Below are 57,671 nucleotides of genomic sequence, written 5' to 3'. Positions count from 1 at the left end.
CGTGCCGATACACAGCTCGTAGGCATCTAAGGCTCTATTGGCGATCTGACGCAGCGCTGCCTCGTTTTGCATGCCGCGACCCGAGATGATCTGATCCTTGACCAGCTCTTCCGGTGAGTCGTCTTCGATGCCTTGGGCCAGTTGAACAGGGTTCTTGGGAATGGCTAGCCAGCCGCCGTTGATCGCAGAGTTACCGCCGATGACCTGCATCTTCTCGAGTACCAATACCGATGCGATTCCCTGGCGCCTGGTGTTGAGGGCGGCAGAGAGTCCGGCGAAGCCTGAACCGACCACTATGACATCATGAGACTCGTCCCATTTAATCGCCTTGCACTCGTTCGCCGAGCTGGTGCTAGGTAGCGCGGCGGCCATGCCGCCTATGGCTGCACCCGCACTAAGCTTTAAAAAATTTCTTCTGTTGTGCATCTAAAGTGTCCTCTGTCTCTGTATGCAGCCAAAGATAGAGGTTCTGTGGAGGGCTAAAGTTGAACTAAGTCACGGCTTTCTTGGGGTGGCAAACTTATTCGTGAACCAGGTCTCGAATAAGTTTTCTGAAATGTTTGCTGTGCGGGAAGAATGTTGCCGTAACTGGGTATAGGGTGAATTTTCCTGGGTGAATGTTTGTTTGACGTAATTCACAAAGCGGTGCAATAAAGACCCCATTGCGTGAGGTTAGTCCCGATTAAATCGGCGTTCGCTGTAATTCAAAATCAAAATCAGCACATACTCTCGGCTTCTCTATGATGAAGGTACAAACGATGAAGTGTCCCACTGAAACCTTGCCCATGATGCGTTGCAATCAGATATTGGATGCTGCCGAGCTGCTCATCGAGTCTCAGGGGATCGTCTCATTTAAGTTTTCCCAGTTGGCCAAAGAGGTGGGGTGTTCCACCGGAACCCTGTATAAGTTTTTCGAGCGTAAAGAAGATGTCTTGGTGTGTCTGTTCTTACGCAGCGCGACATCGAACCACCTACCGATTTTTATCGACAAGCATCCAGAGCTGAGCGAGTTGGAGAAAGTCCTCTTGCCTGTGTTGTTCACCTTCGAAACCATTAGCCGCAGCAAGAGCTTCTTCACCCTGCGTTCGGTCTCGGTCAATACCATGGTGTGGCAGCTGGCCAGCGATGAGAAGGTGGAGCGCTTTAAAAAACGCATCAATGCCTTCTGGGGCTGGTTTACCGACTCACTTTATGCTGCCGTGGAGCAGGGAGAGTTACAGGCAACGCCGCTTCAGATAAAGGAGTTGGTGCAGGGAATTACCTTCTATCTGACCGGGTCGCTGACTCAGTTTGAGAGCCAGCTGATTGCGCCCGAATATCTGTCTAATCGACGAGAAACCTGTTATCGCCATCTGGCTAGGCTGATGGGGCAGTACAAGTGGATTCAGCCTCTGACGCCCGAGCTGTTCGATGGTCTCGAGGCGAGAACCAAAGCATTTTTCGATCAACACTATCGTGACCACATGACCTGTGCGGCTTGCAGTGCACTGTCAGGGGTAAACCTGAAAGATCGCACCGCCTGTGTCAGGCAGGCCTATCAGTAAAAAAGCCCTCGATAGGGTCGAGGGCCGGGCCTAAGTTTGTCGGTGTGATTTGATGAGCAATAGTGCGGCCCTAAAGAGGTAAATTAGGTGGTAGGAGCAACTGCCACCTAACTTGTGTTGTCTAGGTTAGAAATAGTAGCCAAAATTGATGTTGACCCGCTTATCCCAATCGTTGCCGACCTCGGGGAGTCCCACATGGTCGTTGTTGGCGGTAGAGAAGGTCATGTTCTTGCCCATGATGAGATCGATCATGGTGTAGGTAGGGCCTGCCGCGATGGCACAACCTGTGACGTTTTGCATGCTGTTGTCATAGCTTTCGTCGGCGACATCCGGGGTCATCACGCCAAAGTCGTTGTAGCACTTCACGCTACCCCAGTCGGTGTTGAAGGTTTTGGCGACGTTGACGCTGTAGGCCTGGCCCTTGGAGGCGATCTCATATTGCCAGCTCACCACAGAGACACCGATCTTGTTGGGATCTACGGCGTCGGCGGCGTCATATTCATACTGCATGGCCTGTAGCTGAAGATTCCAGCCCTTGTAGCTGCTGTCCAGGTGCAGCGCCACGGCATAGCGATCGCCATTGTTGCCTGTCTTGCTGTTGTAGATCTGACCATATTGCATTGAACCACCTAGCGTCGTCGAGCCGCCTTCATGCTCCAGGGTATAGGTTTGGCGCACGTTGAACTGGTTGGTCTCTTCGTTGTTGTACTCGGTGCCGTTGATGGTGCCTGTGTAGAGATCGGTTGCGTAGCGCTTGTTCTCTGTCGGGCCATATTCAGGGTTCTTGTAGAAGGCCAGGTCTGTGTGCCAGCCATTCTTCTCATACATGGCCTTGATACCTACATCATGATCATCTTCGAAACCTAGGTAGTAAGGGATACCGAACCAGAAGCTATTGGATATGAAGCCTGGATTACCAAAGGGCACCTTGTTGATACCGAACTGTAACTGCCAGTCTGGATCTATGTCGTAGTAGCCGTAGCCATACTTGATATAGTCTGTGCTTGAGGTGAAGCGGTATTCCGCCGCTAGACCCCAGTCGCCTTTTTGGCCGTTGAACTTGATGGCCGCCATGTCAAAGCTAAAGTCGCCAGTTTTGTCTTGAGAGGCGTCACTATAATCTTTATAAGCGTAATTGACCCGAATGGCACCGCCGACATTGATGCCATCTTCGGCGTGGACGATAGTGCTTGCGCTGCCTAGAACGAGGGCGAGTGCGATGCTAGAGCTTAAGAGTGTGGCTTGTTTCATCATGTTTACCTATAGAGTTTACTGCGCGGTGCCGAGCTTAGTGAGAGTGGTTCGTTGCCGAAGGGGCGATTTTGACTGGATAGGGAATAGCTTCATCGCCCTGAATGAAGTAACCCGTTTGTGCAAAGGCATTCTTTTCCGATCGCACCGCAAGTCTGCCGGAGATGTAGACAGGTTGCTCAATCTCTGGAAGTGCTATGGGCTGCTCAAACGTCACGTGAATTAATTGATTAGGGCCCGGTGGCGGTCTATGGATACAGGCGCCTAGTCGAGGCGACAACAGAAAGTCTCGTGTCTGCCCCTCGAGTGCATCCAATGGGATGACGAAGCCGGGAATGACCACACGTTCACCATCGAGAGCCTGGTTAATGTTGACTTCGGCCGGGAGCTTAGCCGGCCCGGGGGCGAGACTGTTCCATAGGATCGCCTGCGGTTCCTTTGCAAAAAGATTGCTGCTAAACAGTAAGCTAAAGATAAGAATGTATTTTTTCATAGTTATTTAAGGGGCCGCTCTTAACGGCCCCTTACTCTGGCCTAATGAAGACTAAGCGTTACTTCTTAGAAGATTGAATGACGTCCCAGCCATAACCGCCATTACCCGAGCGTACGGCGTGTGAGTTGGTGTAGGGGATGAAGTCAAACATCAGGGTTTCACCTGGGCCAACATCTTTTGGCCATTGATACTTAAAGGTGGAGAACTTGCCGTCGAGTGGGAACCAGTACATGTAGATCAGATCCTGATCGTCATAGGTATTAGGTGTGTAGTGCATCGCCTTACTCGGGATCTCGATGTAGTCACCAGGTTGGAATGGCTGCATTCTTTCTTGCGCCCAGGTTAGGCCTTCACCGCTAAGGTTGTAGTAGCACTCCATTTCTCTGTGGTAATGAGGAATGGCCGTACCCGGTGCGACGCGAACTAAACCAATAACCGTAGGTTCGTCGTTGAGCTCTTTCCAGCACATACCCACTTCAGTTGCACTGGCGCCGCCTTCAGGACATGGAATAAGCGTATCGGGATCGGCAATCGTCCAGGTCAACCAACCTGAGTCATTCGCCCCCTTACCACCATGGTCGTTTGACTTGACCGAGAAGATATCTTTTTCGCCACTCTGCAGCTCTTTGAGGTAAGCCATTGCCTGCTCCTGCTTACAAACCATAGGCATGGTCTTAGTCGGAGCATTGATGGTCGATAGGGTTGGCTTCTCGTTGTGCCAAGGCTTATCGGCTGGTTTATCGGCAGCAACGGCGCAGCCTGTCATCAGTATTGCAGAGGTGATTAGTAGTTTTTTCATCATCATTTCCTTTGGCGATAAATCGCCTATTAGTGTTTAAATTTGGGGTAATCAAAGTTGTGGCAATCCATACAGATTGCCTGCTTTGGTGTGTGCTCACCGTGACACTCCATGCATGGCGCTTCTTGGCCATAGTGCATGCTATCGTGTGGATTCTGCTTGGCGTCATGACCTTCGCGTTTGGTCTGCTCTGCTAGCTCGCCCATGTCGTGGCACTGCAGGCAGGCCTCATCTGATGGGAAGCGTTTAGCACCCTGGTCGTGACAGGTCTTACAGCCGGAGTCATAAACCATGTCGTGGTATTCGCGTTTATCTCTCGCCTGAGCCGAAAGAGCGATGCAGCTAGTCAATGCCAGCACAAGTAATATGTTGATCTTGTTCATTTTTAGTCCTTATGCCTTCATGATTGAACGTGCCGCAGTAACACCGAATGCCATACATTCTGGTGTGGAGCAGCCCCCTAAACGGCTGACGCCGTGGACCCCGCCAGACACCTCGCCTGCGGCATATAATCCGGGGATCTTCTTGCCTGTCTTGGCGGCAATGACCTCGGCCTTGGTGTTGATTTGGATGCCTCCCTGGCAGTAGTGGACCTTGGGCCATAGGCGCTGCACTATGAAAGGCGCGGTGAGGTAAATACCTGTGCTCATATTCATCCGCTTGCCAAATTGTGGGTCTTCACCCGCCTTGACGTAGGTATTCCAGTCGTCAATCTGCTTCTTCAGTGGCTTGAGCGGCACATCGAAGTGCTTGGCAATGGCTTCGACGCTGTCGAACTCCCAGGCGACGTTATAGCGGAGCACATTTTCCATTGAGGGATCTTTCTGAGCCTCATGTTTCGGTGCGATTAACAGTGCGGGGTTAGGGTTACCCTCTGTATCGCGACGCTGTACCTCGAGATCGGCGCGGGTCTTGCGGTCTGCCGTTTCATTCATGAAACGTTGACCGGTCGAGCGATCGACTGCGATAGAGTGCGGGAAGTTGTAGAGGGAGAAGCCGGCACCATAGCCGAATCCACCCTCGTCGGGAGAGGCCCACGGACCGGACTGAATGAAGCTCAAGTGGACGGGCATGGCACCTTCGGCCAGCATGGCAATCAATCCATCGCCTGTGGCGCCGCGAGCATTGGTACAGCCGACTTCAGGGCCTAAGTTAGGGTCCAAGGCCTGACGGAAGCTGACGTTGGCGCCGAATCCACCTGTTGCGATCAGCACACCTTTCTCGGCGCGAACATTGATGAGTTCGCCTGAGTCTTCGTGACCGAAGTGATAGCCACGTCGTACCTTGATGCCCAGTACTTTTCCGTTGGCGGCTGTGATCAGGCCTTCGAACTTGTGGCGGATCTTGGTTTTGACGCCGTAGCTACGTGCGGTTTTAAGCATAGGGCGAATAAAGCCTGAGCCGCTGCGTTCGACAACCTGGTGACTGCGCGTGGCACTGGTGCCGCCGGTATTGATGATGTGATCGCGATAGACGCAGCCGCAATCTTTGGTGAGTTGGTAGATATAGGGGCCTAATTCGGCGCTGTGGCGCAGCAGTTCTTCGCTGGCGTAGCCTCGTCCCGATTTGAGTTGGTCCTGTACCATTAGTTCGGCGCTGTCTTCGATGCCGAGTTTTTTCTGTAGGTCTGTGTTGGCGAAGCAGGCCTGGCCGGCATTGAGTGTACTGTTACCGCCATATACCCCTAACTTCTCGAATACGACAACATCTTTGGCGCCGAGCTTACCTGCCTCAACCGCTGCGGCCAGGCCGGCGAAGCCCGAACCTACTATGATGATCTCATGTTCTTCATCCCATTTTATCTCTGATGGGCTCGCATTTGCGCTGAAGGGAACTAGTGCGCCAGCCGCAGCGGCACCAGCTCCTAGTTTTAAAAATGAACGTCTTGTTTGCATGTGTTACCTCCGATTAACTTGAGGTAACAATAATTTTTAAACCGCCACTCAATTATGCGCCAAATCACACTTTAATATGGGGGAGAAAGTTTTATGTGATGCTGGTTAAGAAAATATTTCTTTTAAGTATATTAATAGTGTGGGCACCATAAAATAGGTTAACTATTAGGGGTTAAATGGTGGTTTTATGCGTTGTCCGAAAGATAGCTGTGAGGCGTTACGATGCAATCAACTTCTGGATGAGGCTGAGAAGTTGATTGATAATCAAGGGGTTGTTTCCTTTAGATTTGCGCAGATCGCAAAGCAGGCGGGCTGTTCGACGAATACACTTTATAAGTATTTTGAATCAAAAGAAGATGTATTAGTTTGTCTTTTCTTAAGAAATACCACATCTACACGCATCCCCGTATTTATTAAGGAAAACCCTCAATTTAATATTTATCAGCTTGCCGTTTTGCCTGTTTTATTTACTTTCGAGGTGGTTAAAAGAAGTCCAATATTTAATATATTGCGTGTCGTCTCAATTAATAGCATGTTCTGGCAGTTAGCGAGTTCGGAAAAAATTGACGTCCTGAGAAATAGGGTCAATTTATTTTGGAGTTGTATTCGTCAGCCTATCGATAATGCCGTGAGCGCGGGGGAGCTCGAGGCAACCGAGATGGAGGTCAAGGAGCTGGTGCAGTCCTTATACTTTTTCCTGGCAGGGGCGACCTCTTCATATGAGAGTAGGTTGATGGATGAGTTTTACTTTACCCCAGACGATGAGACTGGTTATCGCCATATCAGTAGCCTGATGAATCGTTACCGTTGGAAGACGCCTGTTACTAAAGAGATTATGCAGGAGATGACTCAGAAAATAAGCGCGTTTCTCGATAAGGGGGAGGGTAAGGTACGTTCCTGCGAGACCTGTGCCGAGATAGGCAAGCGTCATCATTGCAGGGAAATCGATTAGCAGTCGTGAAACAGATGCTTAGGTTTGGTTAGCTGTTTATATATCTGTACTCCTCTCTCGATGAAGAGTTTGATGGCGGGGCCCATCAAGCTTGACTTTAAAGCAGGGCGTCCATAGTCTGCTAGATCAGTTATCGAGGTGGTATGCAATGCAAATAAATTATAATTTAAAACCTGCGTCTGAACGCCGCACTGAGCAGTTTAAGCCCGAGGCCAATGTGGGCTTCGGTAACCTTAGAACTGATCATATGTTTTTAATGGATTACCGCGATGGGGAGTGGCGGGATCCTAGAATCGTCCCCTATGGACCCTTCGAGATGGCCCCGGGTGCCATGGCTCTGCATTATGGACAATCTATCTTCGAGGGGGCTAAGGCCTTCATGCATGACGACGGTGAGATCTATACCTTCCGTCTGAATAGGAATGCCGAACGTCTCAACTTAAGCGGTGAAGTGCTCTGTATTCCGCCTATTCCCGAGGCGATGCAACTGGCGGGTATCAATGCCTTGATCGACGTCGACAGGCTGTGGTTTCCGATGCAGGAAGGGGCCTGTCTCTATATTCGTCCCTTCATCTTTGCCACCGAAGACAGACTCTCGGTGAGTCCGAGCCAGGAGTACACCTTCTGTGTTATGCTGAGTCCAAGTGGGGCTTATTATGCCGATGGCTTCGATAAGGCGATTCGTCTGCTGATCACCGAGCGATTCCATCGCGCCGTGTCGGGTGGTACCGGTGCCTCTAAGGCGGCGGGTAACTATGCTGCCTCGTTGAAGGCGGGTAAGGCGGCGGCGGAATATGGCGCCGCCCAGGTGTTGTATCTCGATGCCAACAACAAGCAGATCGAGGAGGTGGGCGCGATGAATCACTTCCACGTGCTAAAAGATGGCACCATCATCATTCCTAAGTTTACCGACACTATTCTTAAGTCTATTACCTCTCAATCCATCATGGAATTAGAGGAAGCACTGGGCTGTGAGGTTCGCCAAGAGACGGTAATGCTGGACAAGTTTATTGCCGATATCGAATCTGGCGAGATCGTCGAGGCCGGTGGCTTCGGTACGGCGGCCGTGGTGTCGCCTGTAGGTTCCTATATCTTCGAGGATCACAGAGTGGTAACGGTCGGCGATGGACAGGTGGGTGAGCATACCCGCCGCATCTATCAGGTGCTGACGGATATTCAGAAGGGTAAGCGTCAGGGACCAGAAGGTTGGATGCAAAAGGTTGAGCGCGTCGCGCCTTAACCATTGAGTCAGATATAAAAAGGCGCCTTTGAGGCGCCTTTTTTAATTGAACATCACGGTGGCGGAGACCCGAACCGGCTGGGCCGCCTTATTGTAGACCGTGGCGTTAAATCTTTGCTGGCTAAATCTGGCGAGCAGTGCTTGTTTCTGTTCGGGTGAGAGGGTCAAGTCGTCGAGTTCAAGATCCACTAGCTCTCCCGATGAGTTGATGCCGAAATGGATATTGAGTTTCTGCTTTTGTTCAACTAATCCCTGCCAATTCAGGGTGTTGTCTTGGATAACCCAATATTTGCTTAGCTGTGCCGGAGTGACCTCTAGATAGTCTCTTGGAGTTTGGGTAATAGCATTACTCTGGCAGGCGGAGACAAATAGCGGTAATGCGAGGAGCGCAGCCAAGCGGAAAAGCGATGACGGGTTGTGTATAGCGATAAAATGGAGTGGGTTCACAGCGACTACTCTCCGTTAATGCGTTTTTATGCATATATCTTGCTCATTTAGGCGGCTAAGTATATTAGCATTCACTTAAAAGTTGTAGTCAGTTTTGTGACATTTACAATAATTTGGCGTTAAAGATGAGTGACACTCGCTTAATATAGAGAAAAGGCCTTGCCGGAAGGGAGGGGCAAGGCCTTTTCCAGTCGATGCCAACGGGTGTTCGCTGGCATGAACCTACTTGACGCTACTCTTCCTGTAGCGCCTTAAGTCGTTTCTCCGTGTTACGTCTGCCCTGTTCGATATGGCGTCGCATAAGGAGGCTGGCCAATTCGCCATCGCCATCGGCAATAGCTTCAACAATGCATCTGTGTTCGGCGATGGCCTTGGTCGGTCGCGCCTCGCTGGTGCATTGGTATCGATACATGCGCAGCAGATGGTAGAGGTTGCCGATGAGTGTCTCCTGCAGGTGCCGGCTGCCGCTGGCGCGTATGATGCGATAATGAAAGTCCACATCACCATCTTGCTGAAAATAGGTGTCTCCCTGGGCCAGCGCTTCCTCTTGGCTATCCATTAGGCGTCGCAGCTGGATCAATGCCGTTGGCGTAATATGTTGGGCTGCGAGTTCGCAGGCCATGCCTTCCAACACGCTGCGTAGACGGTAGAGGTCGTTGAGTTCATCTATCGATAGCTGGGCAACACGGGCGCCGACATGGGGGACTCTGACGATGAGGCGGCGCCGTTCTAGGGTCAGCAGGGCTTCCCGGGTGGGACCGCGGCTGATGCCGTATCGTTGGGCGAGCATCTGCTCGTTGATCTTACTGCCGGGGGCAAGCTCTCCCTTGATGATACTGGTCTGGATCGCCTGTAGCGCCTTATCCGCTAGGGTAAGTGCAGGCGTCTCCTTGTCTATGGTGGTCAATGCGTCTAACGCCATGGGCTTGCTCATCAAGGCTCATTTGAGGATTGGAAGAGTTATGAAATTAGTGTGGACAGATAAAATTGTCAACAATCTATGGCTGAAACTTAAGTCTAACGCAAGATTTATTACTGTTTGTCAGTGGTCTATGGATTGGCGAGAGATTTCATTAACGTCTTTTGTTGACAATGATGGCGCGAACCGCCGAAAACGGCGGCTCGTCTCGAGAAGATTAGCGGCTCTCGGCCAGGGAGCTGGTTTCTTCGGTGATCAGCTGATCTGAGTTGTAGCGGGCCAGGATTTGGTGGATCTGCTCATCTTTCTGTTGCCAGATGCCGTTGAGCCAACGCTGGAACTGAGCACGACACTCGGCGTCGTTGAAATATTGCTTATCGTCCACTTCGGGTACCGGCATGGATTCGATGCGCACCACGATACGCTTTACCTTGCCGTGCATCACCTCAGATAGCGTGTTGTCGGCCGAGTCGGGATAGACCAGGGTGACGTTGAGCAGGCTGGTAAACTGCTCGCCCATGGCGGAGATGGTAAAGGCGATACCGCCCGCCTTTGGACGCAGCAGGTAGCGATAGGGGGAGCGCTGACGGGCCTTCTTCTCCTGGGTGAAGCGACTGCCTTCCACATAGTTGATGATAGAGGTGGGAATGCTCTTAAACTTCTCGCAGGAGCGCCGGGTGGTTTCTAAGTCTTTGCCCTTGAGTTTAGGGTTCTTACGTAGTTGCTTAGCACTGGTACGGTTCATGAAGGGCATATCCAGTGCCCAGCAGCCTAAGCCGAGGAAAGGAACATAGAGCAACTCTTTCTTCAGGAAAAACTTTAGCATGGGGATGTTGTTACGCAGCACATAGGTCAGCGCGGCGATGTCGAAACCACTCAGGTGGTTGCTGATCAACAGGTACCAGCCATCTTTCTTCAGCCCTTCCAGGCCTTCGATGTCCCATTCTATCTTGGCAATTAAAAACAGTATGCCGCCATTGATACAGGCCCAGCTCCACATGCAGCGGTTCATCAGGTGCGCAATACCGGTTCTCAGGAAGGCGATCGGTAAGAGTAGCTTAATCAAACCGCCGATGCAGATGATGCTGCTCCAAATGACGGTGTTGATGATCAACAACGTTAGGCTGAGCACGAATAATAGTGGGCCGGGTAAAAAATTTAGCATCTTCCTAAAACACCTTATCTGCGGTTACTGCTCAGTCATCTTGGTTAACATGGCATCCTTTTCTTGCCAGATTCGATTGAGCTGTTCCTGGAAACTGATCTTGTAGGCACGATCGTTGAGGTAGTCGCCGCGCATCTCGGGGGCGATATCGCTGACTTTGATGTGTACCCGGATCTGTTTTACCTGCCCCGAGATGAAATCCCAGAAGCTGGGGGTCTTGTCCGGATAGTAGATGGTGACATCGACTAACTTATGGATCTGATCACCCATCGCCGACAGAGCGAAGGCCATACCGCCCGCCTTAGGCTTGAGCAGGTGGTTAAATTCTGAATTCTGCTTCTTATGTTTCTCGGGTCTATAGCGGGTGCCTTCGACGAAGTTCATCACGCTGACTGGCTTGGTCTTAAACTTGGCGCAGGCTTTACGGGTGATCTCAATATCTTTGCCCCTGAGCTTGGGGTTCTTGCGTAGTTGGGCGCTGCTGTAACGGCGCATGAAGGGGAAGTCCAATGCCCACCAGGCGAGGCCGAGTACAGGCACATAGATCAGCTCCTGTTTCAGGAAGAACTTCAGGAAGGGGATCTTGTGATTCAAGATACGTTGCAAGACTAAGATATCTACCCAGGATTGATGGTTGGCGATCACCATATACCACTCCTTGGGCGAGAGTTCGCCGTCCCCTTCGACCTGAACATCCACCCGATGAAACAGACGCTCGATAAAGGTGTTGACGCTGATCCAGGCGGTGGCGCAGTGATCCAACAGGTAGCTACACAGGGTACGTAGCGGCGTGATAGGGATAAGTTTTATTATACTTACCAATAAGATAGGTATTACCCAAAATAGGGTGTTGATGACATAACAGCTAAATGCCAAGCTGCCTCTTATTAGTGATAACACCGCGCCCATTAAAGCCCCCATAAAAAATTCGGAGACCTATGTTACTCGCCTGAGCCCATTTGCTCAATCTTATCCTGTTCATATCGCCCACATAACCTTTAATAAAGTATGGGTATATTTGGCGTTAATAAGGATTTTTAAGGCTATTGAGCAGACGATCCATGGCGCGATAACCAAGAGCCTGGGCGATATGGTGGCGGGCGACTTCGGTGCTCTGCTCCAGATCTGCTATGGTGCGGGCGACTCGCTGTAGCCTGTGATAGCTACGTACCGAGAGCCCTAGCTGATTGACGCTCTGTTCGAGAAACTCGAGATCTTTCTGACTGAAGCCAGCGGTTTGGATGAGTTGTTTGCCGCTGAGTTCGGCGTTGAGTACCCCGGCGCGGCTCAGTTGGCGCTCCCTCGCCCGATGCACCCGCTTGGCGACGATCCTGCTAGGCTCTCCCTGCTGGCTGGCGGTAAGCGTGCCTTGAGGCAGTCGTGGCACCTCTATGGTGAGATCGAATCGATCGATGAAGGGGCCCGATAGCCTGGCGAGATAGCGCTGGATCTGATCCGGGGTGGCTCTTGCGTTGGCACTGTCACCGCAGGGGCTGGGGTTCATGGCGGCGATCAACTGAAAACGGCTGGCAAAGGTGAGTTTGGCGGCGGCGCGGGAGATCACCACCTCGCCGGTCTCCATCGGTTCTCGCAGGCAGTCGAGTACCTTGCGGGGAAACTCGGCCACCTCGTCGAGGAAGAGCACGCCGCGGTGAGCCAGAGAGATTTCGCCGGGTTTGGGATGACTGCCACCGCCGACCAGAGAGATGGCCGAGCTAGTGTGGTGGGGGCTGCGAAAGGGGCGTTGATAAAATGTCGGCATGGGAATGCTGAGCCCAGCTACCGAGTGAATGGCGGCGACCTCTAAGGCCTCATCATAGTCCAGTGGTGGCAGCAGCTGCATCATGCGACTGGCGAGCATTGTCTTGCCCGTCCCCGGCGGGCCGAGAAACAGCAGGTTGTGATTACCGGCGGCAGCGATCTCCAGGGCGCGCTTGGCCTGGTATTGGCCTATCACATCGCTGAGGCACTTGTGATCCATGTCAGGTTGGGTATCGAGCCACTGCAGATCTTGTGTCAGGCCGGGCAGTGAGCCTTGTCCGTGTAGGTACTGAGCCAGGCCTTGCAGATGGGCGGCGAAGAAGCACTTTCGGTAGCCGACCAGTTCGGCGTCTTCACGATTGTCCAGCGGCAGGATTAAGGTCTTATCCTGTTTGCGGGCATCTATGATTACTGGCAAGATACCTGAGCAGGGCCTTATCTGTCCGGACAAGGCCAGCTCGCCGATGAACTCGTGATCTTCTAGGTGGCTATCGGGCACCTGTTTGGAGGCGGCCAGTATGCCGATGGCGATGGGCAGATCATAGCGACCTCCCTGCTTGGGTAGATCGGCGGGCGCGAGATTGACTGTGATCCTGCGCTGGGGAAACTCGAATCCGGCGTTGATCAGGGCGCTACGCACGCGTTCCTTGGCTTCTTTGACTGATGTTTCCGGGAGTCCTACCAGACTGAAGGCGGGCAGGCCATTGCTGAGGTGGACTTCGACCGTGACTTCGGGAGCTGCCACGCCCAGGCTGGCGCGCGTGGTGACGCAGGCAATGGCCATAAACAAATCCTTTTGTTTTTGTTATTAAACCTTTTTTGACTAAGTGTAGCAGCATTGTATTATTTGAGCTGTCTGCACAAATTTTAGTTGCCTATTGGCCGGTTTCTGATAAAAGGTGCCTCATATATTCTGCTGCATCTTGTCGCGGCGCTGTTCTCGCCATTTTGGCATCTCGAGGTGGTATCTCAATCACGCCTTATTAAGGCTTATATCATTATAATGTTCGACGCCAACATTGGGCGTCTTCACATTGCTTACATCATTTAGCATTAATGTCACTAGGTCTCCATCCCGGGGCTCTTGGCCGTCGCTGGCCTGTATTAGGTTTAGGTTAGGTTTAAAATGAGTCTACTTGATAACGTCTTGATTATTTTGTTGTTGATCGGCACCAGTTGTTTCTTCTCCATGTCGGAGATCGCCTTGGCGGCGGCGCGCAAGATGCGTCTGCGTCAGTTGGCCGACGAGGGGGATCCCCGGGCAGAAAGGGTATTACTGCTGCAGGCCCATCCCGGTAGTTTCTTTACCGTGGTACAGATAGGGCTAAATGCGGTGGCTATCATGGGTGGCATCGTCGGCGAGTCTGCCTTCACTCCGTATATCAAGGCGGGTTTGCAGCCATGGCTGGCGGAACCTTGGCTTAGTCAGCTCAGCTTTGTGCTGTCATTTGTCATAGTGACCAGTCTGTTTATCCTGATTGCAGATCTAATGCCCAAACGGGTCGCCATGGTGATGCCTGAGCGGGTGGCCCTGGTGCTGGTGGGGCCCATGATCTTCTGTATCCGCCTGTTGACGCCCCTGGTGTGGGCGTTCAATGGCCTGGCTAATACCATCTTTCGTCTATTGCAGATCCCCACGGCCCGTAACGACCAGGTGACCTCGGACGATATCTATGCGGTGATGGATGCCGGCGCCGAGGCTGGCGTACTGGACAGGGATGAGCAGCAGATGATCGAGAATGTTTTTGAGATGCAGACTGTGCCGGTCACGGCAGCCATGACGGCGCGCGAGAGCCTGGTCTACTTCCTGTTGCAGGACGATGAGGAGGTGATAAAGCGCAAGATAGCCGAAGACCCCCATACCAAGTTTTTGGTGTGTGATGGACAGCTTGACACCATCAAGGGAGTCGTCGATGCCAAGGAGCTGTTGATTAGGGTGATCAATGGTCAGAGCATCACCCTAAAGGACAGTTCTCTGGTGCACAACTGTCTGATCATCCCAGACAGCCTGAGCCTGTCGGAGTCCATGGAATATTTTAAGAATCACAGGGCCGATTTTGCCGTGGTGATGAATGAATACGCCTTAGTGGTGGGCATAGTGACGACTAACGATCTCCAGAGCGCGGTGATGGGGGCCTGGTCACTCCATGAGAGTGAGGAGCAGATCATCGCCCGGGATAAGGACTCATGGTTGGTAGATGGTGTGACCCCCATTACCGATGTGATGCGCGCCTTCGGTATCGAGGCCTTCCCCCAGAGTCAGAATTACGAGACCATCGCCGGCTTCATGATGTTTATGCTGCGGAAGATCCCCAAGCGCACCGACTATGTTAATTATGCCGGCTTCAAATTTGAGGTGGTCGATATCGATGCCTATAAGGTGGATCAGCTGCTAGTGACCAGAATGCCCGCCGAGATGGCTTTACCCTTGGCCACTGGCGCCGAGGTATGAGGCCGGGCCTCAGGGGCTCAACGGCTCCAAAGGTGGGGGAAGGTCGGATGTTTGAGAGAAGCTCTCGTAGTCGCTGTTGTTTTGCTTGCTGCGGTACATGGCAATGTCGGCATTCTTCATCAGGGTCTTCCTGTCTTCGCCGTCTTGTGGATACCGCGCCATGCCAATGCTGATGCCGACGGCGAGCAGGTGTCCCTCACAGTGGATATCCTCGATCACCGCCTTTTGGATCTGCTCGGCCAGACGCTGTGCCTGACTCAGATCGCTCTTAGGCAATAACACGGCAAACTCATCGCCCCCCAAGCGCACGGGTAGCCCCTGAGGCGGCATGATACGCTCTATGCGATAGGCGATGATCTCCAGCACCTTATCTCCTGCGTCATGGCCCAGGTTATCGTTGATCATCTTGAAGTCGTCGAGGTCCATCATGATAAAGGTAAAGGAGGAGCCATTTTCCTTGATCAGCCGCTCCATGGTCTCATACAACATGTGGCGATTGGGTAGATCGGTCAGCGAGTCGTGATAGGCCTGGTAGTGTTTATCGTCCAGAGTGTCTTGTAGTTTCTCTATGGTCTTCTTGCTCATCTTCACGATTAACCAGACGAAGGCGCCGCCGGCGGAGAACACCAGCGAGACCACGATTTCCAAGGTTCCTATCTCTCGATTGAGTAGCATCCATAGAAAGCCCAGATAGCCGAAGATAAACAGGCCAATCATCAATAGCAGCAGGTGCCAGCCTTGGGACTGTGGTGGTTTCAACAGGCAGATCTGATAGGTAGGAATGAGTGATGTGAGCAGTCCCATCAAACCGAGCAACACGATGAAAATGGCAAAGGCGGTCATGTATCCCCCTTTCAGGGCGCATTGGCGTCGAGTATGCCATTCCATGGCTCGGACGTGCCGTTATCAGCCAGGGACTAAGGTCACGTCGAGATTACCAACCGCTTGAAAGTCTTGTGGCTGAGATGTCGGTATTAAGTATAGGCCAAGTTGGCTGCAAGGTAGATGGGACTGGGCTTATCTTAGTATCACCGGGCTAATAGGCTTGGCTGAGTAGTTGCAAATGGTGTTCTAGCAGGGGCTGTAACTTGCCCTCCTTGTTGAGGCTGTTGACCTTGGCATCGAACAGTTGCTTGATAGCCTCCTTGTGGGGCGAATTTTTAGAGATCAGCATGTAGAAGGGCTCAGGTTTGGCATCGGGGACGGTGATGCCGGCGAGAAGTGCGTAAAAGCTATCCATCTTGTTAATGGCCAGGGTGCCACTAAGGGTCTCCTTGCGGGCGAGGAAGAACTGGCAGCGCTTCTTGGTCAACATCTCGGGGAGATGGGCCAGACTGCGGATTTGAAACAGATGAAAGTCGGGCGTTAGGCCGAAGTTTTCATAGTTGAAGTTCTTGATGCCGCACACGTTGCCATAGTCGATGAGCTGGCCCAGATGCTGTACTTGCACCCCCTTGGGAAAGTCGGTCTTGAGATAGTAATAGCTGGGTGTCAGGTAATAGTAGGGAGCGGAGATAAGATAGTCGCGGCGACGCTCACCGTTGAGCGACGCGCTCATGGCCGCATCTACCGTGCCCTGTTTGACCTCCTTAAGGCAGCGATTCCAGGGCAGGGCGATCACCCTGTGGCTGAGGACGCTCTGGCCGAAGGCAAGGTTAAGTATGTCGATGTCGTAGCCGATACTCCTGGGCTCGACACTCTGATCACGGTCGAAATAGTTGAAGGGGGGGAATTCGGTGTTCTCGACGCATATGGTGACGGAGGCCCTGGCATAGGCGGGTAGCGCCGAGATTAACAAGGCCAGGCCGCAGCATAGGCGAGTGACCAAGCGTCCCCATGATTTCATAGCTAACCTCTTGAAATTACTTTGATGAAATCAGTATAGCAGAGGCCTGCTCAAAGCAAATTTTTTGCTAGTTGACCGCATTGAGTTCTTTGACGAAGGCGGCGATCACTGGCTCATCTTCACGGCTCTTCTTGCTGCAACAACCCAGTTCGAAGGGGGGAATGGCCACCGGCGAGCTGAGCTGCTGGATCCTGTCCTTCACCGGACTGTTTTGAATCACTACCTCAGGGGTGATGCTTACCCCACAGCCCAGTGCCACCATGGAGGCGATCGCCTCCTGCCCCGAGACCTGGGCGTAGACATTGGCATTGAGCCCTAACTGCTTGAACCAGTTTTCGATTCTCAGTCGTCCCGGACCATGTTCCGGCAGGATGAAGGGCAGGCGGTCCCAGGATATATAGGGCTCGGTCAGCAGCTCCTGCACAGCGCATTTGAAGGTGGGGGCGATGATCACCAGGGGCACATTGTCTATCTTGATGAAGTGCAACGACTCGGGCAGGGATTCGGGCTTGGCGGCGATGCTGATGTCGGCACGGTTCTGCCGCACCATCTCTACCGCGTTGGCGGCGTCGCCCGTGGTGAGGGCGATCTCCACCAGGGGATGTTCGTTACGAAAGCGATCCAGCAGCGTTGGTAGATGGCTATAGGCGGCGGTGACCGAACAGTAGATGTTGAGGCGACCGCGCAGTAGATCTTGCTTGGGATCCAGCCTGTGTTTCAGCTTACTCCAGTTATCCAGGGTCTGCTCGGCAAAGTGACGATACTCGATCCCGGCATTGGTGAGGGTCACACTTCGATTGTCACGCTCGAACAGCTTGGCGCCTACCTCCTCTTCAAGGCGCTGCATGGTGCGGCTCAGGGTGGAGGGGCTGACATGCATCTGCTGGGCGGTGCGGGCAAAGTGCAGGCTGTTGCTCAGGTGCAGATAGAGTTTAATGGTTCGAATATCCATGGTGTCGCCTTACTTTTTACCTTGATCCGAGACTGAAACTGGCTCTTCTTGTGTTGCACAAAATGCAATGTGATGTTTCGAATATATCATTTTAAGCAATAAAAGACATGGGCTATAGTTGATCTCAATCACAGCTTGGCCAAGGCGGTTGAGCCCATTTTCAACGGTTTCGTTTAAAGGTAGGGAATCTGATGGCTAATTACTTTAACTCTCTGAATTTACGCCAACAATTAGAGCAGCTTGGCCAGTGTCGTTTTATGGACCGCAGCGAATTTAGTCAAGGCTGTGACTATATCAGAGGCTGGAATATCGTCATCCTGGGCTGTGGCGCCCAAGGCCTTAACCAGGGCCTCAACATGCGCGATTCTGGATTGAATATCTCCTTCGCCCTGCGTGAACAGGCGATCGCCGAGCAGCGTCCTTCCTACCAGAAAGCAACCGGCAACGGTTTCCGTGTTGGCACCTTCGAAGAGCTGATCCCTGAGGCGGACTTGGTGCTTAACCTGACCCCAGACAAGCAACATACGGATGCGGTTAATGCCGTGATGCCGCTGATGAAGCAGGGCGCGGTACTCTCTTATTCTCACGGCTTCAACATAGTGGAAGAGGGAATGCAGGTGCGTCCCGACATCACTGTCATCATGGTGGCGCCTAAGTGTCCGGGTACCGAGGTGCGCGAAGAGTACAAGCGTGGTTTCGGTGTGCCGACCCTGATCGCCGTTCACCCTGAAAACGATCCTAAGGGCGATGGTCTCGAAGTGGCCAAGGCCTATGCCAGTGCTACCGGTGGCGATCGCGCCGGCGTGCTGCACTCCTCTTTCATCGCCGAGGTGAAGTCGGATCTGATGGGCGAGCAGACCATCTTGTGTGGCATGCTGCAAACCGGTGCCATCCTGGGTTATGAGAAGATGGTGGCCGACGGCATCGAGCCTGGCTATGCCGCCAAGCTAATCCAACAAGGTTGGGAGACTACTACCGAAGCGCTCAAGCATGGTGGTATCACCCACATGATGGATCGTCTGTCAAACTCTGCCAAGATCAAGGCATTCGAGATGGCCGAAGAGCTCAAAGCGATTCTGCAGCCATTGTTTGAGAAGCACATGGACGACATCATTAGCGGTGAGTTTTCTAAGACCATGATGGAAGACTGGGCCAACGACGATGCCAACTTGTTGAAATGGCGTGCCGAGACCAACGAGACCGGCTTCGAGAATGCCCCACAGTGTGATGAGGCGATCGATGAGCAGACCTACTTCGATAAGGGGATCTTCCTGGTCGCCATGATCAAGGCGGGTGTGGAACTGGCCTTCGATACCATGGTATCTGCCGGTATCGTCGAAGAGTCGGCCTACTATGAGTCGCTGCACGAGACGCCGCTTATCGCCAACACCATCGCCCGTAAGCGTCTGTACGAGATGAACGTGGTGATCTCAGATACCGCCGAATATGGCTGCTACCTGTTTAACCATGCCGCCGTGCCTTTGCTGCGTGATTATGTTAATCAGATGTCTCCCGAGTACCTGGGCGGCGGACTGAAAGACAGCGGCAACGGCGTCGATAACCTGCGTCTGATCGAGGTGAACGAGGCTATCCGCCACACCGCGGTTGAGTACATAGGCGCCGAGCTTCGCGGTTACATGACCGAGATGAAGCGCATCGTAGAAGAAGCTTAATTATCAATATATTAATCCACGATTTATTAGTGGTTGGGCCGAGCTTTCTCAGTTTCGACACAGAAACATTGAGTCGGCCCAAGAGTCACATGAGTAGGGAAATATCTGGTCTTGATTGGCTTGCTAGCACCGCCCAAGATGCCTGTGAAAGGGCTTTTTACAGATAGTTGCAGGTTTTGGTTGTGTTATTCGTTGGCTTTGTGGTATTGATTAAAAGGTCGGCTAAATTGAGTCGACCGAGATACAGAATTTAAGCAAACAGAGATTAGGAAACAAAGAGACACCATGTTTAACCAAGCTGCCCTCCTCATTATTGAGATTATTACCGTCGTGATTATTAAATCACAGCGGGGGCATCGCATGGCGCGTCGACACACCTAATCAGGTCAAGATTGCAACAAGAACCCCCGCTCCGAAAGGACCGGGGGTTTTTTGTTTTTAGCACTCATGACTTGCTTAACCCAGAAAAACATTTAATTACGCAGGATAGGGCAGATGGAACAAGGGCAGAAGATCAGAGGCGCAGACGCCGTCATCAAGGCATTGGCCGCGCACGGCGTGACCACGGTATTTGGCTATCCAGGTGGCGCGATTATGCCTATCTACGATGCCCTGGTCGGTGCGCCGGTTGAACATCTGCTCAGTCGTCATGAACAAGGCGCGGCCTTCGCCGCCGTAGGTTATGCCAGAGCCAGCGGCAAGACGGGAGTCTGCTTCGCCACCTCGGGCCCCGGGGCGACAAACCTGGTAACTGCCCTGGCCGACGCCCTGCTGGATTCCGTGCCCTTGGTGGCCATCACGGGCCAAGTGTCTACTTCGGTGATCGGCACTGATGCCTTTCAGGAGATCGATGTGCTGGGCATGTCGCTCTCCTGCACCAAGCACAGTTTCATGGTGACAGATGTCAATGAGTTAGTGCCTACCCTCTATCGCGCCTTCGAAATCGCCGCCTCTGGCCGCCCTGGCCCTGTGCTGGTGGACATTCCTAAAGATATCCAGATCGCCCTACTGGACTACAAGGCGCCGCTTCAGGCGATACAAGCCGAACCCCAAGTTGACCCTAGCCTGCTTGAGGCGGCTAAGGCGCTGATTGCCCAGGCGCAGCGGCCCATGCTTTACGTGGGCGGTGGCGTCGGCATGGCGGGCGCGGTCGAGCAGCTGAGAGGCTTTATCAAAAAGACAGGCATGCCCTCGGTGGCGACCCTAAAAGGACTCGGCAGCATAGCCCATGACCACCCAGGTTATCTGGGGATGCTGGGCATGCACGGCGGCAAGGCGGCTAACCTGGCGGTACAGGAGTGCGACCTCCTCTTGGTGGTCGGCGCCCGTTTCGACGACAGAGTCACCGGCCGTCTGGCCAGTTTCGCCGAGCATGCCAAGGTGGTGCACCTGGATATCGATATCGCCGAGCTGGGCAAACTTAGACGTCCGGATGTGGCCATCGCCGGGGATCTGCGTGAGATCTTGCCTGCGTTGGCGCAGCCGCTGGAGATAGCGTCTTGGCAGGCCGAGGTTGCCGCATTGAAAGCCCAGCATGCCTGGTGTTACGACAGACCCGGGGAGCTTATCTTCGCGCCCAAGTTGCTCAATCGTCTGGCGGCCAAGCTGCCCGAGGATAGCGTGGTGGCCTGCGACGTGGGCCAGCATCAGATGTGGGTCGCTCAGCATATGTGGTTTAGGCGCCCGGAAGATCATCTCTCTAGCGCTGGCCTTGGCACCATGGGCTTTGGCCTACCGGCGGCGATAGGCGCCAAGGTGGCCAGACCCGACGCCTGTGTGGTGGCGGTCTCCGGCGACGGTTCCTTCATGATGAATGTGCAGGAGCTGGCCACCATCAAGCGACGTCAGATCCCGCTCAAGATCCTGCTGATCGACAACCAGAAACTGGGAATGGTGAAGCAGTGGCAACAGCTGTTTTTCGAAGAGCGTTTCAGCGAGACAGATCTTTCCGACAACCCGGACTTTGTCACCATGGCCTCGGCCTTCGATATCCCGGGGCGCACTATCACCCAGGCGGGTGAGGTGGAGTCGGCGCTCGATGAGATGCTCGATGCAAAGGGGCCCTTCTTACTGCACGTAAGAAGCGACGAGGCCCACAATGTATGGCCTTTGGTGCCGCCCGGCGCCAGTAACCGCGACATGATGGATGAGATGGAGAAGCAGACATGATCTATAACCTAGCCTTAACCTTAGCCCAGCAACCCGAGGTGGTAGAACGTGTCCTGCGAGTCACACGCCACCGTGGATTCAAGGTCACCGAGATGGATATGCACCTGGGTGACAACGGTACCACCCGACTCGGCATGGTGGTGGAGAGCGAGCGCGCGCTTGAGCTTTTGAGCCATCAGTTAAACAAATTGATCGATGTCACCGAGTGCGAGGTCCTTTCGGCCAAGCCCGCCGCGACAAGATACCCCCAACACGCAAGCGCCTAAGACGCGCAACAGACAGGTGAGAGAAGATGCCCGCAAAAACAGCTGAGTTGATTTGGTTTAATGGAGAGATCATGCCTTGGGGGGATGCCAAGGTACACGTGATGTCGCACGCCTTGCATTACGGCACCTCGGTGTTCGAGGGGATCCGCGTCTATGACACGCCACAGGGACCGGCGGGATTTCGCCTAACCGACCATGTGCAGCGCCTGTACGATTCGGCCAAGATCTACCGCATGCCTGTGCCCTATAGTTTCGATGAGACCATGCAGGCCTGTCGCGACATAGTAAAGAGCAACAGGCTCGATAGCGCCTACATTCGTCCCCTGGTGTTTTTTGGAGACGTGGGCATGGGCATCACCCCGCCTAAGGATGCGCAGTGCGATCTCATGGTGGCCGCCTTCCCTTGGGGCGCCTACCTGGGCGAGGACAGCATGGAGCGCGGCGTCGATGTGGCAGTGACCTCCTGGAATCGTCTGGCGCCAAACACCATACCTACCGGTGCCAAGGCGGGTGGTAACTATCTCTCCTCGTTACAGATCTCTACCGAGGCCAAGCGTAACGGCTTCGATGAGGGGATCGCCCTGGACGTCAACGGCCTAGTGAGTGAAGGCGCCGGTGCCAACCTGTTTGTGGTAAAGAAGAACAAACTCTATACCCCGCCGGCCACTGCGGCCATTCTTTTGGGGATCACCCGAGATACCATCATGACCCTGGCGAGAGACCTGGGGTATGAGGTGGTCGAAGAGCCTATGTCGCGGGAGTTTCTCTACCTGGCCGACGAGATCTTTATGACGGGTACCGCCGCCGAGATTGTGCCGGTGCGCAGCGTCGATCGAATCGAGGTGGGCGCGGGTGGTCGCGGCCCTGTGACCCAGGCCTTGCAGGCGAGCTTCTTCGGCCTGTTTAATGGCGAGACCCAGGATAAGTGGGGCTGGTTAGAGCCGCTTTAAGGCGCAAACCACAGCAATTAAGATAAGATTAAAACCTCGGCGGTGGATTTGCCGCCGAGGCTCCAATTTAGCTCAGGTGGCCAGGCCGCCAACGCAACAGAAGGAAAGTGTCATGGCAAAACTACGTTCAGCTACCAGTACTCAAGGGCGCAACATGGCCGGAGCCCGCGCACTCTGGCGGGCGACCGGGGTAAAAGACAGCGATTTTGGTAAGCCGATTGTCGCCATTGCCAACTCCTTTACCCAGTTTGTGCCGGGACACGTGCACCTCAAGGACATGGGCTCGCTGGTGGCTGGCGCCATCGAAGAGGCGGGTGGTATCGCCAAAGAGTTCAACACTATCGCCGTGGATGACGGCATCGCCATGGGCCATGGCGGCATGCTCTACTCCCTGCCATCACGGGAGCTGATCGCCGACAGCGTCGAGTATATGGTCAACGCCCACTGCGCCGATGCCTTGGTGTGTATCTCCAACTGTGACAAGATCACCCCTGGCATGTTGATGGCGGCGCTGCGGCTCAATATTCCCGTGGTGTTTGTCTCGGGCGGCCCCATGGAGGCTGGTAAGACCAAACTGTCGGATAACTTGATAAAGCTGGATCTGGTGGATGCCATGGTGGCGGCGGCCGACGATCGCGTCTCGGACGAAGACAGCGAGAAGATAGAGCGTAGCGCCTGCCCGACCTGCGGCTCCTGCTCGGGCATGTTTACCGCCAATTCGATGAACTGCCTGACCGAGGCCTTAGGTTTGTCGCTGCCTGGCAATGGCTCCATGCTGGCGACTCATAGCGATCGCCGAGAGCTCTTCTTAGAGGCTGGTCGCCGGGTGATGGCGCTGGCTAACCGCTACTACCGCGACGATGACGAGTCGGCGCTGCCACGCAACATCGCCAGCTTCAAGGCGTTCGAGAACGCCATGGCGCTGGATATCGCCATGGGTGGTTCTTCCAATACGGTCTTGCACCTGCTGGCGGCGGCTCAGGAGGCCGAGGTGGACTTTACCATGGCCGATATCGACCGCCTGTCTCGTCAGGTGCCGCACCTGTGTAAGGTGGCGCCGTCGACCCCTAAATATCATATGGAAGATGTGCATCGCGCCGGTGGCGTGATGGGCATCCTGGGTGAGCTGGACAGAGCCGGCTTGCTGCATACGGATGTCAGCCATGTGGCGGGCGAGAACCTCAAGGCGGTGCTGGCCCAGTATGACCTGGTTCAGACCCAGGATGAGGCGGTGCAGCAGTTCTATGCAGCCGGCCCTGCGGGTATCCCCACCACTAAGGCCTTCAGTCAGAGCTGTCGCTGGCCGAGCCTGGATGTGGATCGCCAAGAGGGCTGTATTCGCACCCGCGAATTTGCCTTCAGTCAGGAAGGTGGCCTGGCGGTACTGTCGGGCAACATAGCCTTGGACGGCTGTATCGTCAAGACGGCTGGGGTCGATGAGGCTAACCATACCTTCGTGGGGCATGCTCGGGTGTACGAGAGCCAGGACGATGCGGTCGCCGGTATCTTAGGCGGCGAAGTGGTTGCCGGTGATGTGGTGGTGATTCGCTACGAAGGCCCTAAAGGCGGCCCTGGCATGCAGGAGATGCTCTATCCCACCAGTTACCTTAAATCTAAGGGCCTGGGCACCTCTTGTGCCCTGATCACCGACGGGCGTTTCTCCGGCGGTACCTCTGGGCTGTCTATCGGTCATGTGTCACCCGAGGCGGCGGCCGGTGGCACCATAGCTTTGGTGGAAACCGGTGATCGCATCGAGATCGATATCCCGGCAAGGTCAATCACTCTGGCGGTGAGCGATGAAGAATTCGAGACCCGTCGTCAGGCCATGGAGGCCCGTGGCAAGCAGGCCTGGAAGCCGGTCAATCGTGAGCGCAGCGTGTCGCTGGCGCTGAAAGCCTATGCCATGCTCGCCACCAGTGCCGATAAGGGTGCGGTGCGCGATGTCACTAAGCTGGAGGATTAATATGTTGGCCCTTGCCTCTCAGTCTCAGCTGGATCTCGCCCACTATTATCTGCAGAAGATCTTGCTGTCGTCTGTCTATGATGTCGCCAAGGTGACGCCGCTCTCCAGCCTCAATAAGCTGTCGGCGCGCCTCGGGTGTCAGGTGTTCCTCAAGCGCGAGGATATGCAGCCGGTACACTCCTTTAAGCTGCGCGGCGCCTACAATCGTATCGCCGAGCTAAGCCAGGAAGAGTGTCAGCGGGGCGTGGTGTGCGCCTCGGCGGGTAACCATGCCCAGGGGGTCGCCATGTCAGCCTCGGCACGTGGGGTGAGCGCGGTGATCGTCATGCCCCAGACCACGCCGGATATCAAGGTGGACGCGGTGCGTCGCCTCGGCGGTACGGTCGTCTTGCACGGACAGTCCTTCGACATGGCTAATGAACATGCACAGCAGCTTGCCTGCGATGAGGGGCGCATCTATGTGGCGCCGTTCGACGACGAGGCGGTGATCGCCGGGCAGGGCACGGTTGCCCAGGAGATGCTGCAACAGCAGAGGGATCTCGAGGTGGTGTTTGTGCCCGTGGGCGGTGGTGGCCTGATCGCCGGTATCGCGGCCTACTATAAGGCGGTGATGCCCCAGGTGAAGATTATCGGCGTGGAGCCGGAAGACTCGGCCTGCCTCAAGGCAGCTCTGGAGGCCGACGAGCGGGTGGTGCTGCCACAGGTGGGCCTGTTTGCCGATGGTGTGGCGGTAAAGCAGATTGGCGCCGAGCCCTTCAGGCTGGCCCGCGAGTATGTGGATCAGGTGGTGACAGTCTCTTCCGATGAGATCTGCGCCGCGGTGAAGGATATCTTCGAGGACACCCGTGCTATCGCCGAACCGGCAGGGGCACTGTCACTGGCAGGGCTGAAGAAATATATCGGCGACGAGGGCAAGGGACAGAAGGTGGCGGCCATTCTCAGCGGCGCCAATGTCAACTTCCACAGCCTGCGTTATGTGTCAGAGCGTTGTGAGCTAGGTGAGCAGAAGGAGGCTATTCTGGCGGTGAAGGTGCCGGAGCGTCCGGGGATCTTCCTGCGCTTCTGTGAGCTGCTGGAAAAGCGCGCCATGACAGAGTTTAACTATCGTTTCTCCAGCCGCGAGAAGGCGGTGGTATTTGCCGGTATTCGCCTGTCTCATGGCCAGGCGGAGCTCGACGAGATAGTGGCGCGGCTCGAAGGCGATGGCTTTGAGGTGCAGGACTTGTCTCACGACGAGACGGCCAAGCTGCACGTGCGCTACATGGTCGGCGGCCTGCCGCCAGAGCCGTTGCAGGAGCGCCTGTTTAGCTTCGAGTTTCCCGAGCATCCCGGCGCCCTGTTTAAGTTTCTCACCACCCTGCGCAGCAAGTGGAACATTAGCCTGTTTCACTACCGCAACCATGGCGCAGCCTATGGCCGGGTGCTGGCCGGTTTCGAGGTGCCCGAGAGCGATAGCATCGCCTTCCAGCAGTTTCTTACCGAGCTGGGTTTCGTCTATCAGGAAGAGACCCAGAGCCCGGCCTATAAGCTTTTTCTGGATAATCGCGACTAATAGTTTTGCTTTCGCGAGCAGAGACAAACTTTAACGTTAAAGGGGCGCGATGGCGCCTTTTTTTATGTTATCTTGCAACAGATTCAGAGCAATAAGATGCCAGTCATGGCACGCGAATAACTGTTCATCCGTAGGGTGATGATGGGCGTAAAGCGTCTCGTCATCAAATCAAAACGACAGTTAGCCTTAACCCTAACTTCTCAAGCTAAGGCTTGATAGAGGATATGAGATGTTAGCAGCACCCAAAGTTACCCCTTTTAATCCCCCTCGCCGAGTCTTAATGGGCCCGGGCCCGTCGGATGTCTATCCCGAGGTTCTGGCGGCGCAGGCAAGACCGACCATAGGCCACCTGGATCCCCTATTTGTCGGCATGATGGACGAACTTAAAGCACTGATCCAATATGCGTTTCAGACCGAAAATGCCATGACGCTGGCTGTCTCGGCGCCGGGCAGTGCCGGCATGGAAACCTGTTTCGTTAATCTGGTCGAGCCGGGCGAGAAGGTGATCGTCTGCCGTAACGGCGTATTTGGCGAGCGCATGCGCCAGAATGTCGAGCGTGTCGGTGCCACCGCCGTGGTGGTGGATAACGAGTGGGGCACGCCGGTATCGCTGAGCGATGTCGAGGCGGCGCTTAAGGCCCATCCCGATGCCAAGTTTCTCGCCTTCGTGCACGCCGAGACCTCAACCGGGGCGCTGTCGGATGCCAAGGGCTTGTGCCAGCTGGCCAAGGCCCACGACTGTCTGTCGATCGTCGATGCGGTGACTTCCCTCGGTGGCGTGGAGCTCAAGGTCGATGAGTGGGGCATAGATGCCATCTACTCGGGCAGCCAGAAGTGTCTCTCCTGTGTGCCGGGCCTGTCGCCTGTCTCTTTCTCGCCAGCGGCGGTAGAGAAGCTCAAGGCGCGTAAGACGCCGGTGCAGAGCTGGTTCCTGGATCAGAGCCTGGTCATGGGCTACTGGAGTGGCGATCAGGGCGCGGGCGGTAAGCGTAGCTATCACCATACGGCGCCGGTCAATGCCCTGTATGCCCTGCATGAGTCGCTACGCCTGCTGGCCGCAGAGGGGCTGGAAAATGCCTGGGCCCGCCATCAGTCTATGTACGCCTTGTTGCGTGACGGACTGGAGAACCTGGGGCTTAAGTTCGTGGTCGCGGAATCTTCGCGCTTGCCGCAGCTCAACGCCGTCTATATTCCCGAGGGCGTAGACGATGGCGCCGTGCGTAAGCAGCTGCTCGAAAACTATAATCTGGAGATAGGTGCCGGATTGGGTGCCCTGGCCGGTAAGGCCTGGCGTATCGGCCTGATGGGCTACGGCGCGCGGCGTGAGAATGTCGCCCTATGCCTGCGAGCACTGCAGGAGGTCTTGAGTTAACTCAAGCTCGAAACTAACTAGGGGGCCTTGGCCCCCTTTTTGCTGGCTGGCCGATAGCTTTGTGCTGGTGAATATCGCCTAATCTATGGTTGTGCCATAGCCGATGAGTGCCAGGGTGGCCAGAACGGTTACCGATGAGAATATGGTGCCCAGTATGGCAAAGATTTTCTTGCGTTGTTTCTGAAACAGGCCGGCAACTCCCAGCCCCAGGGCTACCAAGGTCAGGCCGATAAAGGCGAAGAGCAGTAAGCCGACGATGATCGCCTCGGGCGATGTCTCATCTATGCCGCCGGGTGTGGTGGCCTCCAAGACGCCGGCAATTATGAGCAGGCCGAAAATCAGCAGGGTGGAGAGTATGCTCAGGACGAAACCGGCGATGCCAAGGCCCGAGTGTTTTGGCTCTGGCTGGACGGCGACGCCTGGCGTTTGTGTGGCTGGCTGGATGTGCTGAGAAGGCTCAGATTTCGACTCTGGTTTTGATTCCATTGCCGTCTGTGCGCTGTCGACGGATGTGGTGTCCATGAACGATTCCTTTCGATGAGATATGTTGTCTAAAGCATACCTAAGTCTCACCTTGCTGTCTTTAACTAATGTGGTCGAATAAGGTGCGGATAAAATTCATCTAACCTCATAATAATATTGCCTTTGTCTTGTCTTTATTGCATGGGGCGTTCATTTGCCGCCTTGGGCATATTTTGTGCCCGATTACGTGGCAGGGAAGGACTTTTCCGTCCTGGTTTGATTTGGATTAATTGACCCGCAAATAGCATCTAGCCATAGAGGTAAATTGGGAGCAGGGAACTAAAATTATAGTAGGGAGCCCAGAGGGCTTGCGCTTTGGGCTGTTCGTAAATCCTCTGAATCTTGCCTCAGGGAGATTCAGCCAACAAAGGAGCTTGTTATGCGATCTTTCTTCCCCTCCATCTTTCATAAAGATGATCCGCGAACCGCTCTGCATTCGCGGTTAGACAATGTATTCGATGATTTTGCTAAAGACTGGTTAACCACTTGGCCTAACGCCCGCGCCGAGATGGGTGTCATGCCTGCCATAGATGTCAAAGAATGTGCCGAATATGTCGAGATCAAGGCCGAATTGCCCGATATGGAAGAGAAGGATATCGACGTCGACATCCGCGGTAATTACCTCAGCATCAGCGGTGAGAAGCGTCATGAGCAGGAGAAAGATGAAAAGGGCTATCACCTCAGAGAGCGTTCATTTGGCTCATTCCAACGGCAGATCCCATTAGGCTTCAATATCGACGCCGACCAGATCACCGCCCAATACAAGAAGGGTGTGCTCGCCATTCATGTGCCAAAACCCGCCGAGTTGCAGCGAGATGCTAAGAAGGTAAGAGTCGATTTCCACGAATAGCAAGTCAATCGAAAGTGAGTTGATCAAAGGCGCCCCGTTGGGCGCCTTTTTACCGTTTTAGACAGGGTTAATAATATAAGCAGGTTGCCGGTGGAAGTGGCGCGTCTTCCGGTGCGATTAATTGAGGGAATTGCGCTGTCATGTCAGCATATAATTTTGTGTATTTTAGTCGTAAAAGCGCCATCTGTCTGAGATGGGCAGGCTGAATTGGCGGTTCGAGTGACATGATATGCGGTAAATAGGTCATGAGTTGATCCGGATTGAACCTATGATCACTCGTGTCTAACAAGAGATATAAAGGATCCCGCCCCACTACTCTGTTGGGGTAGCGAATGTGCTGCGAGATAAGATACTTAAGCAGTTGAAGATCTTCTCTTTCGATAGCGATATCGAGCAGGCTCTTGCCGGAATAATCGAGCTCGTCTATATCTATACCCTGCGCAATAACATCGATTGTTCTCCCCCTGGTGGAGTCGTATAACAGCGAATAAGAGAGCCTATCCTGATGCAAGCGACTGGTTTGTAAAGGTACAAAATAAGCGGGGTCGTAACCTAGCAGTTGATAGAAGAAATGGCGATATTCCGCTTCATTTAGTTGTGCCTCCTCTAACACTCTTATGGCTTCTGAGATCTTATTTTCGTGGGCGAACCCGTAAACCTTATCTTCTAACTCTCTGTTGTGAAGGTAGCTTACGGGAAGTGTATTTGGAGCTGACTTCGAAAAACAATCTGCCAGAATAGGATCGATTTCATTGAGGGTTTCTCTGGTGACAGTTTTCCCCTCATCAGTGAGCTTGGTGGTGAAAAAGTTGAGATCCCGAGGTTGCCACTCTTGATCGACTCGAGTCACAATTTTCGTGCATTGGTTGCGCTCGGACTCTGAAGCAATAGTTGTTAGCTGCTCTGCGAGTTCTTTCTCGAGAGCTTGCATTAAGGCGCTCTGTTTATCGAATTTCAGGCCTTGCTTGGGGAGGATTTGGGCCAAGGCTAAATCGTGAGTTTGCTGTAGGAAAGCGATTTGCTGGGCGTCGAAACTGTAAAAGTGCCTTGGGAAGAATCCTTTAACACTCTGTTCTGTGTTCGAGATGAAGTTTGCCGGGCTCCCCAGCGACTGCAGGAGTCTGATGATCTCTATCTGGCGTTTAAAGACCTCATCATCGCTGAGTTTGTTCATTCGGAATCGATCATCGAGGCCTGCAAGGGCATATTCCATGGTCGTGCCCAGATAGGGATCATTCGTCAGTTGGCTACCTTTGTTCAGTAGGGCCGAGACCACTTGATGGCGACCATGAAAGGCAGCGGTATCGATTAGATGTAGGGTTTCATTCTGTGTAATACCGTAGCCGAGCAAAGCGTTAACATCTTCGATTTGATTTAGCGCTTTTAGCAAGAGGGTTTGAGGTAAGCTCTCCTGTTTCAGTAGCCAGTTTAGATCATCGATTGAAATCTCTGTGGACTCAAGGAGGGCTAGCGCCTCTTCTTGGTTTAACTCAGCTATGTTTTTGAGTTGTGGCTGCGGAACAGCTTGTTCTACGCGAACGAAATTTGGTAAGTCAGGTATCAGCGCTTTTACCTGCTCGCTTAGGCTACGATTGACCAGGCTTAGCTGAGCATTATGTTTGAGCTGTTTGGCTCGCCAGCTGGCGGCAAAATTTGTGTTGAGAAAGTGAGCCATGGCCAGGGTAATGTCATCTATGGAGTGGCCCTGTTCGAGTAATTTATCCCAATCTTGCTGTCCGGCCCATTTTTGCTTGAGAGCCTTGGCGGATTTAAGCGTATTACGGCAATCGGCGTAATTTAACTCATTGAGTACTTTCGAATGGCTCGAAGTGTCAGGCGCCTTGTTAGCGGATGTATCGATAGGGGCATTGGGTGTATCGGCCGCTTGAATAGGGACAATGAGCGATCTGTCACGCGTCTGCCAATAGAGGATAAAAGCCATGCAAAGGATGATGGCGACAAAAAATTTTTTCACTATGTTTCAATCCCTAAAACAATTTTGATGGTTAAATTTTTATTGTCACCATTCTAGCATCTCGTATCGCAGTGGAAAAATCGACCCTTGAGACCAAGTGAGGACCAAGCTTCAAGGGCAATAGATTATTCGTTTAGTGCTAAATTTAGCTGTTCCTCCCGCCACCAGGCGACGCTCTCGGGCGCGTTGTGAATGTCCAGTATCTGCCCCACGATTGGCGTGACCAGCGGCGTGTTTGTATCGGCGGCTAGGTCGGCGATGCGTTCCAGCGGCTCATACCAGCTATGAAAGGCCAGATCGAAGGTGCCGTTGTGGATCGGCATCATCTGACGTCCGCCCAGATCCAGATGAGCCTGCATACTCTGCTCAGGTGTCATATGGATGCTGGGCCAGTCTTTGTCATAGGCGCCCGTCTCTATCATGGTGAGATCGAAGGGGCCGAACCGCTCGCCTATTTCCTTGAAACCACCGAAATAGCCCGAGTCACCACTGAAGAACAGCTTGCTCCTGTCAGATTGAATGACATAGCTGGCCCAGAGAGTCTGATTCTTGTCCCAAAGTCCACGGCCGGAAAAGTGCTGGGTCGGCGTTGCCGTGATGCTGAGTTCGCCCTGCGTCACGCTCTGCCACCAATCCAGCGGCTGGACCTTATCTTTGACGACACCCCAGCGAAGCAGATGTTGCTCCACGCCCAGGGGGACGATGAAACGTTTTACCTTGTGGTGGAGCCGCTTGATGCTCTCTTCGTCCAGATGATCGTAATGATCGTGGCTGATCAACACGCCGTCGATCTCGGGTAGCTGCTCTAGGGCGATCGGCGGTTGATGGAAGCGTTTAGGGCCGATAAAGCTAAAGGGCGAGGCACGGGCGCTAAAAACGGGATCGATCAACCAGGTTTGGCCCGCTATCTTGAGTAAGATGCTCGAGTGGCCCAGACGAATCACGCTGTCCTGAGTGTCGGGGAGCACGGCGATGTCGTCGCATGTCAGGGGAATCAAGGGGATCGCCTTGGAAGGGCTGGCATCGACTCGCGTCTCGGTCAGGTAGCGCATCAGGATAGTGCCCATACTGCTGTTCTCGGTGAGATTGGCGGCGGTATTTTGAAAGCCGCCATCTGGCCTGTGGTGTGCAGCAGCCTCTCTGCTGGCAAGTTCATCACCTGAGGCCAGGGCTTGTGGCGCCGAAGAGGAGTTGATTAGGTTAGATGTCAGCATGCCGCCTCCGAGTATGATGCCAAGTGAGATGAGATATTTGCGTTTCATTGCAACCACCAGATGTAAACTAGTTAGTGTAGTTTACATAATCTTAGTTTAAAAAGTAAACTAATAAGTGTAAAATAATTGCCGTTCGCCAAGATAAATCTAATAAGTTATTTAAAATGAAAGAGAAAAAGTTAACTCGCTCGGAGCTGAAACGCGCGGCCATCGTCGAAGCAGCCAGTGTGGAGTTTCAAAATAAGGGATTTAGCCTGGCGAGTATGGATGACATTGCCAAACGTGCCGATGTGTCCAAGCGCACCGTATACAACCACTTCCCCAGTAAAGAGGCGTTGTTTAGTGCCATCATGCTCGAGATGATGGAGATGCTATGCGCCTTCGAGTCTTTACCCTTCCGCGCCGATGAGAGCCTGGCCTCACAGCTGACCCAATTGGTGCAGCACGAGATTCAGCTGTTAAGTGCTAAGGGGTTTATCGATACGGCCAGGGTGATCATTGCCGAGGCGATTCACAAGCCAGAGCTGATTCAAGACGCCATGTCGGAGTTCAGTAAGCAGGAGTCGCCGCTGGCGAACTGGTTCAATCAGGCGATCGCCGCCGGTGCGTTAAAGGCCAAGGATAGCGAGATCTTGGTGGTTCAGTTTACCGCTGTGATCAAGGCCTACTGCTTCTGGCCCCAGTTGATCCAAGGCGAGCCTTTGCCGAGCCAGGCCAAGCTCGATGAGATCACCCAAACTGTGGTCGAGATGATCATCAAGCAATACACCTAGGGCTGGCTCTCCAGCCATTGGTCTTTGCCCAAATAGCAAGCCTAGTCATATCCCTATGACTAGGCTTTTGTGTATCTGAGCTTTTAATCGATTTTTGATGCTCACCTCAGACCGAGATAATCACTAAGCCTCAGGCGGTCAGCAGCTGCAATATGATGGCGAGGATCAGCACTGGGCAAACATATTTAACGTACACAGGCCAGATGCGCCAGAAGAGGCCGTCTAGCTTGGCGCCTTCCTGGGCGGCGATGGCCTTGAGCAGGCTGTTTCTATGCCATACCCAACCTGTGTACAGGGCGATGCCAAGGGCGATAAAGGGCTGGGCTCGCTCCGTGGTAAGGGTGATCACCAGAGCGAACAGGGCATCGAAATTAAACACCATGATAGTCGCCAGTAGGGCAATGCCACCGCCCACCAGATAAGTGGCGCTGTGGCGCTGAATCTCTGTCTTCTCCACCATATAGCTGGTGGGAACTTCGACGATCGAGATGGCCGATGTCAGCCCGGCTATGGTCATCAGGATGAAGAAGACGATGGCGATCAGCGGTCCCGCGAGTCCGCCCAAGCTATCGAACAGCGCCGGGAGCACGGTGAACACCAAGGTATCGGCATTGAGCAGGCTGCCATCTGCGGCGAAGATCTGAACGCCGTTATGCTGGGCCACATACATGGCGGGAATGATCATCAAGGCCGCGAGGAAGGCGACGCTGGTGTCGGTCAGGGTGACATAGGCGGTCAGCTTGGCCAGGTTTTCCTGCCGATGCAGGTAGGCGCCGTAGACCATCATGGCACCAGTACCTACGGTGAGCGAGAAGAAGGTCTGGCCCAAGGCGCCGATTAGCACCTGAGGCTCCCAAATCCGGCCGAAATCCGGCACCAGCAGGGCGTTCAGCCCCTGGCTCGCACCGGGCTGAGTCAGAATATAGGCGACGCCGAGTACTAAGATTGCCAACAGCAGGGGCATGAGTCGCTTGGACCAGGCCTCGATCCCCTGCTGAACCCCCTGGCGGATCACTAAGACCACCATGAGGATAAAGATTAAGGTAAAGAGTAGATTACGCTCCAGCGAGAAGCTGGTTAACCAGAGGGCAATATCTTGCATGCCCAGTAACCTGGCCATCGGCGCCAGGGTAAAGCTGACAAACCAGCCAGATAGGATGCTGTAGAAGGTGCAGATCAGGGTGGCGGTAAGGATAGAGGCTAAGCCTATGGTCTTGCCCAGGTTGCGAGTCAGGGCATTGGTGCCCAGTTTGGCCATGGCGTCTGCTGGGTTGGTCTGGCCGTGGCGGCCAATCATGAGCTCGGCAACCAACATGGGGTAACCCAGCAGGAAGATGAGCACCAGATACACCAAGAGGAAGGCGCCGCCACCATGAGTTGCCGCCTGAGTGGGAAACCCCCAGATGTTGCCTACGCCAACGGCCGAGCCTGCCGCTGCCATGATAAAGCCAATGCGTGAGCTGAAATGCCCTATATCTTTTGCGCTCATCTATCCCTTACCTCAGTGTTAAAGAGGGCGCATCATAGTCCTTTATTATAGTCGGTCAAGGGTGGGAAATGGCGCAGTTCAAGGTTAAGTCTTTGTTGTTATCGCGTTATATGGCTATTTATTGGAAACTAATTTCGCTACTTGGCTTTATCGGCGAATTTATTGCGATGGTCCCGTTGAGACAGGCGTCGACGCGATAGGATTGCGCGGGCAAAAAAATGAGAATTTGTGCAATTTATCATGCTTTATCGTCTTGAGTGCCGAGTTCAGGCAGGGGAATGGCGGTGCGGCTCTTGACCTGTTTGAGCACGAAACTTGAGCGTATGCCTGCGATATGGGGGTTGCTGGTGAGCTTCTCCAGCAGGAAGTGTTTGAAGGCGTCCATGTCTCTGACCAATACCTTGAGCTGGTAATCGGCATCGCTACCTGTCAGCAGGGCGCATTCGAGTACCTCGTCATAGCCATCGATGGCCTGCTCGAACGCATCGAGAATCGCTTGGGTATGTTTTTCCAGGCGCACCTGCACATAGGCGGTCAGGGTCAACTGAAAGTAGGGGGCGTCGACTAATGCGGTGTAGCCCGCGATGATGCCCGCCTCCTCCATCGCCTTGACCCGGCGCGAGCAGGGGGAGGGCGATAGGCCGACGCTTGCCGCCAGATCTTGGTTGGCCATGCGTCCCTGGGCCTGCAGCAGCTTGAGGATCTGAATGTCGGTCTTGTCGAGTTGTAGTCTTGTCATGTCAGTCGCCGGGTAAGAGTGAACCCATATCGAAGTAAAATGCTGTTTCAGTCAAACATTAGTCCAGTTAGGCATTAGCCGATGGCGCGCCATTTTTCGGTGAATAGCAAGGCGAGTAGAGCGATAAGGCCGCCAAGCAGGGATGCCGCCAAGACATCCTGAGGCCAGTGCATGCCCAGTAACATGCGGCTAAACCCCATGGCCAGCGCCCATAAGCATAACAGAGAGGCGAATAAAAACCTTTGTGCCGCCAACAAAAAATAGCTGACGACTAGGGCTAGCGTCACCGCAAACAGGGTGTGGCCCGAGGGAAACGAGTAGCCCACCTCATCTTGCCAATGCTGGGCTATCTTAGGAGAGAGGGATAACTCTGTCTCATCTGCCAGCTTGGCCATCTCTTGCGCCATCATAGAATGGCGTTTCGAGTTGTCGGCCCGATAGAAATCAATTATCGAGAGCCCTTGGGTCTCAGCTAAGAGCTGCACATTGGGTCTGGGATGGCCGAAATAAGGCTTGAGAAAGTGATTTAGCCCCAGACTGAGCCCCATGGCGAGGCCGACGCTAAACAGCAGTGGCGCAAGCTGATTGCGTGGCAGCAACCAATAGCAGGCGAGTTGCATCGCTAGCACAGTGAGCACGCCATAGGGCGCCGTGCCCGAGCTGGTTAAGCCATAGAGCAGCTGCGCCTTGAGGGAACTGAGTTCGAGCCAGGGAAACAGGCTTAGGCCGCCTAAGTAGATCGCGGCGGGGATCAGCGTGAGGCCGCTCCAGAGTATCACCACTGGGAAATAGGGATTTGCTGGGGGATTTGACCTCATAGAACTTCTCTTAAATCGACCTACTTGAAACAACTTCTTTAAAAGGCTAGGTATAAAACCCCCAACTTCAATAAAGCGCTAGGCTAACCCACTCTGACGATGCTGGCTAGTCTGGCCAGCACCTGAGCTGTTTTTTAATCTTGCTGCGGGGTTGATGGCGCTTCGACCCGATGACGGGTCAGGTACATGAGGATCAGTAGCACCATCATCAGCAGGCCTGAGCCCATCAGCAGCGCATAGTCTTCCAACTTCAGAATGGAGTAGAGCACGCTGTAGAGCGCCAGTAACATGATGGCCATAAAGATGCCGCGCCTGCGACTGGCGGTCACGCTGGCAATATAGGCCGAAACCGACACTAGTGGCACAGATGCCGCCAGCAGGTAGGCGTAACCAAAGCTGATATGTTCAGACAGAGAGAGCAACAGCAGATAGAAGAGTGCCATGGCGCTGGCGACCAGCAGATACTGAATCGAGCTCAAGACCTGTTGTTGTCCCAGCTCGAAGATCAGCAGCATGATACTGGTGAGCATGATAAACAGCAGACCATATTTGACCGCGCGCTCAATTTTGCCGTAGTGGGTCACGGGTTCAAACAGGGTGGCCTGAGCCGCGATCTCCTGCAGATTGACCTCCTGGATCTTGGTAAATACCTGGGGGTAGTTGCGGGTCAGGTGGCTAACGTCCCACTGGGCGCTGAAGCCCTGGGCGGTGATCTGTCGCTCGGTGGGCAGTAGGCCGTGGAAGCTAGGGTGAGGCCAGTCTGCCGACAGGGTGACCTCTGTCTGCTGTCCTATGGGCAGCACTGAGATCCCTTGTGAGCCCCTTAGGCTGATATCGAAGTTGACCGTGAGTTGCTTACTTTCGGGACGTAGGGCGATCGGCTGATGAAAGCCGCGGTCGAGCCCCCTGAGTTGCTCAAGTCTGGTGCCAGGCATGAGCCTTTGCGGCGTGGCCGCTTGCTGGTCGGCCTTGGCGGTGAAACGGTTGATCTTGTCGATGGCCTGGTTGGCGGAGATGCCAAATACCAGTCTGGCCTGGTCGGGATGCAGGCTGACCAGGTTGGGTAGGGTGTAAGCTTCGAGGCGGAACTGCGCCGAGCCCGTGACCTGAGACTTGTAGACCAGAGAGCGGAAGATGCCGCGAGAGAGGAAACTATGTTTGAGGGAGACGGCGAGGTTGAGCTGCTCCGGCAGCACCACGAGTTCACTGTCGTAGGTGTGCCTCGCCTTGGTCATCTTGCCCGTGTCGCTAATGCTCTCCTGTACCACCTCATAGGTGTAGGGGATCACCAGTGCCGGTCCGGCAATGGTCTGCTGCTCGCCCCAGGAGCGGCCTATCTCGTTGACCACACCATGGTACAGATGCTGCCTGTCTGAGGTGAGGCTCTCGATGAGTCCCAAGGGGATCATCGCCACCAGGGTGAGGATGGCGATAAAGATCAGTTTCTTACTCAGTGGGCTGTTGGCCAGGGGTAACCGACTTAACATAAAAATCCCTCTCAATGACGGTCTGGGTGTATTGCGCCATTACACCACAAGTCGCGCCATATAGGCGGGCATAGCGATGACAAATTGTGGCAAAACTGAGGCAATTGAAGATGTTGTTGTGAGAGGTGAGAAAAAGAATAAATAGAAGAGAGAAAGAGAGGCAACAAAAAAGAGCGCAGGGCGCTCTTTCGTGGATGGACGACGCTTATGCAGCTTAGTGCGGCTTAAGCCTCGTCTTGCTGTCTGAGTTTGGCTTCCAGGGCATCGACCTGAGCCTGCAGAGCCTCGAGCTTCTCGCGGGTCTTCAACAGCACGTGCTGCTGCACGTCAAACTCTTCGCGCGAGACAAGATCTAGCTTCATCAGCTGGTTTTGCAGCACCTGTTTGCTCTTCTCTTCAAACTCACCGGCAAACTGCTTAAGCCCGCTGGGGAGGTTATCGCTTAGCTGCTTAGCTACTTCTTCGATCTTTTTGGGGTTAATCATCTTTTCTGTCCGCCATTGGCCGTTTAATGCTATGCCCGAATTGTACCTAAGCCTACTGGGATGACAACTAAAAAGCGGTCGCTTCGATTTGTGATGAGGGCAGGTTCACATTGGTGGCCAGTTGGTTGTGTGCGGTTAAGCTTAGATGACCACTTGGATATTTTTGTCTGAGCTATGGTGAAGATTCTGGTATGATCCCTGGCCGATCTCACGAAATCTCTAGTTGGTAGCCGTTAGTCAATGAAGCTCAATCCCGGTCAAAATGATGCTGTGCACTATGTCTCTGGTCCCTGTCTGGTGCTTGCCGGTGCGGGTAGTGGTAAGACGCGTGTGATCATCAATAAGATTGCCTATCTGGTGCAGAAGTGCGGTTATCGGGCGCGCAATATCGCCGCGGTGACCTTCACCAATAAGGCGGCGCGGGAGATGAAGGAGCGTGTGGCCCAGTCTATGGGGCGCAAGGAGGCCAGGGGCCTGTGGATCTCCACCTTCCATACCCTGGGGCTGGAGATCATCAAGCGCGAATATAAGGTGGTGGGCCTCAAGCCCGGCTTCTCCCTGTTTGACGATCAGGATACCCTGGCGCTGCTGAAAGAGCTTACCGAGAAGGAATTTGACGGCGATAAAGATCTGCTGCGCATGCTGATGACGGCGATTTCTAACTGGAAGGGCGATCTGATGACGCCGGACCGTGCCATCAAAACCGCTAAGGACGAGCAGTCACAGCTATTTGCCTTGCTCTATCAGCGATATGCCCAGCATATGAAGGCCTATAACGCGCTGGATTTCGACGATCTTATCCTGCTGCCCACCCTGCTGTTGCGGCACAAGCAGGAGGTGCGCGAGCGCTGGCAGAAACGGATCCAATACCTGCTGGTGGATGAGTATCAGGATACCAACACCAGCCAGTATGAGTTGGTGAAGCTGTTGGTGGGCGAGCGCGCCCGCTTCACCGTGGTGGGGGATGACGATCAGTCTATCTACTCCTGGCGCGGTGCTAAGCCGCAGAACTTGGTGCTGTTGGGGCAAGACTTCCCGGCTCTTAAGCTGATCAAGCTGGAGCAGAACTATCGCTCGAGTCAGCGGATTTTGCGGGCGGCCAACATATTGATTGCCAACAATCCGCACGTCTACGACAAGTCGCTATTTAGTGAGCTGGCCTATGGTGAGCCGCTGCGGGTGTTGATTGCCGCCAACGAGGAGCAGGAGGCTGAGCGTGTGGTGGCCGAGATGATCCGCCATAAGTTCGTCGGCAAGACCCAGTTTGGTGACTATGCCATCCTCTATCGGGGCAACCACCAGTCGCGCCTGCTGGAGCGTGCCTTGATGACCAACCGCATTCCCTATAAGCTCAGCGGTGGTACCTCCTTCTTCGGCCGCGCCGAGATCAAAGATATCATGGCCTATCTGCGTCTGGTGGTGAATCCCGACGACGACAACGCCTTCCTGCGGGTGGTTAACCTGCCTAAACGTGGCATTGGCCCCGCGACTCTGGAGCGTCTGGGTAACTATGCCAACGAGAAACATATCTCCATGTTTGAGGCGATATTCCAGAGTGAGTTGAACCATCATCTGCCGCCGGCGGCCATGTCGGCCCTGTATGAGTTTGGCAAGTTTATCGTCGACACCGGCGAGGCGGCGACCCGCGGTGAACCGGTTGAGGCGGTGAAACAGCTTATTCGCCATATCAACTACGAAGATTATCTGTACGAGACCAGTACCAGTGCCAAGGCGGCCGAGATGCGGATGAAGAACATCTCCGAGCTCTATCGCTGGGTGACCGAGATGCTAGAGGGCGATGAGCTGGACGAAGGGATGACGCTACCAGAGGTCGTGACCCGTCTGACTCTGAGAGACATGATGGAGCGTAACAGCGAAGATGAGGCGGGGGATCAGGTGCAGCTCATGACGCTGCATGCCTCTAAAGGCCTTGAGTTCCCCTATGTCTTCATGGTGGGGGTGGAGGAGCGCATCTTGCCGCACCAGACCAGCATAGATGAAGACAACGTCGAGGAGGAGCGCCGCCTGGCTTATGTGGGAATCACCCGGGCACAGAGGGAGCTGTGGTTTATGATCTGCCGCGAGCGGCGCCAGTTTGGCGAAGTGATGCGCTGTGAGCCCAGCCGCTTCCTGATGGAGCTGCCCCAGGACGATCTGATCTGGGAAAACCGCAAGCCGCCTCAGTCGGAGCAGCAAAGAGTGCAGTCGGGTCGGGCCAACATAGCCAACATACGGGATATGCTGAAGAAGTAATTTGCTTAGGCGGCGCTCACCTATGTGCTTAGGCTGAGATACTGTCGCTGCGAGGCTGGTCAGGCTCGGACAGTTTGCTAGGATCGATAGAATCGCCCAGTGCCTGCCCCTGACCCTGCTCGAACCCCAGGCTGACCAGTTGCTGCCTGTGTAGATCCGTCTTAACCCCTTCCACAAACAGCGTTAGCTCGAGTGCCGAGGCGGTCAGCTGGTGGGCCTTAAGCAGGCGTTTCTGCTGCGGATTATTCAGATGACTGATATAGCTAGGGTCGAGTTTCAGGCCTGTTAAGGGCAGGAAACTTAGGCTGCTCAGGGCGGTGTGAGCACTGCCGTATGCGCACAGGCCTATGTTAACTGCCTGCTTGGCCAGGATATCGAAGGCTTGAATATGGCTGTCGCTGTCGGTGACAAAGGCCTTCTCGTTGAAAAACACCCAGATGTTGGCAGCTTTATAGTAGCTCTGCTTGATACGATTCTTCAGCTTGCGCACCGCATGCTTGTGTTTGAGGTGCTGGCTGGCAAGTTTGATGTGCAGTTGTACTTTATCGCCGGCCTGTTGCATCACCTTGGGATAGTCGCTATTGAGCCGGTCGAAGAGGTAGAGATCCAGTTCCTTACTCAGATTACAGTGTTCGGCGATATTGCTGAGCTGATCCTGTTTGATTTTTCCTAGCTGCTGGTGCTGCCAGTAGAGTCTGGGCTCCAGGGCAATAACCTCTTGGGTGGCTAAAGCCATTACGGGGAAATATTGCAGGGCCAGTTCTCGCTTGGCAATCGCTTCTCTGAGCTCTATCTCCAGGGTGATATCATGGCTCTGCTGGTGGCTGGTACTCTGATCGAAGATGACGAAGCAGCCCTTGCCGTTGGACTTGGCCTGATACATGGCGGCGTCGGCGTCCTTCAGCAGAGACTCGCTGGTGTCGCCGCTGCTTTGGCCGCTAAAGGCGATGCCGATACTGGCCCCCGAGGTGAAGCTCTGATTCGACAACTGATAGGGCTCGCTCAGCTCCCCTAAGATGCGTTCGGCAACCTCGATGGCGTCGCTATTGCTATTGATGCTATCCAGCAGGATCACAAATTCATCGCCGCCGATACGCCCTAAGGTATCGTTACTACGTATGCAGAGATTGAGACGACGAGCGGTTTCGATCAGGAGGCGATCCCCCTGCAGATGGCCCAGAGTGTCGTTGATCAGTTTAAAGCGGTCGAGGTCGATAAACAGCAGGGCAAACCTGTCTCTGGCGTGGCGCCTGACATGTTTCACCGCCTGAGCCAGTCGCTCCATGAACATGGCGCGATTGGGCAACCCGGTTAAGGTATCGTGGCTGGCATCGTGTACCAGTTGCTGCTCAACCTTGCGGCGCTGGGCGATCTCCTTCTCGAGATCTTGGTTGAGCATCGCTAAGGCGCGGGTGCGTTGGGCTACCTTCTCTTCCAGCTGTTCATAGCTCATTTTCAGGGACTCTGCCGATAGCTTGCGCTCGATCGCCGCGGCGATGTGCTGCGAGACGAAGGTGAGCAGATCCAGATCTTTCTCCTGATAGGTCTGCGATGGGGTAAAGCTATATATGGTGAGCGCACCTTTGACTATGCCCTGAATAAACAGGGGCACGCCTATCCATTGATGTATGGTCTCGGCGTAGTTGAGCTGCGGCGCCCTGGCGTATAGCTGTTTTGTCTGAATTAACGTCTTGATGTCTGTGCTATCGAGTAGTAGAGGGCGTTTATGCTTGAGGATAAACTCCGTCAGACCATCGGCCAGAGGACGTTTCTGGGGCGCGCCTACGTTGAGCTGTGAGACATAGAAGGGAAAATGCAGTTCGCGGCCATTGTCCTCGAGCAGGGCAATATAACAGTTGTTAGCTGGCAGCAGGTGGCTGAGCACTCGGTGCAGCTCGCTGTAGAAGGTCTGGTGATCTATGCTCGAGTTAGACAGCTCGGCGATCTCAAAGAGGGATTTTTGCAGATTTTCTGCTCGTCGTCGCTCGGTCACCTCCTGCTTGAGCTTGTCGTAGGCGACGCTTAGCTCCTTGGTCCTGTGCTCGATGGCCGCTTCCAGATTGTGCTGGTATTGTACCCGCTCGATAACACCCGAGATGTGTTGACTGATAAAGGTCATCAGCTCAACCTCAATCTCGCCATAACTGATGTTGGCGTCATAGCTCTGTACGGCGAGAACCCCTATGGTCTGATCGCTGCTGAAGATAGGTACCCCTAGCCATTGATGACAACTCGATCCTCGACTGACGATCTCACCGACAGCGAGCAGTTGCATAAACTTATCATCGTCGCACAACAGCGGTTCTTGGGTGCGCAGCACATAACCTGTTAGTCCACTGTTTAGGGTAGTGGAGAGCTCTTCGCTGGGATAAAGTTGGCTAGGGTGCTGATCTTTCTCATCGACAAAGAAGGGGACTTCTATCTTGTTGGTTTCACGATTGACGATGGCGATGAAGAAGTTGTCGGCGGGAAGGAGGCGGTTGAGATTGGTTTGGATGCCAGCGTAGAAGTCTTCGGCGCGCTCGACTCGCGCGGCGAGATTGGAGATATCCAACAGCGTGTTTTGGATGATCTCAGAACGCTTGTACTTCCGAGCCAGGCTCTTTAAGCGAGATATCCTTTTATATAGACGCCCAACTTCACGGGGTGAATGCTGGTCTGTTTTATCCCTAAACATGTTTCCGCCAATCACAAGTAGTTATTTTTCTTCGCAAGGATTTGGGGTAATGATTATAAATAGCATAAAAAAACACCATCACCAAGTCATTATTTTGACGTTGTCAGCTTAATATCAGCTTAAATATGCTAAAAGTTGAGCAAACGCGTAAAAAAATCCGTGTTTGCTATAGACGCGCAGTAAAATAATCCATACTATATGCGGCGCTAACAAGGCAGGCACCCATAGCTCAGCTGGATAGAGCGCACCCCTCCGGAGGGTGAGGCCGAGGGTTCGAATCCTTCTGGGTGCACCAGTTGGATGCGAGTCTAGTTAGTGTAAAGAAGTCAACATCAGTGGTGATTGTAGCTCAGTTGGTAGAGCCCCGGATTGTGATTCCGGTTGTCGTGGGTTCAAGTCCCATCAGTCACCCCACTTCTTCTTACAACAGACTTCACGAGTCATTTTTATTCTTGATAAAGTGAAGCGAGGTGGCACCTCGTAAAATATCCATTGTTTCGGTGATTAGCGCAGCCCGGTAGCGCATCTGGTTTGGGACCAGAGGGTCAGAGGTTCGAATCCTCTATCACCGACCAAATTCCAAGTGAGTGATGCATTGAGGCATCGTTGACTGATACAAAAAGATTTTCGGTGATTAGCGCAGCCCGGTAGCGCATCTGGTTTGGGACCAGAGGGTCAGAGGTTCGAATCCTCTATCACCGACCACCTTTAGAGAAGCCCCTCGAGTCATCGAGGGGCTTTTTCTTTTCCTGTTTTCCTGTTTCATATGTGTCTTCAATACATAAAAAAAAGCTGCCCGGTTGGGCAGCTTTTTTGTTATAGCTCGACGCGAGTGGGCGGGTAGATATAACCCATGTAGGCGTTGGTCTTGAGTGGCTCGAAGCGCGCCAATTGCGGCTGCTCCTGAATGCCGGTGACGATAATCTGGATATCCAGGCCTCTGGCGACGTTCACCAGGGCGCGGCACAGCTCACTGTTGTGCTCGTTCTCGTCATAGTAGGCGAAGGACTGATCTAACTTGACGTAGCTAGGTCTTAAGTTTTGCAGATATGACATAGAGCCAAACTGACGACCAAAGTGATCGATACCAAAGTGAGCACCGTTATCACGAATGATATTGCACAGTGCCTGGCAGGCGTCGGGATCGCTATAGACTCCGGCCTCAGGGATATCGAATACGATACGCTGGGCGAGTTGGGTATTACGCAGGAACTTATTGAGCCACCGATGGAAGCCGGTATCGCTTAGGCTGTTGAAAGTCAGGTTGATGGCGATAGGCTCGTCATTCCGCTCCAGCAGGCCATTGTCGACTATGGTTTCGATTAGGCATCTGTCCAGCATAGAGCCTAGCGAGAGTAGTTCGACATAAGGCATAAACTGACCCGCGTGGATCTCTTTATCGCCTATGGTGACCTGGCAATAGAGCTCACGCTGGACCACCTCATCCTTGTGTGTGTGGTAGACCGGCTGCCATTTGAACTGGAACTTCTTGCTGCTGATGGCGGCGCTCAAATGCTCTCGCCATTGCTCACGGGTATAGAGCTGCTTCTCGTTGCTCTCGAACCAGTGGAATACCTTGTTTTCGGCAATCGCCTTCTGTAGCGCATTATCTGTCTGTGCCAGAATGTCTGATACCGTCATGTTGTCGGTGCGCTGGGCGATACCTATGGCAAATTGCTCGTTAGGCTTACAGCCCGCCTTAGATATCTCCTGATTAACAGTTCGGATCAGGGTATGCAGGTACTTACTGCTCTGCTCCTGCTCGGCACTGGTGATCAGGAAGGCAAATTCATAGGCGGCGATACGGGCGATGACGGAGGGGGCTATCTCGTCGAGATGTTCCTGCATCTTCTCGGACAGCAGACGTATGGTTTCGTCGCGTACCTGATAGCCATACTTACTGTGCACCTCTTCGAGCCAGTCGAACTTGGCCATCATCAGCGAGCCATTGTTCGGTTCACTCAACCAGCTGTTGAGGCGACCCATCATATACTGTCTGTTTGGTAGCTTAGAGACCTGATCGACCAGGTTCTTCTTACGTAGCTCAGTCACCTCTTCGTCCAATGAGCTAAAGATCTGCTTAAGCTGATGCGACATGCTGTTAAAGGCTTCTACCACGGACTTGAGCTCAGAGGTCTTGGGGATTGCCATGTCTGGGCCAAACTTACGCTGGGCGATCTCGGCGGCGTGCTCGGCAATCTCATGCAGCGGTCTCAGGATCCAGGTCAGCCCGAAACGTGCCAGCATGATGGCGAGGAGAAACAAGATAGAGATGACTATGATGGCGTTGGTCAGGGTGCGCCACAGCTCGTTGTAACCAAAGCCTGGGTGGGCGGTGATCTCCAGCTTAGCCAGCTGGATCCAACCCGAGGTGATGGTGCTTTCCCGTTTAATCGTCTCGAAGAATCCCAGGTCGATAAACCATTGGGGTACGCCTTCGATCTTCACGTCGTTTTCCCACACCTGCTGCTTGCCGTCGACCAGCCAGGTGAGTTTGACCTGCTGGTAGTAACCTCCTTCGAAGATGACGTTGATCAGCGTCTCCGCACCAACTATGTCACCCGCTTCCAGATCGGGAACAAGCATGATCCCCAGGCTGTGGCTGGTGTTATTGAGATCGGACTCCATCTGCTTAGTCAGAAAGCTTTGCGTCTCGGTAAATTGGACATAAGCCAGGCTGATGACAACGACCAAGAACAGGCCAAAAAGCAGTGAGTATATCTGTCGAAACAGTGTCATTGTTTTCGCTACTCCAATCTTAACTTAGGCATTTTGAGTCGCTCAACACCTAATCTATTTTTGAGATCATTCCATTTTTCAAGGCGTTCTGATGAGCCTGCCAGCACACCGCGACCTTTCTCTTTGTTAAGCCACAACTGACGACCGTTAAAGCTGTATACGGGGATCAGATCTTGTCTCTGAGTGGCCGGCTTAATCTGTCTGTCCAGGTTGTCCAGTACCAAGGGGATGGAGCCAGGCGTTTCATAGTAGGCCAGTACCATGTGATACTGATTGACCGAGGTCGCCTTGACCATGGTGATCCGCAACTTGTCATCGGGTACGCCAAGCTGCAGCAGGGTGAAATATTTGGCGATGGAGAAGTCTTCACAATCGCCGCCATTGACCCCGATAAACTCCATCGGACTGGCCCAGTAGTTACTGACGCCCCACAACTTGATGTCGTCGATAAACCTAAACAGATTGAAAAAGTTATTTACCTTGGTGATCTTCTCTTGTTCACTCAGCCCCTGGGATTCCTCCAGCACCTTAAACCAGGCGGCGACGCGCATACCCGCGCGCTCACCGTATCGGGTTTCTAGGGTGGATTTAATGTAATTGGTGTCGAGTGTTTGTGTCGGAGAAGCGTAGAGGCAAGAAAACCCCAGGGCCGTTGCCACAACGCAAAGTTGGCAGACCCTTTGAAAGCGTTTTTGCCTGCCAATTTTGGCCTTCATCTTCTCCGACTATTTTTTATTTTACTTGTTCATCAACTGTGTAGATATGCCACTTCATATCGGCCTTGGTATCTTCACCCGTTACCTCTGCAATTACGCGACGGTTACGTGTGTGTGCCATCTTGGTATGAGTAGGATCTACCGGTCTGTCGTAGCTGTAGCCTATGGCGGTCAGACGATCGTTGGCGATGCCGAAGCGCTCGGACAACAGTGAGGTTACGGCATCGGCGCGGTTTTGTGACAGCGCCAGGTTGTGCTCATAGCTACCAGTCTTACTACAGTGCCCCTCGATGGTCACCTTAGTGTTGGGATACTGTCTCATGAAAGTCGCTACCTTTTCTACCTGATCATAGTATTGGGGATCAATATAGAAAGAGTCGTTGGCAAACAATATCTTAAGTTCTTGACGTTCATTGATAGGCTTAATCTTACCACAGCCATAGTTGTCAATGGTTGCACCGATTACGGTATCGTTACAGCGTTCACGGGCGACGATGACACCATCTTTATCCTTGTCATTAAGATCGAATACCTGGTTGGTCGGGGTATCCATGGTTACTATGTCGCGTGAAGCGCAGCCGCCGATAAGGGCGACACTTAGAATTATCAGTAAGGCTTTCATTATTTTACTCCCCCTTCGTATTCGCGCTCACCCTTCCATACATCTGGGCGAGTCACACGAAGCGATTCCAGTAGTCTACCTGTGGCGTTAAGGATACGGTATTCAGAGATGATCTCGTCGTATTCGGTATCGAGGTAATCTTTACGCGCCTCAAACAGCTCGTTTTCTGTATCCAGCAAATCCAATAGGGTGCGTTGCCCCAGGTTGAACTGCTGGCTATAGGCGACTTGAGTATCTTTAGCTGCGATGACGTGGTCGCGGATATACAGCTTTTGCGGCTCCAGCATCTCGTAGGCGTTCCAAGCTAGGTTGACCCCTTCGACGACCTGACGGTAGGCGCGTTGGCGAATCTCTTTCGCCTCGCCAATCTTGTAGGCTGCCTCTTTCTCGCGGGCCAAGTCCTTACCGCCTGCAAACAGGTTGTACTTTACGCGCACCATTGCCACGAGATCATTGTTATGACCGCCAACATTTTGGTTCGCAAAAACCGAGTAACCATCTTCGCCGTCTATGTTGTCATTCCAGTTACCAGAAAGCTCAAGTGATAGCTTAGGATAGTAGTTGGACTGGGCTGACGAACGCTCATTTTCTGCCGCCGAGATGTCGCTCGTGGCCGATTTCAGGATAGGATGATTTTCCTGAGCAACCTTGAGGCCATCAGAGAGGTTGGTGGGCAGCATATCGTCATCGGGTACCGGGACGATCAGGTTCTCCGGCTCTTTCTCGACGATGCGAACAAACTGCGCCTTAGCATCGAAGAAGTTGTTCTTTGCCGCTATCACGTTGGCGTTGGCGCGTGCCAGACGACCTGTTATCTGAGACAGATCGGCGACTGATCCAAGGCCTGAATCGGTACGCTGTTTGATTTGATCGTAGATCTCTTTGTGACTCTGCAGATTTTTCTCTGCCAGGGTCAGCACCTGCTCGCTACGAATATAATTGATATAGACTTTAGCCACATCCAGCGCGATATCTTCGGCCGCGGCAAACAGGGCCCACTGTTCGGCGCTGGCTTCGAAGCTGAAACGATCCACTTCGCTCGAGGTGTAGAAACCGTCGAATAGCATCTGCTTGATGCTAAAACCGACTTCGCCACGCATCAATTCGATGACACCATCCTTGTCAACATCCCCCTGGCCTGCACGGCGTCGGGTAGAAGGACTATTTGTCTGCTCCCAACCATAGCCACCACTGATATCAACGCTTGGCATGTAACCGGCGATAGCCTGATTGACCTGCTCTTCACGTGCCTTGAAGCGATTAAATGCGATGCGAATGTCTGGATTGGTATCCAGTGTATGGGCCACAGCCTGCTCTAGCGTCTGGCTGGAAGCTGCCCCTGGTATCAACATCGCACTAACGGCGAGTGCCATGGCACTGCGCTTTAGTTGATGCATGGTTTGCTTACTCATTTGGTTAACCCCCCTGGTTATTATTGTGAACTTAACGTTCACGCAGAGCAGTGTCTCTTGCTCTCAAAATTGGATTAAGTATGTACTCCAGAACGGATCTTTGCCCAGTGATCACATCTACCGTGGTTAACATGCCAGGTATTATGGGCATCTGGGTGCCGTCGTCTTTCGTCAAACTTGATAGTTCAGTTCTAACCCTTACAAGATAGAAACTGTTTCCCTCTTCGTCCTGTGTTGTATCGGCACTGATGTGCTCCACAACGCCATTGAGGCCACCGTAACGCGTGAAATCGTAGGCGGTAACTTTAACAACGGCGGGTAAGCCAGGATGTAAAAATGCGATATCTTTCGGAATGATCTTGGTTTCGATAAGCAGCTGATCTTCCGATGGCACTATCTCTATGATGTCGATACCAGGCTGTACAACTCCACCTAAAGTGTTGATATGAACAGTCTTAATGGTGCCATTTACCGGCGAGATAATTTCAGCCTTGCTGACCTTGTCACGTGCGCCTACCTGGGCTTCGTTGACGCGCGACAGGCGAGTCTGCATCTCGTTGAGCTGGGTGCGAGCCTCGGCGGCATAGACGAATACGGCCTCGCGACGCTTCAGGATGGCCTCATCCTGTGACGCCTTGACTTTGGGTCTGAGTAGCCTGAGTGAGCTGAGCTCGCCGCGAATGTCGTTGACGTTGCGTTCCAGTTTGAGTAGTTCCACCTCGGGCACAATCCCCTTGTCGGCAAGCGGACGGGTCAACTCAAGTTCACGGGTCACCAACTGGAAGCTGGTCGTCAGGGTATTGATCTTCGAGGCCAGCTCTTCGGTTTCCTGTTGCTTCTGCTGGATCTGGCGTGCCAGGATCTCCAGCTGGTTGCTCAGATTATCCAGCCTGCCCGAGTATTCGTCGCGTTGACGTTCGATCAGATCGGGTTCGCTTTCGATGAGCTGTTGCGGGAACTCTAGCGGCTGTTTGGCTATCTTCACCTGTTCGCGCCAGTCGGCGGCGACATCTGAAATGGTGATGCTGTTTAGCTCGGCGCGCAGACGGATAACATTGGCCTGCAGGCTGTAGACCTCTTGCTCCTGCTGAGCGAAGTCTGAGCGAAAACGGGTGTCGTCTATGCGAACCAGGGGTTGGCCTTTGGTGACCGTCATGCCTTCACGGACATAAAGCTCTTTCATGATGCCGCCATCCAGGCTCTGGATCACCTGCACCTGAGACGAAGGGATCACCTTGCCGGTACCTGTGGTCACCCGGTCGAGCTCGGCAAAGTAAGCCCAGACCAGGAAACAGAAGGCGAGGGCTGCCAGGGCCCAGATGATCAGCCTGTGGCTGGTTGGCGCATCAGTCATCATGGCGCCGTAGACATCATCGACCATCTCGAGATCTTGGGTGGTTAAGTGCTTACTCACTCTTCGGCCCTCCCGATAACAGCCCTTTGGCCAGCTGGTTAAGTATCTGATCTTTAGGACCATCGGCCACCAGATGGCCACGGTCTAATACCAGGATGCGGTCTACCAGATTGAGCAGGTGCATCTTATGGGTGATCAGCAGCAGAGTGCGCTCCTTAGAGACGTTTCTCATGGCGCGGATAAACTGCTTCTCGGCGCGTGCATCCAAACTGGCGGTAGGCTCATCCATCAAGAGTACCGGTGGGTCATTTAAGGTAGCCCGTGCCAGCGCGATGGTTTGGCGTTGCCCACGGGAGAGGGATTGTCCTCCCTCACCGACCTGTTGGTCTAAGCCTTCGGTCTCGATATCGGTAAACTGATTGACGCCAGAGAGCTGCACCGCACGGATCAGCTGATGCTCCGTGACCTGACGGGTGCCGAACAGTATGTTGTCGCGAATCGTGCCGTGGAACAGTGTGATGTCCTGAGGCAGGTAACCGAAGTTTCTACGCAGGTCCGTCGGGTGGATCTGTGCCGAATCCAGCCCGTCATAGCGCAGGCTGCCCTTGGTGGGTTGATACAGGCCTACCAGCAGCTTGGCCAGGGTGCTCTTGCCCGAGCCGTTGCGTCCTATGATGGCGATGCGCTCACCCGGTGCGATCGACAGAGACATGGGGTGCAGCACGGGCCGCTCGGAGCCCGGATAATTAAAGCTGACGTGATCGGCGTTGATCTGTCCCTTGAGTCTATGCTTGCTGACCAGGTGGCCTTTATTTTCAAACTCATCCTCTTGGGTCATGATCTGATCCAGCTGCCTCAGGGCACTGGCGGTATGGTTGCCTCGGGTCATCAGGCCTGCCAACTGAGCCATGGGCGAGATGGCTCGGCTCGATAGGATCACTGCGGCGATAATGCCGCCCATGGAGATGTCGTTATCGGCGACACGATAGACCCCTAAGATCACCACACAAACCACAGAAAGCTGCACGGTAAAATTGGCCACGTTGGTGACCGAGGTAGAGATTTTCTTCACCTTCAATTGCCAGTTGGCGGTATGGCCAATCATCTGCTGCCAGCTTTTCTGGACTAATCCTTCGGCGCCACTGGATTTTATCGACTCAATGGAGGCCAAAGACTCGATAAGATGTCCATGTTTCAGGCTGGAGAACTTATTGCTCTCTTCGATGGCCGCCTTGAGACGAGGCTGCATCAAGAGTGTGTAGCCGATAATGATACAGCCACCGATCACCGGAATGATGGCCAAGTCACCGGCGACGATATAGATGATTAACATGAAAAACAGCGCAAATGGCAGGTCGACCAGGGTGGTGATGGTCGCCGAGGTTAAGATCTCGCGTATGCTGTCGAACTCGCCCAACTGGCGCGCCATGCCGCCTATGCTGGGTGAGCGTTTCTCTAGCGGTATGCCGATGGCCTTAGCGAAAAGCCGTGATGACACTATGATATCGACCTTCTTGCCGGCGACATCGATCAGGTAGGCCCTGAGTTGTCGCATGACCAGATCAAAGATATAGGCGATGCCGGCGCCGATGGCGAGCACCCACAGGGACTCGAAGGCAAGGTTGGGCACCACCTTGTCGTAGACGTTCATGATAAATAGCGGCGACACTAGGGCGAACAGGTTTACCAATACAGAGGCGATTAAGGCATCGCGGTAGATGGGCGCCGAGTCTTTCAGGGTCTGAATAAGCCAGTGGGTGCGACTATCGTGCAGATGCAGATCGAAGCCCATTTCGCCACGATACTGCTGCTTCACGAGGAATAGATAGCCGACGTACATGGCTTCGAGTGCCTCGATGCTGAGCACTTCCTCGCCGCCTGTTTCCGGTAGCTGAATGACGGCCCTGTCTTTGTCTATGTCGATCTCTCTTAATAGACAGGCATTCTTATCTTTGAGTAGCAAGATGCAGGGCAGGAGAATAGGGGATATCTGGTCCAGCCCTTTACGAGTCAGCTTGGCCGCAAGCCCGGCTCGACTTGCTGCCTGAGGGACAAGTTCGGGTGTCAGAATGCTCCCCGACAGCGGGAGGCCAGCGGCTAATGACTCGCTGGAGCAGGGGCTGCCGAAGTATTCTGTCAATAACACTAAACTGTCTAACAAGGGATCGACAGTCACTCTTTGGGAGGCTGAAACTGTCCATTGTTCAGTTTTTGGAGACGCTGTAGCTTGCACCTGAAAAGCTTATCCTTAAGATTTTATTATAAAATTATCGTAGAACAATTATAGAAGTAATACCAAAACATCACCAAAGTAAAAATGACACCAAATAGTCGAAACTAGTTGGTGTCATTCATTACTGACCTTGATTAAGGTACTAGATGCTGGATCTGTCCATCATCGTCTTGGGTCGACGGTACGGCAAAGCTCGAAGCAGCCTGGTTAACGTCGGCATTGTCTACGATCAAGGCACCATTGCCGTCTGAGCCGAGCAGACCATTGATGATCTGACCATCGGTTGTTCCCAGGTGGCTCAGGTCGACACCATCGAGCACTATGGTCTGATCCACATGACCATCGTTATTGGCATCGACTTCGATGGTGGTTGAACCATTATCAACGGTGAAGTGCAGGTAGTCTTCCAGGTTACCGCCATTCTCTCCCTGAAGCAGGTCGCTCAGATCCAGTTTGTCTTGGTTGACATCGAAATCGGTAATGTGGTCGGTACCCGTATCGCCTTGCTGCCAGACGAAGGTATCGGCTTCGCCATCGGCCTTGTCGCTGCCACCTGTGAGGGTGTCATCGCCTAAGCCGCCGATGAGGATATCTTCGCCAGCGCCACCTATGAGTTCATCGATTCCCGTGCCGCCAAGTAAGAGATCGTCTCCGCTACCGCCATGAAGCTCATCATCACCGCCTTGACCGAAGAGGATATCATCCCCTTGGTTGCCGGCGAGAATGTCGTCGCCGTCATGGTCGCGTGAGGTGTCTAACAGGGCTGGGTTGGCTGCTACGAACTCGTGAACATCTTGGATGGTAACGGTTGAAGCATCTTCACCCAGTTGTATTGCTACATATTTTTGCAGCGCTGCGTAGCCCTGGCCGTCGATGCCGTCAAACTGTACGAGATCGCCAAAGACGATGTCATTACCTTCACCAGCATTAACCGTGTCATGACCTTGAAGTAGCATCTCCTTAGAACCTAAGATGATGCTCGCCAGGTCGCTCACATTGATATTGGTGGCTACGTTACCATCTGAATCATAAGGAGTAAGCTTATTCAGACTGATACCGCTGCCTATACCGATAGCTTCGACGTTAGACAGGGTGTTGAGCACCTGGAAGGCCGCTTGAGCCTCAGACTCTGCGGTGACGTCTGTGCCATTACCATTACTGTATCCAGAGGCAATTTTCGCGACATAGTAGTCGCCATTTTCATCGACTCTCATGCTACCAGTCTGATAATGCTTCCATGAGCCACCGTCTCTATACCAGTAATTAATGTTACCGTATTCATCGATGATGACTTTGCCATTGTGTTTAAGTTCTTGGCCTGGGACGTACTTATCTAGAAGATCGGATAACTTCTTATCCCAGTCATTGTAGTAATTATTATAAACCCATACATCTTCAGGATCGGCATCAACGTTGTAGTTGTTGGTTTCACCATCTGTGATGAAGTAAGTCAGGTTAGTTCCTGTATTGCTAGCGGCCGAGCCATTAGTAAACCAATCTATTACCGTTTCAAATGCCGCCTCATAGTTAGTTCTGCCATTGTCGCTGGTGATTTCAGACAGTACATTGGAAAGTTTAGAGATAGCATCTGATTCGGCTAGATTTACCGCCACATGTGCCTTGGTGCCACTATTAAAGTCGACAAGCAATACATTAACTGTACCTGAAGTCGCTCCTCCAACGCTGGCCTTCAGGGTATTGAAGACCTGTAGCAGTTGCTCTTTAGCAGAATCTATTCGATTCGAGCCCATGCTACCTGACGAATCAAGAACGAAGGCAACATTGTAGTTCTCGCCCTCTACTACCTGTATGCCTGTGGTATCACTGACGATGACATCATTATCTTGGCCACCATTGATTACATTGTCGCCATCTGTGCCGTTGTCATAATGGTAGTTTCTCAGTGAAACATCCAACATAGTCTGGCTAGAGGCGCTATCAAGGTTGCTTTGTTCAACCGAGCTGGCATTAATGGTCAAGGTGAATTCCAGATCGCCATTATAATTGTTGCCCGCCTTAATACTCAGGTTATCCAGTTGATTAACGGCGACAGTCCAGCTGCCATCGGCGTTGAGGGTTCCGGCGGATAGTGAGACGCCGCTTGGAACACCTTGAATGGTGACATCTGTCAGTGATTCACTTCCATCGCTGTCGACGAGTGCCACGTCTATATCCAAGGCGACTTCGCCTTGAACGACTTCACCAGTGCTAGCGCTCAGTGTTGGTGCGTCGGCGACAGCCACGATATTCAGATCGAGTGTAGCCGTATCACCCGTATTGGTGAGATATTCAATCTGTGGCAGCGTGCCACTCCAATGCAGGTTTGGTTCGAACGTAAAGCGACCATCTGCGTGGATACTCAGTTTGCCTTCGGCAAGGTTAATGGTGCTGCCATCTGCCTGATATGTCTTTCCTGATAGCTTAAAGCTAACGATAGATAACTCATCGTCAGGATCGATATCGTTGGTGAGCAGATTACCAGATAGGTTATGATCTTCTGTTCCGCGAACACTATCATTTACCGCTTCTGCATAGTCACTGACAGAAACCGTGATAGTGGAAACAGCCTTTTGCCCCAGTGCATCGACACCAATAATGTTAATGCCGCTAATCACCAGATTCTCGGTAGAAACATTGTGTGGGAAAGAGGCCAGTAGTTCGGCGGTAACGCTTACGTTACCCTCTTCACCACTTTCGATACGACCTCCATTAAGGGTGAGACGGATAGCCTCTTTACCCATAAAGGTACCTATGAGCTGTCCGTCATCGTTGAATGACCAGCTTATCTTGGCATTCACACCAGATACCTGAATATTGTCCGTATCGCCGAACTGGAATGCCGTAATCGATTCGCTGCCAGACTTGAAGCGCAGCGTTTGTAAGTCAGATTCGTTACCATCTTTGTAAAGATCGGCTTCGCTCAGCAGAGATACTGCGCTTGAGGTCAGCGCCGTTGGTGCCGTAGTCGTGCTGCCAGGAGCATCCAGATCGACATGGATCGAGCCCGTTGAGGTATCGCCGTCACTATCGGTGACATCGACCGTAAAGTTGAGATCAACATCGACGGTAGAGCTGACAATGTTTTCCGCCGACGTACCGGTAAACTGGAAGTTGGCATGCCCACCTTGCTCACTGGTGGACACTTCGATATAGCTAATTTCGCCAAGATTCCCAATGGTCTGTCCGCTGGTAATATCGCCTTCGCCCAGCAAGTTGCCATTAGCATCATAGGCCTTGAAATGGATATAGGTGGCACCGCTAAAGTTGATCGAAGCCGAGGCTACCTCATTGGCGTAATCAATAATGAGTGCTTCGCCTTGATCGACCCAGGCGTTTTGTGCGCCAAAGCCATTGGTGTTGCCGTTGACGGTACTTGCTATGCTGCCTGATGTAGACGTTAAAGTGAATGCAATGTCATTCGGATTAGTTACATCATTAATATCATTATAAATTGTACCGTCGGCCATCACATAGGCTGCTGGCGTGTTACCGCCCTTACCACCACTCATGTTGGCGACGGTAACTGTGCTCAGCTCATCGATGGCATGCTTAAGATCTAGCTGGTAGCTATCGCTATTTGGATCGATAGATAGGGTAAAGATCACCGATTGCGCGGCGTTGCCTGAATCGTAAGCCGATGGTGTACCACTGGTATCCGAGTAGGCAATGAGCATGCCTGGATTAGCCGGATCCACATAGTAGAATACGGTCAAACCACCTGCTGTAATGCCAGAATCTGAGAAGGTACCAGCCCCCGAAACGTTGCCAGATAGGTCAGCACTAAAGCTCTGATCTGCGCCGTCGACATTGATAACGCCATCATAGATACCGGCGGCGTTATCCCCCGTGAGATCTTGAGGGGTAAGTGTCACGCCATCATCGATAACCTTCACAGATACCGTGCCAGTAGCTGTGTCATTGGCGGCATCTGTCGCAACGACTGTGATGCCGTTAATTATAAGTTCATCGACATTGGTGCCATGAGGTAAGTTATCCAGCAGGGTCACTGAAACAGTTACCGAACCGGTGGCACCCGCGCTGATGTTACTACCCGATAGACTTAGCTGTAATACCGGCGTGCCGTCTATGCTGCCGATCAGATTACCCGAGGCATCAAGGTCCCAGCTAATGTTTGCATCAAGGCCGGTTACATTTATATCGCCAATGTCGGTAAAGGCGAAGTTGCTTACATCGTAAGCACCTGCGGTGAAGCTCAAACCTGTGCTGTCGCTGTCAGTTGCAGTGCCTTGGGTGTTGGCATCATCGACTGTGAGGTCAACATTGTTGCCGCCATCGACACCTGGGGTGACCGTGATGGCAAGGGTCGCGGTTTCACCTGTGTTGGTGGTGTAGGTGACAACCGGTACGCTGCCGTTCCAATCCTGGTTTGGCGTAAAGCTGTAGCTACCATCGCTGTTGACCACCAATAAGCCGCCGGCCAGAGTGACGCTATCACCGGCAGCGAAGCTCTCTTGTGAGCCGTTGCCATCTGTGTCGAGGGTGAAGCTGACTACGCTGGTGTTACCTGCCTCATCGTTGCTCAGCACGTTGCCGCTGGCAACAGTGTCTTCCGCCACGGTGATCGCATCGTTGGCCACATCGGTGTTGTCTGGAGTGACCGTGATAGTTAGGGTCGCGGTTTCACCCGTGTTGGTGGTGTAGGTGACAACCGGTACGCTGCCGTTCCAATCCTGGTTTGGCGTGAAGCTGTAGCTACCATCGCTGTTGACCACCAATAAGCCGCCGGCCAGAGTGACGCTGTCACCGGCAGTAAAGCTCTCTTGTGAGCCGTTGCCGTCGGTGTCGAGGGTGAAGCTGACCACGCTGGTGTTATCTGGCTCATCGTTGCTCAGCACGTTACCGCTGGCAACAGTGTCTTCCGCCACGGTGATCGCATCGTTGGCCACATCTGTGTTGTCTGGGGTGACCGTGATAGTCAGGGTCGCGGTTTCACCTGTGTTGGTGGTGTAGGTGACAACCGGTACGCTGCCGTTCCAATCCTGGTTTGGCGTGAAGCTGTAGCTACCATCGCTGTTGACCACCAATAAGCCGCCGGCCAGAGTGACGCTGTCACCGGCAGCGAAGCTCTCTTGTGAGCCGTTGCCGTCGGTGTCGAGGGTGAAGCTGACCACGCTGGTGTTACCTGGCTCATCGTTGCTCAGTACATTGCCGTTGGCAACAGTGTCTTCCGCCACGGTGATCGCATCGTTGGCCACATCGGTGTTGTCAGGGGTGACAGTGATGGTCAGGGTCGAGGTGTCGGTGCTGGAGCCGTCGGTCAGCACATAGGTGATCACCGGTACCGGACCGTTGTAGTTGGCGGCCGGGGTAAAGCTGTAGCTGCCATCCGCATTGAGGGTAAAGCTGCCGACACCATTGATGTTGACCGCCTGACCCAGGGTGAATGGACCGGTAACGCCATCGATGCTGAAGCTCTGCACGCTCAGCTCGCCGTCGACGCTGCTGCCATCAATCACATTACCTGTGGTGGCGCCGCTGTCTTCATCGACGCTGATCACTTCATCGTTGTCGGTGAAGTCATCGTTGACCGGATCAACCGTGATGGTCAGGGTTGAGGTGTCGGTGCTGGAGCCGTCGGTCAGCACATAGGTGATCACCGGTACCGGACCGTTGTAGTTGGCGGCCGGGGTA

44 protein-coding genes and 4 tRNA genes (1 of these 48 running past the window's edge) are annotated in these 57,671 nt (G+C 53.4%); 18 read left to right on the top strand and 30 right to left on the bottom strand.

Features of this window, described 5'->3' with window-relative positions:
• Positions 1-426, bottom strand: the 5' portion of a protein-coding gene (locus GNT65_RS17755; protein ID WP_160798539.1) for a flavocytochrome c. The gene continues 1,092 nt to the left of window position 1, outside the view; the window shows 426 of its 1,518 coding nt (coding positions 1-426); it begins with the start codon at positions 424-426; its stop codon lies off the left edge, out of view.
• Positions 427-758: 332 nt separating this feature from the next.
• Here GNT65_RS17755 and GNT65_RS17750 point away from each other — a divergent pair, with 332 nt between their 5' ends.
• Positions 759-1,544 carry a TetR/AcrR family transcriptional regulator gene (locus tag GNT65_RS17750; protein WP_160798538.1) on the top strand — a complete coding sequence of 262 codons (786 nt, stop codon included), beginning with the start codon at positions 759-761 and terminating at the stop codon, positions 1,542-1,544.
• 126 nt (positions 1,545-1,670) lie between these two features.
• Here GNT65_RS17750 and GNT65_RS17745 read toward each other — a convergent pair whose 3' ends face one another.
• From GNT65_RS17745 to GNT65_RS17725, 5 genes are read right to left on the bottom strand one after another with little or no spacing between them, the layout of a single operon-like run.
• Positions 1,671-2,798, bottom strand: a complete 1,128-nt coding sequence (locus GNT65_RS17745) for a hypothetical protein (RefSeq protein ID WP_160798537.1) — start codon at positions 2,796-2,798, stop codon at positions 1,671-1,673.
• Positions 2,799-2,832: 34 nt separating this feature from the next.
• Entirely contained in the window at positions 2,833-3,288 is a 456-nt protein-coding gene (locus GNT65_RS17740; protein WP_160798536.1) for a DUF3299 domain-containing protein, read from the bottom strand.
• Positions 3,289-3,346: 58 nt separating this feature from the next.
• Positions 3,347-4,087: a cupin domain-containing protein gene (locus GNT65_RS17735; RefSeq protein ID WP_239872455.1), complete on the bottom strand. Its 741-nt coding sequence runs from the start codon at positions 4,085-4,087 to the stop codon at positions 3,347-3,349.
• Positions 4,088-4,116: 29 nt separating this feature from the next.
• Positions 4,117-4,470, bottom strand: coding sequence for a cytochrome c3 family protein (locus tag GNT65_RS17730; RefSeq protein WP_160798534.1), 354 nt, complete (start codon positions 4,468-4,470; stop codon positions 4,117-4,119).
• Positions 4,471-4,479: 9 nt separating this feature from the next.
• Positions 4,480-5,982 (bottom strand): flavocytochrome c, encoded by a 1,503-nt coding sequence (locus GNT65_RS17725; RefSeq protein ID WP_160798533.1) that lies wholly within the window; start codon positions 5,980-5,982, stop codon positions 4,480-4,482.
• Positions 5,983-6,169: 187 nt separating this feature from the next.
• Between GNT65_RS17725 and GNT65_RS17720 the strand changes: the two genes are divergently transcribed.
• Both GNT65_RS17720 and GNT65_RS17715 read left to right on the top strand, forming a co-directional pair.
• The gene (locus tag GNT65_RS17720; RefSeq protein ID WP_160798532.1) at positions 6,170-6,934 is read left to right on the top strand and encodes a TetR/AcrR family transcriptional regulator; all 765 of its coding nucleotides are present in this window, start codon (positions 6,170-6,172) and stop codon (positions 6,932-6,934) included.
• A 148-nt stretch (positions 6,935-7,082) separates the two neighbouring features.
• Entirely contained in the window at positions 7,083-8,174 is a 1,092-nt protein-coding gene (locus GNT65_RS17715; RefSeq protein WP_160798531.1) for a branched-chain amino acid aminotransferase, read from the top strand.
• A gap of 42 nt (positions 8,175-8,216) precedes the next feature.
• Here GNT65_RS17715 and GNT65_RS17710 read toward each other — a convergent pair whose 3' ends face one another.
• The 5 genes from GNT65_RS17710 to GNT65_RS17690 form a co-directional block, all read right to left on the bottom strand.
• Positions 8,217-8,621: a hypothetical protein gene (locus GNT65_RS17710; RefSeq protein WP_160798530.1), complete on the bottom strand. Its 405-nt coding sequence runs from the start codon at positions 8,619-8,621 to the stop codon at positions 8,217-8,219.
• A gap of 232 nt (positions 8,622-8,853) precedes the next feature.
• Entirely contained in the window at positions 8,854-9,555 is a 702-nt protein-coding gene (locus GNT65_RS17705) for a GntR family transcriptional regulator (RefSeq protein ID WP_160798529.1), read from the bottom strand.
• A gap of 202 nt (positions 9,556-9,757) precedes the next feature.
• On the bottom strand, positions 9,758-10,705 hold the full coding sequence (locus GNT65_RS17700) for an acyltransferase (RefSeq protein ID WP_160798528.1): 948 nt from the start codon (positions 10,703-10,705) through the stop codon (positions 9,758-9,760).
• A 24-nt stretch (positions 10,706-10,729) separates the two neighbouring features.
• Positions 10,730-11,614, bottom strand: a complete 885-nt coding sequence (locus GNT65_RS17695) for an acyltransferase (RefSeq protein ID WP_160798527.1) — start codon at positions 11,612-11,614, stop codon at positions 10,730-10,732.
• Between the two features lie 115 nt (positions 11,615-11,729).
• Positions 11,730-13,250 (bottom strand): YifB family Mg chelatase-like AAA ATPase, encoded by a 1,521-nt coding sequence (locus GNT65_RS17690; RefSeq protein WP_160798526.1) that lies wholly within the window; start codon positions 13,248-13,250, stop codon positions 11,730-11,732.
• 342 nt (positions 13,251-13,592) lie between these two features.
• On the opposite strand from GNT65_RS17690, the gene paeA reads away from it, so the two are divergent.
• Positions 13,593-14,918, top strand: a complete 1,326-nt coding sequence (gene paeA / locus GNT65_RS17685) for a polyamine export protein PaeA (RefSeq protein ID WP_160798525.1) — start codon at positions 13,593-13,595, stop codon at positions 14,916-14,918.
• A gap of 9 nt (positions 14,919-14,927) precedes the next feature.
• Here paeA and GNT65_RS17680 read toward each other — a convergent pair whose 3' ends face one another.
• The 3 genes from GNT65_RS17680 to ilvY form a co-directional block, all read right to left on the bottom strand.
• Complete coding sequence (locus tag GNT65_RS17680) at positions 14,928-15,761, bottom strand: GGDEF domain-containing protein (protein ID WP_160798524.1); 834 nt, start codon at positions 15,759-15,761, stop codon at positions 14,928-14,930.
• 193 nt (positions 15,762-15,954) lie between these two features.
• Entirely contained in the window at positions 15,955-16,764 is an 810-nt protein-coding gene (locus GNT65_RS17675; protein WP_160798523.1) for a substrate-binding periplasmic protein, read from the bottom strand.
• Between the two features lie 67 nt (positions 16,765-16,831).
• On the bottom strand, positions 16,832-17,716 hold the full coding sequence (gene ilvY, locus GNT65_RS17670; protein WP_160798522.1) for an HTH-type transcriptional activator IlvY: 885 nt from the start codon (positions 17,714-17,716) through the stop codon (positions 16,832-16,834).
• Positions 17,717-17,907: 191 nt separating this feature from the next.
• On the opposite strand from ilvY, the gene ilvC reads away from it, so the two are divergent.
• The 7 genes from ilvC (at position 17,908) to GNT65_RS17635 (ending at position 27,661) form a co-directional block, all read left to right on the top strand.
• Positions 17,908-19,389: a ketol-acid reductoisomerase gene (gene ilvC, locus GNT65_RS17665; RefSeq protein WP_160798521.1), complete on the top strand. Its 1,482-nt coding sequence runs from the start codon at positions 17,908-17,910 to the stop codon at positions 19,387-19,389.
• A 495-nt stretch (positions 19,390-19,884) separates the two neighbouring features.
• Positions 19,885-21,558, top strand: coding sequence for an acetolactate synthase 2 catalytic subunit (ilvG, locus tag GNT65_RS17660; protein WP_160798520.1), 1,674 nt, complete (start codon positions 19,885-19,887; stop codon positions 21,556-21,558).
• Positions 21,555-21,824 (top strand): acetolactate synthase 2 small subunit, encoded by a 270-nt coding sequence (ilvM, locus tag GNT65_RS17655; RefSeq protein WP_144203851.1) that lies wholly within the window; start codon positions 21,555-21,557, stop codon positions 21,822-21,824. The genes ilvG and ilvM overlap by 4 nt, the downstream gene beginning before the upstream one ends.
• Before the next feature lie 26 nt (positions 21,825-21,850).
• Positions 21,851-22,774 carry a branched-chain amino acid transaminase gene (locus tag GNT65_RS17650; protein WP_160798519.1) on the top strand — a complete coding sequence of 308 codons (924 nt, stop codon included), beginning with the start codon at positions 21,851-21,853 and terminating at the stop codon, positions 22,772-22,774.
• A 112-nt stretch (positions 22,775-22,886) separates the two neighbouring features.
• Positions 22,887-24,737: a dihydroxy-acid dehydratase gene (gene ilvD / locus GNT65_RS17645; protein WP_160798518.1), complete on the top strand. Its 1,851-nt coding sequence runs from the start codon at positions 22,887-22,889 to the stop codon at positions 24,735-24,737.
• Position 24,738: 1 nt separating this feature from the next.
• Positions 24,739-26,289, top strand: coding sequence for a threonine ammonia-lyase, biosynthetic (gene ilvA / locus GNT65_RS17640; protein ID WP_160798517.1), 1,551 nt, complete (start codon positions 24,739-24,741; stop codon positions 26,287-26,289).
• 229 nt (positions 26,290-26,518) lie between these two features.
• Entirely contained in the window at positions 26,519-27,661 is a 1,143-nt protein-coding gene (locus GNT65_RS17635) for a pyridoxal-phosphate-dependent aminotransferase family protein (RefSeq protein ID WP_160798516.1), read from the top strand.
• Positions 27,662-27,739: 78 nt separating this feature from the next.
• On the opposite strand, the gene GNT65_RS20590 is transcribed toward GNT65_RS17635, so the two are convergent.
• Entirely contained in the window at positions 27,740-28,183 is a 444-nt protein-coding gene (locus GNT65_RS20590; RefSeq protein ID WP_219822476.1) for an ABC-2 family transporter permease, read from the bottom strand.
• Between the two features lie 379 nt (positions 28,184-28,562).
• On the opposite strand from GNT65_RS20590, the gene GNT65_RS17625 reads away from it, so the two are divergent.
• A complete protein-coding gene (locus GNT65_RS17625; RefSeq protein ID WP_160798515.1) occupies positions 28,563-29,033 on the top strand; it encodes an Hsp20/alpha crystallin family protein in 471 nt (156 codons plus the stop codon).
• Positions 29,034-29,100: 67 nt separating this feature from the next.
• Here GNT65_RS17625 and GNT65_RS17620 read toward each other — a convergent pair whose 3' ends face one another.
• Both GNT65_RS17620 and GNT65_RS17615 read right to left on the bottom strand, forming a co-directional pair.
• Entirely contained in the window at positions 29,101-31,008 is a 1,908-nt protein-coding gene (locus GNT65_RS17620; RefSeq protein WP_160798514.1) for an ankyrin repeat domain-containing protein, read from the bottom strand.
• Between the two features lie 125 nt (positions 31,009-31,133).
• Positions 31,134-32,270, bottom strand: coding sequence for an MBL fold metallo-hydrolase (locus GNT65_RS17615; RefSeq protein ID WP_244952222.1), 1,137 nt, complete (start codon positions 32,268-32,270; stop codon positions 31,134-31,136).
• A gap of 116 nt (positions 32,271-32,386) precedes the next feature.
• On the opposite strand from GNT65_RS17615, the gene GNT65_RS17610 reads away from it, so the two are divergent.
• Positions 32,387-32,995: a TetR/AcrR family transcriptional regulator gene (locus GNT65_RS17610; RefSeq protein WP_160798513.1), complete on the top strand. Its 609-nt coding sequence runs from the start codon at positions 32,387-32,389 to the stop codon at positions 32,993-32,995.
• 130 nt (positions 32,996-33,125) lie between these two features.
• Here the strand turns inward: GNT65_RS17610 and GNT65_RS17605 are convergent, their stop codons facing one another.
• The 5 genes from GNT65_RS17605 to ubiK form a co-directional block, all read right to left on the bottom strand.
• A complete protein-coding gene (locus GNT65_RS17605) occupies positions 33,126-34,484 on the bottom strand; it encodes a sodium-dependent transporter (protein WP_160798512.1) in 1,359 nt (452 codons plus the stop codon).
• A 238-nt stretch (positions 34,485-34,722) separates the two neighbouring features.
• Positions 34,723-35,223, bottom strand: a complete 501-nt coding sequence (locus GNT65_RS17600; RefSeq protein ID WP_160798511.1) for an Lrp/AsnC family transcriptional regulator — start codon at positions 35,221-35,223, stop codon at positions 34,723-34,725.
• A gap of 74 nt (positions 35,224-35,297) precedes the next feature.
• Positions 35,298-36,041: a phosphatase PAP2 family protein gene (locus GNT65_RS17595; RefSeq protein ID WP_160798510.1), complete on the bottom strand. Its 744-nt coding sequence runs from the start codon at positions 36,039-36,041 to the stop codon at positions 35,298-35,300.
• 134 nt (positions 36,042-36,175) lie between these two features.
• Complete coding sequence (gene creD, locus GNT65_RS17590) at positions 36,176-37,528, bottom strand: cell envelope integrity protein CreD (RefSeq protein ID WP_160798509.1); 1,353 nt, start codon at positions 37,526-37,528, stop codon at positions 36,176-36,178.
• 224 nt (positions 37,529-37,752) lie between these two features.
• Positions 37,753-38,013: a ubiquinone biosynthesis accessory factor UbiK gene (gene ubiK, locus GNT65_RS17585; RefSeq protein WP_011864110.1), complete on the bottom strand. Its 261-nt coding sequence runs from the start codon at positions 38,011-38,013 to the stop codon at positions 37,753-37,755.
• 240 nt (positions 38,014-38,253) lie between these two features.
• Here ubiK and rep point away from each other — a divergent pair, with 240 nt between their 5' ends.
• Complete coding sequence (rep, locus tag GNT65_RS17580; RefSeq protein WP_160798508.1) at positions 38,254-40,266, top strand: DNA helicase Rep; 2,013 nt, start codon at positions 38,254-38,256, stop codon at positions 40,264-40,266.
• 28 nt (positions 40,267-40,294) lie between these two features.
• On the opposite strand, the gene GNT65_RS17575 is transcribed toward rep, so the two are convergent.
• Entirely contained in the window at positions 40,295-42,943 is a 2,649-nt protein-coding gene (locus GNT65_RS17575; RefSeq protein ID WP_160798507.1) for a sensor domain-containing diguanylate cyclase, read from the bottom strand.
• A gap of 218 nt (positions 42,944-43,161) precedes the next feature.
• On the opposite strand from GNT65_RS17575, the gene GNT65_RS17570 reads away from it, so the two are divergent.
• The 4 genes from GNT65_RS17570 (at position 43,162) to GNT65_RS17555 (ending at position 43,648) form a co-directional block, all read left to right on the top strand.
• Positions 43,162-43,238, top strand: a tRNA-Arg gene (locus GNT65_RS17570).
• Positions 43,239-43,281: 43 nt separating this feature from the next.
• Positions 43,282-43,357 (top strand) — tRNA-His (locus GNT65_RS17565).
• 84 nt (positions 43,358-43,441) lie between these two features.
• A tRNA-Pro gene (locus GNT65_RS17560) sits at positions 43,442-43,518 on the top strand.
• 53 nt (positions 43,519-43,571) lie between these two features.
• Positions 43,572-43,648: transfer RNA gene (locus GNT65_RS17555), tRNA-Pro, on the top strand.
• A gap of 111 nt (positions 43,649-43,759) precedes the next feature.
• On the opposite strand, the gene GNT65_RS17550 is transcribed toward GNT65_RS17555, so the two are convergent.
• The 7 genes from GNT65_RS17550 to GNT65_RS17520 all read right to left on the bottom strand — a co-directional run.
• Positions 43,760-45,682 carry a bifunctional diguanylate cyclase/phosphodiesterase gene (locus GNT65_RS17550; protein WP_160798506.1) on the bottom strand — a complete coding sequence of 641 codons (1,923 nt, stop codon included), beginning with the start codon at positions 45,680-45,682 and terminating at the stop codon, positions 43,760-43,762.
• Positions 45,683-45,690: 8 nt separating this feature from the next.
• Positions 45,691-46,398, bottom strand: a complete 708-nt coding sequence (locus GNT65_RS17545; protein WP_160798505.1) for a transglutaminase-like cysteine peptidase — start codon at positions 46,396-46,398, stop codon at positions 45,691-45,693.
• A gap of 16 nt (positions 46,399-46,414) precedes the next feature.
• Complete coding sequence (locus tag GNT65_RS17540) at positions 46,415-47,020, bottom strand: OmpA family protein (RefSeq protein WP_160798504.1); 606 nt, start codon at positions 47,018-47,020, stop codon at positions 46,415-46,417.
• On the bottom strand, positions 47,020-48,432 hold the full coding sequence (locus GNT65_RS17535; RefSeq protein WP_160798503.1) for a TolC family outer membrane protein: 1,413 nt from the start codon (positions 48,430-48,432) through the stop codon (positions 47,020-47,022). Before GNT65_RS17535 ends, GNT65_RS17540 begins: the two co-directional genes overlap by 1 nt.
• A gap of 31 nt (positions 48,433-48,463) precedes the next feature.
• Entirely contained in the window at positions 48,464-49,846 is a 1,383-nt protein-coding gene (locus tag GNT65_RS17530; RefSeq protein ID WP_160798502.1) for an HlyD family type I secretion periplasmic adaptor subunit, read from the bottom strand.
• On the bottom strand, positions 49,839-52,019 hold the full coding sequence (locus tag GNT65_RS17525) for a type I secretion system permease/ATPase (RefSeq protein WP_160798501.1): 2,181 nt from the start codon (positions 52,017-52,019) through the stop codon (positions 49,839-49,841). Before GNT65_RS17525 ends, GNT65_RS17530 begins: the two co-directional genes overlap by 8 nt.
• Positions 52,020-52,153: 134 nt before the next feature.
• The coding region (locus GNT65_RS17520; protein WP_160798500.1) for a tandem-95 repeat protein at positions 52,154-57,671 on the bottom strand (5,518 nt) is incomplete at its 5' end.

Source organism: Shewanella insulae (genome assembly GCF_009831655.1).
Taxonomy (GTDB): Bacteria; Pseudomonadota; Gammaproteobacteria; order Enterobacterales; family Shewanellaceae; genus Shewanella; species Shewanella insulae.
Note: the sequence above shows the minus strand (reverse complement) of the source record. Positions and strands in the feature narration are given on the sequence as shown.

Bases quoted from the DNA above. Each gene is read 5' to 3' on its own strand.
- GNT65_RS17690 (WP_160798526.1), bottom strand. From the start codon at position 13,250: ATGGCCATTGCCTGCGTCACCACGCGCGCCAGCCTGGGCGTGGCAGCT.
- GNT65_RS17650 (WP_160798519.1), top strand. From the start codon at position 21,851: ATGCCCGCAAAAACAGCTGAGTTGATTTGGTTTAATGGAGAGATCATG.
- GNT65_RS17720 (WP_160798532.1), top strand. From the start codon at position 6,170: ATGCGTTGTCCGAAAGATAGCTGTGAGGCGTTACGATGCAATCAACTT.
- rep (WP_160798508.1), top strand. From the start codon at position 38,254: ATGAAGCTCAATCCCGGTCAAAATGATGCTGTGCACTATGTCTCTGGT.
- ilvM (WP_144203851.1), top strand. From the start codon at position 21,555: ATGATCTATAACCTAGCCTTAACCTTAGCCCAGCAACCCGAGGTGGTA.
- GNT65_RS17675 (WP_160798523.1), bottom strand. From the start codon at position 16,764: ATGAAATCATGGGGACGCTTGGTCACTCGCCTATGCTGCGGCCTGGCC.
- GNT65_RS17700 (WP_160798528.1), bottom strand. From the start codon at position 10,705: ATGCTAAATTTTTTACCCGGCCCACTATTATTCGTGCTCAGCCTAACG.
- GNT65_RS20590 (WP_219822476.1), bottom strand. From the start codon at position 28,183: ATGGACACCACATCCGTCGACAGCGCACAGACGGCAATGGAATCAAAA.
- GNT65_RS17535 (WP_160798503.1), bottom strand. From the start codon at position 48,432: ATGAGTAAGCAAACCATGCATCAACTAAAGCGCAGTGCCATGGCACTC.
- GNT65_RS17740 (WP_160798536.1), bottom strand. From the start codon at position 3,288: ATGAAAAAATACATTCTTATCTTTAGCTTACTGTTTAGCAGCAATCTT.
- GNT65_RS17745 (WP_160798537.1), bottom strand. From the start codon at position 2,798: ATGATGAAACAAGCCACACTCTTAAGCTCTAGCATCGCACTCGCCCTC.
- ilvG (WP_160798520.1), top strand. From the start codon at position 19,885: ATGGAACAAGGGCAGAAGATCAGAGGCGCAGACGCCGTCATCAAGGCA.
- GNT65_RS17610 (WP_160798513.1), top strand. From the start codon at position 32,387: ATGAAAGAGAAAAAGTTAACTCGCTCGGAGCTGAAACGCGCGGCCATC.
- paeA (WP_160798525.1), top strand. From the start codon at position 13,593: ATGAGTCTACTTGATAACGTCTTGATTATTTTGTTGTTGATCGGCACC.
- GNT65_RS17545 (WP_160798505.1), bottom strand. From the start codon at position 46,398: ATGAAGGCCAAAATTGGCAGGCAAAAACGCTTTCAAAGGGTCTGCCAA.
- ilvA (WP_160798517.1), top strand. From the start codon at position 24,739: ATGTTGGCCCTTGCCTCTCAGTCTCAGCTGGATCTCGCCCACTATTAT.
- ilvC (WP_160798521.1), top strand. From the start codon at position 17,908: ATGGCTAATTACTTTAACTCTCTGAATTTACGCCAACAATTAGAGCAG.
- GNT65_RS17635 (WP_160798516.1), top strand. From the start codon at position 26,519: ATGTTAGCAGCACCCAAAGTTACCCCTTTTAATCCCCCTCGCCGAGTC.
- GNT65_RS17600 (WP_160798511.1), bottom strand. From the start codon at position 35,223: ATGACAAGACTACAACTCGACAAGACCGACATTCAGATCCTCAAGCTG.
- GNT65_RS17730 (WP_160798534.1), bottom strand. From the start codon at position 4,470: ATGAACAAGATCAACATATTACTTGTGCTGGCATTGACTAGCTGCATC.
- GNT65_RS17735 (WP_239872455.1), bottom strand. From the start codon at position 4,087: ATGAAAAAACTACTAATCACCTCTGCAATACTGATGACAGGCTGCGCC.
- GNT65_RS17550 (WP_160798506.1), bottom strand. From the start codon at position 45,682: ATGACACTGTTTCGACAGATATACTCACTGCTTTTTGGCCTGTTCTTG.
- GNT65_RS17625 (WP_160798515.1), top strand. From the start codon at position 28,563: ATGCGATCTTTCTTCCCCTCCATCTTTCATAAAGATGATCCGCGAACC.
- ilvD (WP_160798518.1), top strand. From the start codon at position 22,887: ATGGCAAAACTACGTTCAGCTACCAGTACTCAAGGGCGCAACATGGCC.
- ubiK (WP_011864110.1), bottom strand. From the start codon at position 38,013: ATGATTAACCCCAAAAAGATCGAAGAAGTAGCTAAGCAGCTAAGCGAT.
- ilvY (WP_160798522.1), bottom strand. From the start codon at position 17,716: ATGGATATTCGAACCATTAAACTCTATCTGCACCTGAGCAACAGCCTG.
- GNT65_RS17725 (WP_160798533.1), bottom strand. From the start codon at position 5,982: ATGCAAACAAGACGTTCATTTTTAAAACTAGGAGCTGGTGCCGCTGCG.
- GNT65_RS17705 (WP_160798529.1), bottom strand. From the start codon at position 9,555: ATGAGCAAGCCCATGGCGTTAGACGCATTGACCACCATAGACAAGGAG.
- GNT65_RS17750 (WP_160798538.1), top strand. From the start codon at position 759: ATGAAGTGTCCCACTGAAACCTTGCCCATGATGCGTTGCAATCAGATA.
- GNT65_RS17595 (WP_160798510.1), bottom strand. From the start codon at position 36,041: ATGAGGTCAAATCCCCCAGCAAATCCCTATTTCCCAGTGGTGATACTC.
- GNT65_RS17605 (WP_160798512.1), bottom strand. From the start codon at position 34,484: ATGAGCGCAAAAGATATAGGGCATTTCAGCTCACGCATTGGCTTTATC.
- GNT65_RS17540 (WP_160798504.1), bottom strand. From the start codon at position 47,020: ATGAAAGCCTTACTGATAATTCTAAGTGTCGCCCTTATCGGCGGCTGC.
- creD (WP_160798509.1), bottom strand. From the start codon at position 37,528: ATGTTAAGTCGGTTACCCCTGGCCAACAGCCCACTGAGTAAGAAACTG.
- GNT65_RS17715 (WP_160798531.1), top strand. From the start codon at position 7,083: ATGCAAATAAATTATAATTTAAAACCTGCGTCTGAACGCCGCACTGAG.
- GNT65_RS17615 (WP_244952222.1), bottom strand. From the start codon at position 32,270: ATGAAACGCAAATATCTCATCTCACTTGGCATCATACTCGGAGGCGGC.
- GNT65_RS17680 (WP_160798524.1), bottom strand. From the start codon at position 15,761: ATGACCGCCTTTGCCATTTTCATCGTGTTGCTCGGTTTGATGGGACTG.
- GNT65_RS17575 (WP_160798507.1), bottom strand. From the start codon at position 42,943: ATGTTTAGGGATAAAACAGACCAGCATTCACCCCGTGAAGTTGGGCGT.
- GNT65_RS17695 (WP_160798527.1), bottom strand. From the start codon at position 11,614: ATGGGCGCGGTGTTATCACTAATAAGAGGCAGCTTGGCATTTAGCTGT.